43 protein-coding genes (2 of these 43 cut by a window edge) are annotated in these 57,671 nt (G+C 55.4%); 19 read left to right on the top strand and 24 right to left on the bottom strand.

All coding sequences use genetic code 11. The features are described 5' to 3' along the window. Positions 1-564, top strand: partial view of a cob(I)yrinic acid a,c-diamide adenosyltransferase gene (locus AC1EK1_RS07205; RefSeq protein ID WP_480306433.1) — the 3' portion only. Its footprint begins 12 nt before the window's first position; only the last 564 of its 576 coding nucleotides appear in the window; its start codon lies off the left edge, out of view; the stop codon is at positions 562-564. A gap of 53 nt (positions 565-617) precedes the next feature. Here AC1EK1_RS07205 and pyrH read toward each other — a convergent pair whose 3' ends face one another. Together pyrH and AC1EK1_RS07195 are read right to left on the bottom strand one after the other, a co-directional pair. After that, the gene (pyrH, locus tag AC1EK1_RS07200) at positions 618-1,346 is read right to left on the bottom strand and encodes a UMP kinase (RefSeq protein ID WP_480306432.1); all 729 of its coding nucleotides are present in this window, start codon (positions 1,344-1,346) and stop codon (positions 618-620) included. A 3-nt stretch (positions 1,347-1,349) separates the two neighbouring features. Beyond that, positions 1,350-1,724 carry a S4 domain-containing protein gene (locus AC1EK1_RS07195; protein WP_480306431.1) on the bottom strand — a complete coding sequence of 125 codons (375 nt, stop codon included), beginning with the start codon at positions 1,722-1,724 and terminating at the stop codon, positions 1,350-1,352. A 684-nt stretch (positions 1,725-2,408) separates the two neighbouring features. Between AC1EK1_RS07195 and AC1EK1_RS07190 the strand changes: the two genes are divergently transcribed. From AC1EK1_RS07190 to AC1EK1_RS07155, 8 genes are all read left to right on the top strand, one after another. Beyond that, positions 2,409-4,097 (top strand): S41 family peptidase, encoded by a 1,689-nt coding sequence (locus AC1EK1_RS07190; protein WP_480306430.1) that lies wholly within the window; start codon positions 2,409-2,411, stop codon positions 4,095-4,097. Continuing rightward, positions 4,090-4,431, top strand: a complete 342-nt coding sequence (locus AC1EK1_RS07185) for a translation initiation factor (RefSeq protein ID WP_480306429.1) — start codon at positions 4,090-4,092, stop codon at positions 4,429-4,431. The genes AC1EK1_RS07190 and AC1EK1_RS07185 overlap by 8 nt, the downstream gene beginning before the upstream one ends. Positions 4,432-4,436: 5 nt before the next feature. Beyond that, on the top strand, positions 4,437-7,634 hold the full coding sequence (locus AC1EK1_RS07180) for a UvrD-helicase domain-containing protein (RefSeq protein WP_480306428.1): 3,198 nt from the start codon (positions 4,437-4,439) through the stop codon (positions 7,632-7,634). Next, positions 7,631-8,656 carry a dual-specificity RNA methyltransferase RlmN gene (gene rlmN, locus AC1EK1_RS07175; RefSeq protein ID WP_480306427.1) on the top strand — a complete coding sequence of 342 codons (1,026 nt, stop codon included), beginning with the start codon at positions 7,631-7,633 and terminating at the stop codon, positions 8,654-8,656. The genes AC1EK1_RS07180 and rlmN overlap by 4 nt, the downstream gene beginning before the upstream one ends. A 3-nt stretch (positions 8,657-8,659) precedes the next feature. After that, positions 8,660-9,991, top strand: a complete 1,332-nt coding sequence (locus AC1EK1_RS07170) for an MATE family efflux transporter (protein WP_480306426.1) — start codon at positions 8,660-8,662, stop codon at positions 9,989-9,991. Between the two features lie 260 nt (positions 9,992-10,251). Beyond that, on the top strand, positions 10,252-13,299 hold the full coding sequence (locus AC1EK1_RS07165; protein WP_480306441.1) for a SusC/RagA family TonB-linked outer membrane protein: 3,048 nt from the start codon (positions 10,252-10,254) through the stop codon (positions 13,297-13,299). Positions 13,300-13,316: 17 nt separating this feature from the next. Continuing rightward, positions 13,317-14,939, top strand: coding sequence for a RagB/SusD family nutrient uptake outer membrane protein (locus AC1EK1_RS07160; protein WP_480306425.1), 1,623 nt, complete (start codon positions 13,317-13,319; stop codon positions 14,937-14,939). Between the two features lie 152 nt (positions 14,940-15,091). Then, positions 15,092-17,410, top strand: a complete 2,319-nt coding sequence (locus AC1EK1_RS07155) for a GH92 family glycosyl hydrolase (protein ID WP_480306424.1) — start codon at positions 15,092-15,094, stop codon at positions 17,408-17,410. A 177-nt stretch (positions 17,411-17,587) separates the two neighbouring features. On the opposite strand, the gene AC1EK1_RS07150 is transcribed toward AC1EK1_RS07155, so the two are convergent. The 9 genes from AC1EK1_RS07150 to AC1EK1_RS07110 form a co-directional block, all read right to left on the bottom strand. Beyond that, positions 17,588-17,746 (bottom strand): hypothetical protein, encoded by a 159-nt coding sequence (locus AC1EK1_RS07150; protein ID WP_480306423.1) that lies wholly within the window; start codon positions 17,744-17,746, stop codon positions 17,588-17,590. A 116-nt stretch (positions 17,747-17,862) separates the two neighbouring features. Then, positions 17,863-18,483: a ribonuclease HII gene (locus AC1EK1_RS07145; RefSeq protein ID WP_480306422.1), complete on the bottom strand. Its 621-nt coding sequence runs from the start codon at positions 18,481-18,483 to the stop codon at positions 17,863-17,865. A 5-nt stretch (positions 18,484-18,488) separates the two neighbouring features. Beyond that, the gene (locus AC1EK1_RS07140) at positions 18,489-19,406 is read right to left on the bottom strand and encodes a cation diffusion facilitator family transporter (protein WP_480306421.1); all 918 of its coding nucleotides are present in this window, start codon (positions 19,404-19,406) and stop codon (positions 18,489-18,491) included. Further along, complete coding sequence (locus AC1EK1_RS07135) at positions 19,385-20,137, bottom strand: cell division protein FtsQ/DivIB (protein ID WP_480306420.1); 753 nt, start codon at positions 20,135-20,137, stop codon at positions 19,385-19,387. Before AC1EK1_RS07135 ends, AC1EK1_RS07140 begins: the two co-directional genes overlap by 22 nt. Further along, positions 20,130-21,497 (bottom strand): UDP-N-acetylmuramate--L-alanine ligase, encoded by a 1,368-nt coding sequence (murC, locus tag AC1EK1_RS07130; RefSeq protein WP_480306419.1) that lies wholly within the window; start codon positions 21,495-21,497, stop codon positions 20,130-20,132. Before murC ends, AC1EK1_RS07135 begins: the two co-directional genes overlap by 8 nt. Next, on the bottom strand, positions 21,494-22,588 hold the full coding sequence (murG, locus tag AC1EK1_RS07125) for an undecaprenyldiphospho-muramoylpentapeptide beta-N-acetylglucosaminyltransferase (RefSeq protein ID WP_480306418.1): 1,095 nt from the start codon (positions 22,586-22,588) through the stop codon (positions 21,494-21,496). The genes murC and murG overlap by 4 nt, the downstream gene beginning before the upstream one ends. Before the next feature lie 9 nt (positions 22,589-22,597). Next, the gene (locus AC1EK1_RS07120) at positions 22,598-23,926 is read right to left on the bottom strand and encodes an FtsW/RodA/SpoVE family cell cycle protein (protein WP_480306417.1); all 1,329 of its coding nucleotides are present in this window, start codon (positions 23,924-23,926) and stop codon (positions 22,598-22,600) included. Between the two features lie 3 nt (positions 23,927-23,929). Further along, positions 23,930-24,310, bottom strand: a complete 381-nt coding sequence (locus AC1EK1_RS07115; protein ID WP_480306416.1) for a hypothetical protein — start codon at positions 24,308-24,310, stop codon at positions 23,930-23,932. A gap of 32 nt (positions 24,311-24,342) precedes the next feature. Beyond that, complete coding sequence (locus AC1EK1_RS07110; protein WP_480306415.1) at positions 24,343-26,169, bottom strand: AMP-dependent synthetase/ligase; 1,827 nt, start codon at positions 26,167-26,169, stop codon at positions 24,343-24,345. A gap of 656 nt (positions 26,170-26,825) precedes the next feature. Between AC1EK1_RS07110 and AC1EK1_RS07105 the strand changes: the two genes are divergently transcribed. From AC1EK1_RS07105 to AC1EK1_RS07075, 7 genes are all read left to right on the top strand, one after another. Further along, positions 26,826-27,905 carry a Smr/MutS family protein gene (locus AC1EK1_RS07105; RefSeq protein WP_480306414.1) on the top strand — a complete coding sequence of 360 codons (1,080 nt, stop codon included), beginning with the start codon at positions 26,826-26,828 and terminating at the stop codon, positions 27,903-27,905. Between the two features lie 17 nt (positions 27,906-27,922). Further along, positions 27,923-28,411 (top strand): CYTH domain-containing protein, encoded by a 489-nt coding sequence (locus tag AC1EK1_RS07100; protein WP_480306413.1) that lies wholly within the window; start codon positions 27,923-27,925, stop codon positions 28,409-28,411. Beyond that, a complete protein-coding gene (locus tag AC1EK1_RS07095) occupies positions 28,404-30,560 on the top strand; it encodes a S46 family peptidase (protein ID WP_480306411.1) in 2,157 nt (718 codons plus the stop codon). Before AC1EK1_RS07100 ends, AC1EK1_RS07095 begins: the two co-directional genes overlap by 8 nt. Further along, positions 30,557-32,299, top strand: coding sequence for a bifunctional metallophosphatase/5'-nucleotidase (locus AC1EK1_RS07090; RefSeq protein ID WP_480306410.1), 1,743 nt, complete (start codon positions 30,557-30,559; stop codon positions 32,297-32,299). Before AC1EK1_RS07095 ends, AC1EK1_RS07090 begins: the two co-directional genes overlap by 4 nt. Positions 32,300-32,320: 21 nt before the next feature. After that, positions 32,321-33,421, top strand: coding sequence for a mannose-1-phosphate guanylyltransferase (locus AC1EK1_RS07085; RefSeq protein ID WP_480306408.1), 1,101 nt, complete (start codon positions 32,321-32,323; stop codon positions 33,419-33,421). A 128-nt stretch (positions 33,422-33,549) separates the two neighbouring features. Beyond that, entirely contained in the window at positions 33,550-34,881 is a 1,332-nt protein-coding gene (locus tag AC1EK1_RS07080; protein WP_480306407.1) for a DUF6198 family protein, read from the top strand. Between the two features lie 130 nt (positions 34,882-35,011). After that, the gene (locus tag AC1EK1_RS07075) at positions 35,012-37,414 is read left to right on the top strand and encodes a TonB-dependent receptor (protein ID WP_480306406.1); all 2,403 of its coding nucleotides are present in this window, start codon (positions 35,012-35,014) and stop codon (positions 37,412-37,414) included. A 425-nt stretch (positions 37,415-37,839) separates the two neighbouring features. On the opposite strand, the gene AC1EK1_RS07070 is transcribed toward AC1EK1_RS07075, so the two are convergent. The 13 genes from AC1EK1_RS07070 to AC1EK1_RS07010 all read right to left on the bottom strand — a co-directional run bounded on the left by AC1EK1_RS07070 (position 37,840) and on the right by AC1EK1_RS07010 (position 54,899). Next, positions 37,840-39,207, bottom strand: coding sequence for a TolC family protein (locus AC1EK1_RS07070; RefSeq protein WP_480306404.1), 1,368 nt, complete (start codon positions 39,205-39,207; stop codon positions 37,840-37,842). A 7-nt stretch (positions 39,208-39,214) separates the two neighbouring features. Next, the gene (locus AC1EK1_RS07065; protein WP_480306403.1) at positions 39,215-40,336 is read right to left on the bottom strand and encodes an efflux RND transporter periplasmic adaptor subunit; all 1,122 of its coding nucleotides are present in this window, start codon (positions 40,334-40,336) and stop codon (positions 39,215-39,217) included. A 28-nt stretch (positions 40,337-40,364) separates the two neighbouring features. After that, positions 40,365-41,642 (bottom strand): ABC transporter permease, encoded by a 1,278-nt coding sequence (locus AC1EK1_RS07060; RefSeq protein WP_480306402.1) that lies wholly within the window; start codon positions 41,640-41,642, stop codon positions 40,365-40,367. 9 nt (positions 41,643-41,651) lie between these two features. Continuing rightward, on the bottom strand, positions 41,652-42,938 hold the full coding sequence (locus tag AC1EK1_RS07055) for an ABC transporter permease (RefSeq protein ID WP_480306401.1): 1,287 nt from the start codon (positions 42,936-42,938) through the stop codon (positions 41,652-41,654). A 14-nt stretch (positions 42,939-42,952) separates the two neighbouring features. After that, on the bottom strand, positions 42,953-43,621 hold the full coding sequence (locus AC1EK1_RS07050; RefSeq protein ID WP_480306440.1) for an ABC transporter ATP-binding protein: 669 nt from the start codon (positions 43,619-43,621) through the stop codon (positions 42,953-42,955). Between the two features lie 364 nt (positions 43,622-43,985). After that, positions 43,986-44,744, bottom strand: a complete 759-nt coding sequence (locus AC1EK1_RS07045; protein WP_480306399.1) for an ABC transporter ATP-binding protein — start codon at positions 44,742-44,744, stop codon at positions 43,986-43,988. 37 nt (positions 44,745-44,781) lie between these two features. Beyond that, positions 44,782-45,786: a FecCD family ABC transporter permease gene (locus AC1EK1_RS07040; RefSeq protein ID WP_480307275.1), complete on the bottom strand. Its 1,005-nt coding sequence runs from the start codon at positions 45,784-45,786 to the stop codon at positions 44,782-44,784. Between the two features lie 32 nt (positions 45,787-45,818). After that, positions 45,819-46,955 (bottom strand): ABC transporter substrate-binding protein, encoded by a 1,137-nt coding sequence (locus AC1EK1_RS07035; RefSeq protein WP_480306396.1) that lies wholly within the window; start codon positions 46,953-46,955, stop codon positions 45,819-45,821. A 98-nt stretch (positions 46,956-47,053) separates the two neighbouring features. Next, complete coding sequence (locus tag AC1EK1_RS07030; RefSeq protein WP_480306395.1) at positions 47,054-49,300, bottom strand: lamin tail domain-containing protein; 2,247 nt, start codon at positions 49,298-49,300, stop codon at positions 47,054-47,056. Then, positions 49,297-50,358 carry a 3-dehydroquinate synthase gene (locus AC1EK1_RS07025; RefSeq protein ID WP_480306393.1) on the bottom strand — a complete coding sequence of 354 codons (1,062 nt, stop codon included), beginning with the start codon at positions 50,356-50,358 and terminating at the stop codon, positions 49,297-49,299. The genes AC1EK1_RS07030 and AC1EK1_RS07025 overlap by 4 nt, the downstream gene beginning before the upstream one ends. Beyond that, complete coding sequence (gene alaS / locus AC1EK1_RS07020) at positions 50,355-52,973, bottom strand: alanine--tRNA ligase (RefSeq protein WP_480306391.1); 2,619 nt, start codon at positions 52,971-52,973, stop codon at positions 50,355-50,357. Before alaS ends, AC1EK1_RS07025 begins: the two co-directional genes overlap by 4 nt. Positions 52,974-53,075: 102 nt before the next feature. Continuing rightward, complete coding sequence (gene miaA, locus AC1EK1_RS07015; RefSeq protein WP_480306439.1) at positions 53,076-53,957, bottom strand: tRNA (adenosine(37)-N6)-dimethylallyltransferase MiaA; 882 nt, start codon at positions 53,955-53,957, stop codon at positions 53,076-53,078. Between the two features lie 30 nt (positions 53,958-53,987). Next, the gene (locus tag AC1EK1_RS07010) at positions 53,988-54,899 is read right to left on the bottom strand and encodes a glycosyltransferase family protein (RefSeq protein ID WP_480306438.1); all 912 of its coding nucleotides are present in this window, start codon (positions 54,897-54,899) and stop codon (positions 53,988-53,990) included. Positions 54,900-55,158: 259 nt separating this feature from the next. Here AC1EK1_RS07010 and AC1EK1_RS07005 point away from each other — a divergent pair, with 259 nt between their 5' ends. From AC1EK1_RS07005 to AC1EK1_RS06995, 3 genes are all read left to right on the top strand, one after another. Beyond that, on the top strand, positions 55,159-55,863 hold the full coding sequence (locus AC1EK1_RS07005; RefSeq protein WP_480306390.1) for a NigD-like protein: 705 nt from the start codon (positions 55,159-55,161) through the stop codon (positions 55,861-55,863). A gap of 265 nt (positions 55,864-56,128) precedes the next feature. Next, positions 56,129-56,692 (top strand): RNA polymerase sigma factor, encoded by a 564-nt coding sequence (locus AC1EK1_RS07000; protein ID WP_480306389.1) that lies wholly within the window; start codon positions 56,129-56,131, stop codon positions 56,690-56,692. A gap of 2 nt (positions 56,693-56,694) precedes the next feature. Next, on the top strand, positions 56,695-57,671 hold the 5' portion of the coding sequence (locus AC1EK1_RS06995; protein ID WP_480306388.1) for an outer membrane beta-barrel protein. 322 nt of this gene lie beyond the right edge of the window; the window shows 977 of its 1,299 coding nt (coding positions 1-977); its start codon is at positions 56,695-56,697; its stop codon lies beyond the right edge, outside the window.

Raw genomic sequence — 57,671 nt, 5'->3', positions numbered from 1 at the left:
TACACCAAGACCGGCGACAAGGGGCTGACCTCACTTGTGGGAGGCCAGCGAGTGAGCAAGTGCCACCCTAGGATCGAAGCCTACGGCACACTGGATGAGCTAAATAGCCAGATCGGATTGTTGAGAGCCCTTCTGCCGACAGGGCTCGACCAGGACGAGACACTGGCCGGTATACAGTCGCGTCTCTTTACTTGCGGAGCCTATATGGCTACCGACAACACCAAATCAAGTGGATATGTGGTCGAGAGTGGGATTAGCCCATCGGATGTTTCGGAGTTGGAGCAGACGATCGACCGGCTACAACAAGAGCTACCGGCGATGCGGGCGTTCATCCTTCCGGCCGGCTCACAGGCCACCGCCGTTGCCCACATCTGTCGCACAGTCGCCAGACGTGCGGAGCGTGCGATCTATAGTTTTTTGGAAAAGTCGGGGGACGAGGCCACGACGATAGACCCCTGCGTCCTGGAGTATATCAATAGGCTGAGCGACTACTTTTTTGTCCTCGCCAGGGCTATCACCCACCACTTGGGGCTACCGGAGGTTATCTGGAAAAAGGGGAAATAGCTTCCTCGGAAGTGTGTTTCGGCCCGGAAAGAGCACGGGAAGCCCTAGCTCTCTCAGCGAGCAGAGCAGGTGACGGTAGTGCCCACCTTTTCGCCCGACAGCAACTTGCGAAGGTTGCCCGGGGTGTCCATATCAAAAATCACTAGGGGGATATTGTTTTCCTTGCACATCGTCGTGGCGGTAAGGTCCATGACCCTCAGCCCCTGATTGTAGATCTCATCAAACGTGATCGTATCGTACTTTGTCGCATGGGGGTCCTTCTCCGGGTCTGCCGTGTATACGCCGTCCACACGAGTACCTTTCAGCAAAGCGTCAACCTCTAGTTCAATGGCTCGGAGGGATGCCCCCGTATCTGTCGTAAAGTAGGGGTTTCCGGTTCCGGCTGAGCAGATCACCACTTTGCCACCCTCGAGGTCCTTCAGTGCCTCCCATTTGTTGTAAAAGCGTCCTATGGGAGCCATTTGGATGGCTGTCAGCACGGTCGTTTCGATACCGATATTCTCAAGCGCCGAGCTTAGTCCGAGGCTGTTGATGACTGTTGCCAGCATCCCCATCTGATCACCCTTGACACGATCTACACCTTTGCCCAAGCCACTCAAGCCACGGAATATATTTCCGCCACCGATCACGATGGCCACTTGTGTACCACTCTTGACCACCTCGGAGATCTCCTGTGCATAGGTCTTGAGCTTTTCCGGATCCAGTCCGTAGCCCTGCGTTCCTTGGAGGGATTCGCCACTGAGTTTCAGCAGGATGCGATGGTATTTGGGTGATGGGGTCATAGGCTACCAGATCTCTTCTTCGTCCTCGTCCCAGTGGTTTTTGCCACGGTGACGTTTGGTTGAGTTTTTGCGCCCCTTCCTGAGCTTATTGCTCTTGGGGTTGTTGTCTGCGAACTCCTCTTCGTCCTCGCGTCTGCTTCGAGAGCTGTACTTCTCGGCGGTGTCTTTGTTGGCCTGCTCTCGCTGGATCTTCCGAAAGATCCCCTTGAGCGGAATACTCGCTCCGTCTAGTGCGACTTGGTCCTCCATAGAGACCTTGTCGCCTATCCCAGCAGGCTTACCATTGATCGTGACGCGACCATCGCGGAGGTATTGGTCGGACTCTTTACGAGTGTACTCGTAGTATTCGCTTAGAATACGACTTACGCGTACTTCCATGCTTGTCTGTTTCTGATGTTAATTTTATGTAGACAAAGGTAGTCACTCTTAAAATCATTGGCAAAAGTACTCACATTTTTCACAATCTCCAAAGCTACCGACCTTTAGCCCCACTTCGGGAGTACTTTTTGGGGCGATCCGATTCTTTTTTCCGGACTGTTGTCCGAGGGCTGTTGCCCCGGGGCGACAGCTTTTTTATCTGCCGAGCTTGATTTTCTCTCCTATCTGTCGGGGTGATCGCTTCTATCCGTGAAAAATTTTGCTTCTATCCGTGAAGCAGATTGCTTCTATCCGTGAAACTCAAGTCTCTTCACAGTGTGCTGAGTGTCAAAGGATTGTAATCCGTCCAAAGACAAAAGAAGGGGCCATCCAAAAACAAAATGCCAATCAGCTGATAATGAGCGAATAGTGTGCCGGTTTCAGACGATGTCCGAAAGCAATGTCGGAGAGGCGACTTGTCCAAAGTCTCCAAAGAGGGGGAAATCCGTGACGGGGTACAAAGGAGTAGATAGTTTTGGTACCTTTGTCGTAGAGGAGCCGGTTGCGCCGAGGTGCATCTCTCACAGATTTATCACGAGCGTCCTATGTGCGACAAACGCAGGGCCGACAGCCCGATGGCGACGAAGCAGAGCACTCGGAAGCGACCGTCCACCACAACCGATATTCACACGCATATTACCCCCAATGAAAAGGAAACAAATACTTATCCCACTGCTTGCACTGGTGCTGAGTTGCGCCGGATGTGGCACACTGTCGGCACAAAACAAGGGAGCGAAAGACAACATGCTGGAGCTGTCCCGTGCTCTGAGAGTCTTCAGCGATGCCCTGGCAGGAGTCACCACCCTCTATGTCGACACTGTGAATGTGGAGGAGATCTCCACGTATGGGATCAATGCCATGCTGTCTCGCCTAGACCCCTACACGGTGTATATACCGGAGACGGAGCGTGCGGACTTCAACTTCATGACCACCGGTGAGTACGGGGGTATCGGAGCCTATATCCAGCAAGTGGACTCCGTGGTGTATGTCCAGTACCCTATGCCTGGGTCACCGGCAAAGGAGAGCGGACTGCGGACCGGGGATGCTTTTTTGGAGATCGATGGCAAACCCATGATCCCGGGCACAGCAAGCAAGATCAGCGACTCGCTCAAGGGAACCATCGGCACAAACGTGACGGTGAAGATCCGTCGCCCGGGAGAGAGTGAGCCCCGCACTGTGACCCTGACCCGAAACAACGTCGTGGTCGATCAGGTGGCCTATAGAGGCATGATGCCCGGTGGCATCGGCTACATACGGCTCTCCTCCTTCACCGACAAGAGTGCCGCAGATGTCAAAAAAGCCTACAACGAGCTGGCAGCAAGTGGTGAGCCAAAGGGGCTGATCCTCGATCTCCGAGGCAATGGCGGTGGTCTGCTGGATGGTGCTATCGACATCTCGGGGATGTTTTTGCCCAAAGGCACACAGGTCCTCTCCACAAAGGGGCGGAACCCCTCCGCCCAAGAGACCTTCAAGACCACCGAGCAACCCATCAGCACAACGCTCCCTCTAGTGGTACTGATCAACTCCGGATCGGCCTCCTCGAGCGAGATCGTCGCCGGTGCACTGCAGGACATGGACCGAGCCGTACTGGTGGGGTCGAGGAGCTTTGGGAAAGGACTGGTGCAGTCGACTCGCCCTGCCGGCAGACAGGGTATCCTGAAGGTAACCACCTCTCGCTACTACATTCCCAGTGGCCGATGCATCCAACAGCTCGACTACAGCCACCGCAACCCGGATGGCACGGTCGGCGCCGTACCGGACAGCCTGACCACAGTATTTGATACAATGAACGGACGGCCGGTGCGTGACGGTGGTGGCATCCGACCCGACATAGAGGTAAAGGACGAGATCCTCTCGGTGCCGGTCTACACCATGCTGGTGGAGGGGAAGGTATTCCGATACGCCATCAATCTGGCACAGACCAAAGCTCGTCCGGCCACGCTCAAGGATCTGAAGGTGACGGATGAGGATCTGGAGGGCTTTGTGTCGGAGCTGGAGAAAGAGGGTTTTGGCTACGGAGAGCGAAGCAAGCAACTACTGGAGCAGCTAAAGTCTCTGGCGGAATATGAGGGGTACAAGGCACAGAGTGAGGCAGAGTTTGGCGCACTGGCCAAGGTCCTCACCCCCTCGCTACGCAGAGACATCGAGCCACATCGAGAACAGATCAAGAGCCTACTGAGAGCCGCTCTGGCGGTCCACTACTTTGGGATGAAGGGACAGTATGCGGTAAACCTAGAGACAGACCCAACCCTGAAAAAAGCACTCGAGGTGATCCAAGACCCGAAGCGCATGTCCGCTATCCTACAACCCAAGAAAGGTGTGGCCCATGAGTAAAAAGAGCAGTGGCGGGATGGTCTACTCGACCAACAAGAGCTATATGCAGGAACTACTGAGTGCCTCACTCGTGACTGTGAGCACAAAAGATCCAAGCGAGCAGTCGCTCCGCGTGCGCCGCGATGCCAAGCAACGCAAGGGGAAAGTCGTGACCCTGGTGGAGGGTTTTGAGGGAACAAAAGAAGACCTAAACACTCTCTGCAAGAGCCTCAAACAATCGTGTGGAGTGGGAGGCTCCGCAAAGGATGGCCTAATCATCATCCAGGGAGACCGCGTACCCGAAGTCACCAATATCCTAAAGGCAAACGGGTACACCAAGACCAAAATGTGCTAAGCAGCATGGGGCAAACCGACAACAGCCTGAAGATCTACAGTGCCTCAGCAGGAAGTGGCAAGACCTATACCCTGACAGGCGAGTACCTGAGACTGCTCTTTCAGGGCATGCTCAACGGAGAAGGGGTGAAGTACGACAGGATCTTGGTGGCCACCTTTACCAACAAAGCAACCGTGGAGCTACGGGAGCGGATCCTAGGGTTGCTCTACGATCTATCCAAAGGGACAAGCGATCGGGCTGAAGAACTGATCAAGAAGCTGACTTTTGCCCCAGGGCTGTCGGATGCGGACAAACAGCTAAAGATCCAAGCACAGGCGCGCGAAGCACTGAAGCGGATCCTGGAGGACTATGGCAAGTTTCGGGTCCAGACCATCGACTCCTTTTTCCAAGAAGTGGTGCGTAGCTTCATGCTCGAGCTGTCGTCGACCCATGGGGGATTTGAGGTGGAGATTGACCAAAATGCTGTGTTTCAGCTCTCGATGGATCGACTGATCGATGAGCTCCAAAACAGCACTTCCAAGCACACAGAGATGCTGAGCGTACTCCGCCAAATCTTTGACGAAGGCGCAGAGGACGGCGAGCGGGTGGACCTGAGAGCCCAACTGACCGGACTCCTCAGCCCCCTCATCGATGGCAAAGAGCAGTACGACCTCAAGGAACTCGAGGAGCAATTCAGTACCGATCAAGTGACGAAAACCCGCCTACAACTCCAAGAAATAGCACAAAAACTGGAAAGGAAACTGGAGAAGGCCAAGAAGGATCTGGAGGAGATCCGAAACAAGTACCACCTAAACTTGGCGGACAGCAGTCGATCCTTCGTGGAGGGTATCTACAACAAGCTAAACAAAGGGGAGGCGATCACCGCAATAGCAGAGGACAAACTGCTCACGTCGACCACTCGCACCATCTTGGCAAAAGTAAAGGCGGGAGACAAGCGAGCCTGGTGCCCCAAAGGCAAAAGCGAGCAAGTGTACGGACCCTACGAGGTGGCAAGTGATGAGCTACTCGGCACACTGAGCTCTCTGGACCTCTCTGAGGAAGAGCTCTACACCTACAACACCGCCACACTCATGCTCAAGTACTTGATCTGGATGCCGGCGATCCTCAACTTTAAGAAGAGCTTGGACGAATTTCAGGCAGAAAACAACATCGTCCTGATCTCGGAGATCAACCCTCTGCTAAAGTCCATCATAGCCGGAGCAAGTATCCCATTTATTTACGAAAAAGTGGGCTCCTACATAGAACACTACATGCTGGACGAGTTTCAGGACACGAGCCATGACCAGTGGAGCAACTTTGAGCCCCTGCTGGAGGAGTCGCACAGCTACTCGAGGACAAACTACCTTGTCGGGGATGTGAAGCAGAGCATATACCGCTTCAGAGGGGCAGACAGCACACTGCTCGGCCACGAGGTGCCCACAAAGTACGGTGTGAAACCCGATATACTGGACACCAACTACCGGAGTGCCTACCAGATCGTGGAGTTCAACAACAAATTCTTTAGCAACATCTACGATCTTGACTTTTTTGGGCACGACAAGGCGGGAGCCCCAACCCTCTACGACGCCGAAAACGTTGAGCAAAAGAAACACAACACAAGCGAGGAGGATGGCTATGTGCGGATCACCGCCACAAAGGAGAGGATGAGCCCGGAGGAGCTGCAGAGCCTGCTCCAAGAGCTATACGATGATGGATACAAGCCCGGAGACATCGTCCTCCTGTTTCGGAAACGAAAGGAGTCCGTCGAGGTTGCAGACTGGCTACGCTCCTTCGGTGACAGCGATAAGACAGATAACAGCGGTCGATACAGCTACGACTTCGTATCGGACGAAGCACTGGCCATCAACTCCTCACCGGTCGTCAGATGCCTCGCCTCACTGGTACACAGGCTCGCCCACCCCGATGATCCAAACGCACAAGGGCTACTGGATATCTCCCTCCAAACCCTCCCGGGCCTTGACCCCATGAGGTACGAAGACCTCTTGCACCAACTGGACAACCTCTCCAATACCGGACTCTCCATCTACGAGACGGTGACCGAAGCCATGACTATCCTCAAGGACAATGGTGCAATCAAGGACGAGGACAAGGCCTATGTTGCCGCCTATCTGGAGCAGTTGTTCAACTACACAGCTCGCTTCACTCCCACCTACCTGCAGTTCGACAACTGGTGGCAGGGTAAGCGCGATGATCTCTATATCGATATGCCCGACACCACCATGGACTGCCTGAGGCTCATGACCATACACAACGCAAAGGGGCTGGAGTTTCCGGTCGTCATCATCCCTTTTGCCAGCTGGGAGATGACCCCTTCAGGCCGATCCCAAAGGATGCTCCTGATGAAAACCCCGGAGCAGCTACCGGAGGACTTTCCGAAAGTCCCATCGGTCTACTACATGAAAGAAGCCCCCGGAGCAAACAAGGAGGTCAAAAGCTACTTTGCCCCCCAATACCGGGTCGAGCAGGAGCGACTAGACATCGACAACATCAACCTCCTCTACGTGGCCTTTACCCGCCCCACCCAACGTCTCTACGTTTTCACGCAAAAAAAGCCCGACACGACCACCGAAAGGAGCATCGCCACACTCATCTCCTCTGCCAAGTCGAGACTCGGCAAGTACGAGTGCATCAATGAGACGACCGACCGCTACACCTATGGTGAGCCCAAGCCAGTACAAGCCTCCACCGCATCGGCCGACAACCGAATGATCGAAATCACAGCACTATCCGCCACGCCACAGTACGCCGGCCTCTCCTTTGCCCCCAAGCCTTTTGAGAGCACCGCCACACGCGCCGGCGAGAAGATGCACTTCCTCATGGAGTTCGTCCGCACCACAGAGGACTTTTACCGCCTCATTGACCCCAACAGCCAAGACACCGACCTCACCACACTCATAGATGCCTTTCGGGCCTCCGAGAGCCGTCCCGAGGTCCAAGAGTGGTTTGCCCCCAAGGAGGGCTGGCAAGTCTTTACGGAGACACAGTTTTACAGCCCCCGAAGCGACCGCACGATCCGTGCCGACCGGATCCTCCTCAACGACACGGAGCACCAAGCCATAGTCCTTGACTACAAGTTTGGAGAGCCACATGCAAGTCACAAACGCCAGGTGCGCGAGTACATCAGTGTCCTAAACGAGATGGGCTACAACACCCGAGGCTACCTCTGGTACCGATTCGGAGAGATCATACAAGTAGAGCCATGAAACAAGCAATCCTAGGACTCACCCTCCCTCAGCTCCAAGAGCTAATCGCCACACTCGGACAACCCAGCTACCGTGCAAAGCAAGTGGCCGAGTGGATCTACCGCAGGCGTGCCACCTCATTTGAGGAGATGACCAACCTCCCCAAAGACCTCCGCCAAGCCCTCCAAGCCACATACCGAGTCGGACGCTCCGAACCTATCGCGAGGCAAGTGTCCCGGGATGGGACCGAAAAATACCTTTTTCGCCCACTCGAGCACCCCAACCTCACCTTTGAGACTGTCTACATACCCGATGGCAAACGCGCCACTCTGTGCGTCTCCAGCCAAGTAGGGTGCAAGATGAATTGCCTCTTTTGCGCAACCGGCAAGATGGGCTTTCACACCCACCTCACCCCCACAGATATCCTCAACCAAGTCCTCTCCGTGCCACATGCCGATGAGCTCACCAATATCGTCTTCATGGGCATGGGCGAACCCCTCGACAACTACCCAGCCGTCGCACAAGCCCTCCAACTCCTCACGGCCGACTACGGCTACGGATGGAGCCCCAAGCGCATCACCGTCAGCACCATAGGCCCTAAAAGAGGGCTCAAGCAGTTTTTGGACGAGCAGACCGCCCACCTAGCCATCAGCATACACAGCGCAATACCCGAGGAGAGAGCCAAGCTGATGCCGGTCGAAAAAGCCTTCCACATACACGATATCATAGAGACACTCAGCCACTATGACTTTTCCGGACAGCGGAGACTCTCGTTTGAGTACATCGTCTTCGGTGGCTACAACGACACTCCGAGCCACGCCCAAGCACTCCTCAAGCTCCTCAAGCCACTCGACTGCCGGGTCAACCTCATCCGCTACCACGCCATACCGGGCGTCCCTCTCAGCACCTCCGACGACACACACATACAGTGGATGGAAGAGTACCTCAATACCAACGGACTACGTACCACCATACGACGCTCCAGAGGAGAGGACATCTCGGCCGCCTGTGGCATGCTCACCACCGAGCACAACCAACACTAGCCCATGAGAGACACCTGCGATCTCACCACCGGACACATCGGCAAGCAGATCATCCACCTGGCACTACCTATCCTAGGCAGTGGATTCCTGCAGATGCTCTACAACTTTGTCGACATGGCCTGGCTTGGACGCTTGGGCAGTGAGTACGTAGCCGCATCGGGAGCGGCATCCGTCTTTTTCTGGCTCGCCACCTCACTCTCTCTCCTCAACAAAGTGGGCGGAGAGGTGACCGTAGCCTATGCCGTCGGAGCTCAAGACGAAAAAAGTGCGCAAGAGTACGCCGGACACGTCACCACCATGGGACTCCTCCTCGGCCTCCTCGTCATGGCCCTCTACATCCTATTCGCTCACCCCTTCATTGGTTTTTATCGCCTCATCCCGGAAATTCACAGCTACGGTGTCAGCTACTTTCGGATCGTCGCTCTGGGTCTGCCCATCACATTCCTTACCGTTGCACTCATAGGTGTCTACAACGCCATCGGACGATCCGAAGTCCCCTTCCGAGCTACAGCCATCGGTGTGGCTACCAACCTCCTTCTTGACCCACTCTTCATATTCCTCCTCGACCTCAAAATAGAGGGAGCCGCCATCGCCACCATACTCTCACAGGCAGTGGTACTGGCACTCCTCCTCTGGCGACTCTACAGCGATCGGCTCTTCGGGGGATTTCGGATCATCCGCCACCTGCGGCTCACCCCCACCCTATCCGTCCTAAAGATCGGCACACCCGTCGCCCTCATGAACGCTCTCATGGCAGCTATCAACATGAGCCTGGGGCGATTTGCCTCCCAAGCCGGAGGACACATCGGCGTGACGACCATCAGCGTAGGCGGACAGCTAGAGGGCATATCCTGGAACACCGGACAAGGACTCTCCACAGCACTCAGTGCCTTTGTCTCCCAAAACTATGGAGCCGGACACCGCACACGCATCAGACAAGGCCTCGCCTTCACCCTCAAACTCGCCACAGCAGTAGGGCTCATCGGGTTGCTCCTCAACTACTTCCTCGGCGACCGACTCTTTGCCCTCATCATCCCGGAGACCCGAGCCATCCTAGCCGGTGCCGACTACCTCCGCATCAACTCCCCGGCACAGCTCTTCATGATGATTGAGCTCACCTTCCAAGGCTTCTTTTACGGTATGCGACGCTCACTACCCCCCGCTCTCATCAGCATCACAGGCAACGCACTACGCATACCACTGGCCATGATCCTCCTCCCCATCCATCCTACCATAGACACCCTCTGGTGGATCATCTGCTGGACCTGCCTACTCAAGGGAGCCGCCATCCTCCTCTACTACCTCACCACACGCCGTCGCCTACTCCCTGCATAACCCCTCCCCGCCACCCAGCAAAAGGCGTGGCCGGCAAGGAGAGTCCCGAGTGCAAGTTTTCAGAAAGGAGGGAGCAGTACCCGTGGTTTTTATTTTTTTTTAGGTATGTTTGTCTCGTGAGGCAGAACCCGCATCGGAACAGTGGCCTGTCCAACAGAATACTTAGAAAAAACCACGCGAAACTAAACACATTCCATCAATTCAAGAAACCAAAGACTTATGAAGAAAAGCAAATTTAGAAGTGCACTTCCTCTTCTGGTCTGCGCTTTCGCGCTCCCTATGACCCACATAGGGGGGGTAATTCGCTATATGCCAACAATATAGCATCGTACTCCACACAGACCATCACCCAATCCAACAAGATCAACGTACACGGTGTCGTACACGACGCAGCCGGTGAAACAGTGATTGGGGCCACCGTAGTACTAGTCGAAGACAATACCAAAGGGACAGTCACAGGCATAGATGGGGCATTTCGCCTCAGTGGTGTCCCGGCCAATGGGACAATCCGGGTCTCCTTTGTCGGAATGAAGACCCTCGAAGTCCCGATCAACGGACAAACCAACCTCACAATCACGCTACACGACGACTCTGAACTCCTACAAGAGGTAGTGGTGGTCGGCTATGGTATCCAGAAAAAAGAGAACCTCACAGGCTCCGTGGCAAGTGTGGATAAAAAACAGCTCCGGAGCCGCCCCGTACAAAACCTCTCAAGTGCCATCCAGGGTCTCATGCCCGGTGTCACCGTCACCAATGCCTCCGGTCGACCGGGACAGGACGGAGGATCGATCCGTGTCCGTGGTGTGGGGACGCTCAACACCGCCTCTCCCTACATCTTGATCGATGGCGTAGAGTCCGGTTCGCTCAACTCACTTGACCCCAACGACATTGAGAGCATCACAGTCCTAAAGGATGCCGCATCGGCCGCCATCTACGGATCCAAAGCCTCCAATGGTGTCATCCTCGTCACCACCAAGCGAGGACAGGCCGGGAAGACACGCATCAGCTACAACGGCTACGGGGGTATCCAACGACCCACTGAGCTGGTACAGCGCATGTCCTCCTACGACTATGCAGTGGCATCCAACCGGTACAGCAAAGCCAAGGGAGAGCCTCTCCGCTTTTCGGACGAGGACCTCAAGAAATTTCAGGATGGATCCTCCCCCCTCACGCACCCCAACACCGACTGGAACAAAGTGGCCTACCGGACCGGCATCCAACAAGCACACAACATCAGCCTCAGCGGTGGTAGCAAGGAGGTCAAGTACCTAGGATCCATCGGATACCTCGGACAGAAGGGTATCCTACCCAACTCCGGACGGGAGCAATTCAACGGGCGAATCAACCTGGACGCCAAGATCAATGATCGCTTGGACATGCGACTCAGCCTTGCCTACACCCGTAATTTTTACTACGACCCCACCACCTCCTACTACGGTGGCTCTTCCAACCAGATCCTCCGACAGCTCAACGTCATAGCTCCTTGGATCGTGGCACGCTACCCCGATGGCACCTGGGGCGTAGGATCGGACGGTAGCCCTATCGCTTGGCTGGATGCCAACCAGACCGTCGACCGACTCAACCACATTTTCACCGGAATCGTAGGTGGCGACTACCACATCACCGACTGGCTCACCGCAACCGCCAACCTCTCCTACGTCTCCAACATCCAGGACTACAAAAACTTTGAGAAGTACATCAAGTACAACGCTCAGAGACACTCCGACCCAAACAAGCTCGACCGCAGGTACTACGCCTGGGAGCGCAGCAACCTCGACCTACTCCTCAATGCCGACAAGTCTTTCGGCGACCACAACCTCAAAGGTCTCCTAGGCTGGCACGCTGAGGCATACGACTACAACTACCTGAGAGGAGAGCGCAAAAACTTCCCCAACAACGACCTTACCGACATGAACGCCGGTGCCTCAGCTACCCAAAAGAACTGGGGAAACACACGCAAGCTCAACATGCTCTCATGGTTTGCACGCCTCAACTACGACTACGCCGGTCGCTACCTTCTTGAAGCCAACGTCCGTGCCGATGCCTCTTCCCGATTTGCCAAAGGCTACCAGTGGGGCTACTTCCCATCATTCTCTGTCGCTTGGCGTATGAGCGAAGAGGAGTTCATGGAGTCCACTAGAGACTGGCTCAGCAACCTCAAGTTCCGCGCATCGTGGGGTATGCTTGGCAACCAAGACGCTCTCAAGGACTACTATCCTTGGCTCAACACCTACAGCATTGAGGGCAAATACCCACTTGGAGGATCCATAAAGAGTGGCTATCTCCTCAAGGATTATCACCTACCAACCATCACGTGGGAAAAGTCGACCAACTGGGGTATCGGTCTGGACCTCACTCTCCTCAGCAAGATCAACCTCACCCTGGACTACTACAACCGCCTCACGACGGACATCATCATGAAAGTGCCGGCACCGGATGAGTTTCAGCTCGGTGGCTACAACGACAACGTAGGCTCCATGCGCAACTCCGGTGTGGAGATGATCGCAAGTTACCAAGACCACTGGGGCGACTGGAGCTTCAATGCCAGTGTCAACCTCGCCTACAACAAAAACGTGATCGAGAACCTCGGTGGTGTGCCACAGATGACCGATGGAGCCATCCGCAACCAAGTGGGACAAGCGTACAACAGCTTCCTCGGCTACAAGACCGAAGGGATCCACCAATCCGATGAAAAGGCACAGGCGTGGATGAAAAAGTACGGTACCGCTCTGGGCAAAAACTTCAGAGGAGGTGACCTCATCTTCAGCGACACCAATAAAGATGGCAAAGTCAATGCCGACGACCGTGTGTTGCTAGGCTCCCAAGAGCCGATATGGACGTACGGTATCACCCTCGGAGCCGGCTGGAAAAACATCGACCTATCCACCATGTGGAGCGGTGCCGCAGGCGTATCACGCCTCATCAACAACGAGGTAGCCGGCTACATCTCCGGTGATATGGGACACCCCTCCACCATGTGGCTCAAGGCTTGGACTCCGGAAAACAAAAAGACCAACATTCCACGCCTAGGGATGATCGATGACCCAAGCATGTCCAAAAACGTTTCCGACTTTTGGGTACAAGATGCCTCCTACCTCAGGCTCAAAAACCTACAACTCGGCTACACCCTTCCACAAGACCTGCTGAGCAAAGTCGGCATAGAGAGTATGCGGATCTACTACTCTGCGGAGAACCTCCTCACCCTACACAAGATGATGGTCTCCATAGATCCCGAAAACACCGACCAGAGAGGAGCTCAATTCCCGATCACCTCCACTCACTCGATCGGTATCAATCTCACTTTCTAAAAAAAAGGACCCATAAGATGAAAAACATAAAGATACTATTCGCCCTCACCCTATTGGCACTCGCACCATCACTTGTGAGCTGCACGGGCTTTTTGGACACAGCACCCAAGGACGCACTGTCACCGGGAACCACCTGGAAAACCCAAGAGGATGCCTACAAGTTTTTGGTAGGAGTATACGATGGCTGGTACACCGGGCATCACCTCTTGTACGCCGAGTCGATGAGCGACTTTGGCTACAACTTCCACGTACACGAAGGCTACAAAAACATCGCCAACGGCGAGATGACCCCCACCAACAATGTAGAGCACATCTACAGTGGGTCACTCACAAAGATTGGACAGTGCAACCGCTTCCTCGAAAAGATCGAGGCGGTCAAGTTTGCAAACGAAGCTGAGAAAAAAGCGTGGATTGCCGAGGTCAAGGCGATCCGTGGTTTTGCCTACTTTCAGCTCAACTGGGTCTATGGAGATGTCCCCATCATCAGCTCCTACAAAAATGCCGAAGAGGCCAAAGTAGCACGCAACTCTTCGGAGGAGGTAAAGGCCCAAGTGTACAAGGACCTCACAGAGGCGATCGCTGACCTTCCCAAAGAGCCGGCAGAGACCGGACGCATCGCCAAGGGAGCGGCACTCTCTATGCTCATGAGAGCAGCACTGTACTACGAGGACTACTCTCGGGTGACAGAGTCTGCCAAGGCCATCATGGGGCTCGGACTCTATGAGTTAGGCCCAAGCTATAGCAACCTATTCACCATCGCCGGACAAGGATCCAAGGAGATCATACTCGCCATCCAGGCAGACGAGCAACTCTACAGCGACTGGACCATCGGCAGTATGTACAACAATGGTGAAAATGGCTGGTCCTCAGCTGTCCCCACCCAAAACCTCGTCGACACCTACGAGATGAGCAACGGTCTGGCAAAAGAAGAAGCCGGCAGTGGCTACGACCCCAAGCACCCATTTGCCAACCGTGACCCACGTATGGCGATGACCGTACTCTACCCGGGAGCTGACTGGGAAGATGGCGTATACGACACTCTGACCAAGGATTTTGGAGATACTCCCAACCCCAACTACCCCGAGCAAGCAAACAATGCCTCCAAGACTGCACTCACCTGGGGCAAGTACCTCTTCCCAAAGTCGCAGTACAGCAATATCTGGCAGACAGCCGTCCAACCCATCGTCTTTAGGTACGCCGAAGTCCTTTTGTCTCTCGCCGAAGCCGAAAACGAACTGAGCGGACCAAGCGACAATGTCTACAGCCTGCTCGATCAGATCCGGACTCGTGTCGAGATGCCCGAGGTCAACCGCGCCAAGTACAACACCAAGGAGACCCTGCGTGAGCTCATCCGCAGAGAGCGTGCTGTAGAGCTGGCCGGAGAGGGGATCCGCAGATTCGATATCGTCCGCTGGAAGGATGCCTCCGGCAATCCCGTGGCGATGAAAGTCCTCAAGGGAGACCTTCTGAGAGTCGACGGCACCGTCGACAAGAATGTCGCTGACCCCACCATGAGAGCGACCATCACCGGGACCGTAAAGATTGAGACGCGCAACTTTGATCTGCACAATCGCTTCCTACCGATTCCCCAATCTGCACGAGACAAAAACCCCAAGCTCACCCAAAATAAGGACTACTAATCCTCTATAGCCAGACAGACAGGGACTGTACCGCACAAAACACGGTACAGTCCCTTTTTATTTGCTTTCCACGACAGTCGCACCCTGTCTTGCTTGGTAATATCGGGGAAATGAAATAGCTTTGCACAGTACAAAAAACGAGTACCAACCCTATGCAACCAACAAGACGACTCCTAGCCTCAGCCCTACTCCTCCTGACCCTGAGCACAACACACACGCTCGCCAACCCCAAGGCCGACCCGGTTGACTACGTCACCACCCTGATGGGGACCATGTCCAAGCACAGCCTCTCCACCGGCAATACCTATCCGGCGATAGCCATGCCCTGGGGGATGAACTTTTGGACCCCACAGACCGGCAAAATGGGTGACGGCTGGACCTACTCCTACACCGCCGACAAGATCCGTGGACTCAAGCAGACCCACCAACCCAGTCCCTGGATGAACGACTATGGACAGTTTGCCCTCATGCCCGTGACCGGCGCACCCATCTACGATGAGGAGGCGCGCGCCAGTTGGTTTTCGCACAAGGCAGAGGTGGCACGACCTTACTACTACAGTGTCTACTTGGCGGACCACGATGTCTTGGCGGAGCTGGCACCCACGGAGCGAGCCGCTATTTTTCGCTTCACATTTCCCGAGTCGGAGGGTGGCTACATTGTACTGGATGCCTTTGACAAAGGCTCACACGTTCGGATCATCCCCGAGGAGCAAAAGATCGTAGGCTACACCACAAAAAATAGCGGAGGAGTGCCCGACAACTTTCGCAACTACTTTGTCCTCCACTTCGATCGCCCCTTTACCTACCACGCCACAGTGGCCGATAGCTTGTTGCAGGTCGGCCGCGACGAGGTGACAGCCGACCACGCCATGGGGGTTGTCGGCTTTGTCGGGACTCACCGTGGCGACCGAGTACATGTACGGGTAGCCTCATCATTCATCAGCATAGAGCAGGCCGAGCAAAACCTCCGTGAGCTGGGCGACCGCACCTTGGAGGAGGTCGCCGCTGATGGGCGTACCCGCTGGAACGATATACTCGGGCGCATCCAAGTGGAGGATCCTAGCATCGACAACCTCCGCACCTTCTACTCCTGCCTCTACCGCTCGGTCCTCTTTCCGCGCGCCTTCTACGAGATCGATACCCACGGGCAAGTGATGCACTACAGCCCCTACAACGGCAAGGTCCTTCCCGGATACATGTACACCGATACGGGCTTTTGGGACACCTTTCGCAGCCTTTTCCCCCTGCTCAACCTTGTCTACCCCTCCATCAGCAGGGAGTATCAGCAGGCTCTTGTCAATGTCTACCTCGAGAGTGGATTTTTGCCCGAGTGGTCCAGCCCGGGACACCGTGACATCATGATCGGCAACAACTCCGCCTCCATCGTGGCGGATGCTTGGATCAAGGGGATTCGGGGGCAAGACATCGAGACCCTGTGGGAGGCAATCAAGCACGGTGCACACAGTGTCCACCCCCAGGTGCATGCCACCGGCCGGTATGGGCATGAGTACTACGATAGGCTCGGCTACGTTCCCTACGATGTCGGTATCAACGAAAATGCAGCACGCACGCTCGAGTATGCCTACGACGACTGGTGTATCTACCGCCTCGGACAAGCCCTTGGCAAACCCAACAAGGAGCTCCTGCCTTTTGCCAAAAACGCACTCAACTACCGACACCTCTACGACCCACAGCATAGGCTCATGAGAGGCCGAAACGAGAATGGCACCTTCCAGACCCCCTTCAATCCCCTCAAGTGGGGCGATGCTTTCACCGAGGGCAATAGCTGGCACTACTCTTGGTCTGTCTTTCATGACCCACAGGGGCTGATCGACTTGATGGGGGGCAAAGACTCCTTCAACGAGATGCTCGACTCCGTGTTCAGCGTACCGCCACACTTCGACGACTCCTACTACGGCTACGTGATCCACGAGATACGGGAGATGCAGATCATGAATATGGGCAACTACGCACACGGCAACCAGCCCGCACAGCACATGATCTATCTCTACAATTACTCCGGCCAGCCCTGGAAGGCCCAATACCGCACCCGTGACGTCATGGCGCGTCTCTACACCCCCACACCGGACGGCTACTGTGGCGATGAGGACAATGGCCAGACCTCAGCCTGGTACGTCTTTTCGGCACTTGGTTTTTACCCCGTTTGTCCGGGATCGGACCAGTACATCCTCGGATCTCCTCTTTTCCGAAAAGCCACAGTGACCATGGAGAGTGGCAAGACTTTCACCATCATTGCTGACGAAAACGCACCCACCCACAGGTATGTGCAGTCACTGACGCTGGACGGAAAGGAGTATACCGCCAACTACGTAACCCACGGCCAACTCACCGAGGGTGCCACCCTGCACTTCACCATGTCCGATAGACCCAACACAGATCGGGGCACTGCTGACAGGGATCGCCCCTACTCCCTCACCCAAACCACGACAGCAGCCGGCCAAACTCACTAGAAAGGGGTACATCCCAAAAACAGCAAGGCCCACCGAGCGTTTTTGATCACTCGGTGTGGCCTTTTTCTTTTCCGCACCCCTTGATGTCCAAAAGTCTCCCCTGAGGATGAAACTAGAGTTTCTACGGAGTGAAACTGGAGTTTCACTCCGTAGAAACTGCTGTTCCGAGCAGAGAGACTAAAATCTTGAGAACCGATACTCGTACTCCCGCTCACATACCTGTGTAGCGACGCCACCCTCGAGGGTTATTCGCTCGACCCGGTTTCCTTCGCTACTGTAGGTATAGACGTATCTATTTGTCCTCTCGGGTACTCCGGCGGAGTTGTAGGTTCTCACGCCGCAGGTCGTTTTTTTTCGTCTCAGTGCCACACCCGGCAAGCAAAAGGAGGCTGGTGGCAAGTAGGGTGAGACTTGGCAAGTGGTAGGTGGTTGGCTATATGATTGACCTGTGATTATCGGTCTAGGGTGTCAAAAAGGGAGGGCCGGCAGGGTCCGAAAGAGCGACGGTGCAGGGGTGTGATCCCATGGGTGCGGATAGCGGCTAGATGCTCAGCGGTGCCGTAGCCGGCATTGTGCGCCCAGCCGTACTCGGGGTAGGTCTCTGCGGCTACCTCCATCAGGTGATCGCGGTGCACCTTGGCGAGGACGGAGGCGGCTGCAATACTGGCGACACGACCGTCACCCCGGATGAGGGTCTCGTAGGGAATCGAGGTGGTGTGTGGCCTGAAGCGGTTGCCATCGATGAGCAGGTGCTCCGGCTGTGGAGTGAGTCCTCGGATGGCACGCTCCATGGCTAGGAAAGTAGCGGATAGGATGTTGTATCGATCGATCTCCTCGACAGTGGCTTCGCCGATGCTGTAGGTGAGGGCTTGGGCCATGATGGCTTGGGCAAAAATCTTGCGCCTTGCCGAGGTGAGCTGCTTGGAGTCGTTGAGCCCGGGTAGATCAAAGTCCTCCGGTAGGATGACAGCGGCAGCGCAGACCGGCCCGGCGAGGCATCCTCTGCCTACCTCATCCACACCGGCTTCCAGCCGTTCGGGCACCAATCGTATGGGGAGGGGGTGGGTCAGCATCTTGGCTACTCTCGGAGAGGCTCCACATGTATGGTGATGTGTGTGTCCTCTCCATAGCGGTCTCGGATCAATCGCTCGGCCTGCATGGTGAGGTCGTGCGCCTGGTAGAGGCTTGAGGAGCCATGGGTGCGTATGTCCATCTCGATAGCGATGGTGTCGCTCCCGATCATGCGGGTGCGGAAGTTGTGCGGGTCGTAGATGCCGGGGACTTGGAGGACTAGGTCACGGATCTCACGTACCGTCTCATCGGGGATGCTGGCATCGGTGAGTGGGTAGATCGTCGCTCGGATGATCCCAATGGCCGCATAGGTGACAAATCCGGCCACCACGATGGTCGCCAGTGGCTCGGCAAGGAGGGCTTTTCCGCCTAGGGACTTGGCACAAAGGATGCCGATGGTCACTGCCAGTGCGGTGTAGATATCCATGCGGTGGTCCTCGGCTTGTGCGGCAAGTGCCTCGGAGCCGGTCTCACGGCTCCTGAGCAGTGTGTAGCGGTAGGCTATCGCCTTGGTGATCAGCGTGACCAGTGCGACGGCGAGTGCGATCGGCTTTGGCTCTGCAGGAAGTGCTCCGGACCGGACGAAGTCCACGACAGTCTCAGCGGACTGCATGATGATCATGAGTGCGGCACCGAGCATGGTGAGCCCGATGAGCAGTGTGGCCAGAGTCTCAAATTTTCCATGCCCATAGGAGTGGTTGTCGTCTCTGGGCTTTGACGAAATCTTTAGGAAAAGGTAGACTACAGCATTGGTGAGGATGTCACCGATGGAGTTGAGGGAGTCGGCGATCAGGGCTGAGCTTTTGCCATAGATACCGGCCAACAACTTGACCGGAGCCAAGAGCAGATTGACACTGGAGGAGACGAGGTAGGCGTGTTGCTTCTTGCCCTGCCGGCTCGCTCCTACTCTTTTCGTCTCTGACATACGATCTGGTCCTTGTAGGATAGCTTGATGAGCTTGTAGTGGTTGGTCCCGGTCTTGGGGAGTATCTTTTTGTAAAAGATCGGGATCTTGTCCAGGTCCTCATCGATGGTGTCGAGTCCGTGTAGCTCAAAGATGTAGTCCCCTACACGTGGATAGAGGTGGACCTTGCGCTCGGAGACAATGTCGATGAGGGAAAAGAAGTGTCGGTAGTCCTTGCTCGCGTGCAGGTGGGTAGCCAGTGGGTAGAGGGTGGAGTGGAGGATGGAGTCGTTTAGATTACCCATGGCGATGGGGACATACGCCGCAGAGCCTATTCGGCCACGGATGGTGACCCCCTCATCGTCCATGAAGTAGGTCTCACCACCTCGGTAGTAGCGGATAATGGGGGTTCGCTCAAGGATGGTGATATTGAGGGTGCGTGTGGAGGGCGACACATAGGCACAGGCACTCCGGACGTAGGGAATCTCGTGCAGGAGGGTCTGCTCCAGCCACTCCGTGCGGATGGGCATACTGGTACTGTCCTTGGTCGAAAAGGGCAATAGGTCAATGATCTCGGACTGGCGCAAAAAGGAGCTCTCCTCCGTCCCTCCCAGGATGCTGATGTGCGTCTTGTAGGGATAGACGGCAAAGCGTGCCTGTCCACGGGATAGGAGATAGCTCCCGAGGAGAAGGGTCAGGAGGAGCGTCGCCGAGATCATGAGGCTGATCCGTATGATCCGCTGCTTATTCACTGAAGTGGGCAATCACCTTGGGGATTTCAAACTCAATGTCACCGGCCCCCATCATCACCAGGATGTCAAATGGGTGGTGCTTCTCCAACTCCTCGATGAGGTCGGCCTTGGCAACGACCGACTTGTGAGTGGCGTGTAGATAGGGGAGGATCGCCTCAGAGGTGACCCCCGGTATCGGCTCCTCGCGTGCCGGATAGATCGGCAACAAGAGCAGATCATCCGCCACAGAAAGTGACGCACCAAACTCCTCCAGAAAATCCCTGGTACGGCTGTACAAGTGGGGCTGAAAGACGACCGTAATATGGTGGCCTGGGTAGAGACGGTGGATGGAGTCGAGCGATGCCCGTATCTCATCCGGGTGGTGGGCATAGTCGTCCACCACCACTCGCCCATCGGGGAGGATGGTCCGCTCAAAGCGCCGACGCGCACCCCTGAAGGTAGCCAAGCCGGCACGCAACTCCGCCTCTGTGACCCCCAACTCTTGGGCCAGCGCCAGTGCGGCGGTGGCGTTGAGGACATTTACCTCGATGGGGGTGCCAATCTGTAGCCGCTGCAGGACACCACCTGGATAGTGCCAGTCGAAGTACAGCTCGCCCCCCTCATAGGTGAGGTGGCTATACCGGTAGTCGCTTGTCTCCTTTTGTCCATAGCTGTAGCGCAGGACCCCGTGCGGATGGGAGCGAATGACCGCATCCTCGTGGACAAAAAGCGTGCCACCGGAGGGCAAAAGGTCGACAAAGTGATCAAATGCGTCGTGATAAGCCTCAGCCGTACCGTAGATATCGAGGTGATCGGGCTCTGTGGCCGTGATGATGGCGTGGTCGGGGTGCAGCCGGTGAAACGACCGATCGTACTCATCCGCCTCCACCACTACATAGGGGCAGGCCTCATCCAAGAGGAGATTGGAGCGGTAGTTGAGCGAGATACCACCCAAAAAGGCATTGGCCCCGATGTGCGAAGTGCTGAGCAGGTGCGCCAATAGCGTGGATGTGGTGGTCTTGCCGTGCGTACCGGCCACACAGAGTGCCCGGTGTCGGCGCGTAATCTCTCCCAAAATCTCTGCCCGCTTGACCTGTGTGTAGCCCTCTGCCGAGAAGTAGCTACGGATCCGGTTGTCCTCGTGTATCGCCGGGGTGTAGACGACCCGAAAGTCGGCCGGAGCCCGAAAGGCCGAGGGCAACAACTCCGGATCATCGCTGTAGAGGATATGAGCCCCTTTTTCCTCAAGATCAATGGTATTGGAGGTACGAGTACGGTCATATCCCCCTACCGTGTAGCCATAGTAGAGAAAGTAGCGAGCGAGGGCACTCATCCCGATGCCCCCTATCCCGACAAAAAAGATAGCCTTGCTGTCACTCATGGTACCAGTAGCTCTAGTTCGTCCACAATGCGTGCGGCGGAGTCGGGCAACGCCATCTCGTGTGCCTTTTGGGCCATCACAGTCAGTCGTTCGTCGTCCCGGACGAGTGCGAGAGCTGTGGGTATCAGTTGCTCACGAGCGTCACTGTCCTTGATGATCAGCGCAGCACCTCGTGAGGCAAGTGCTTGTGCGTTTTTGGTCTGATGGTCCTCCGCCACATTGGGCGACGGTACCAGTATGGTGGGCATCCCGAGGAGAGTCAGCTCGGATATGGATCCTGCGCCGGCACGAGAGACCACGAGATCCGCTGTAGAGTAGGCGAGATCCATTCGGCTCACAAAGTCATAGAGCCGGATATTGTCCGGGAGCGAGATTTGCCGAGCTTCCTCGTAGTAGGCTTGCCCACACTGCCAGATGATCTGTACTCCGGTATCCTCGGCCAGTTGGTTCAAGCCACGAATGACACTCTCGTTGATGGAGCGAGCTCCCAGGCTGCCTCCGAGGATCAGGATCGTCTTCTTGTCGGGATCCAGCCCCAGTGCAGTATAGGCATCGGGGTCGTGGCGTACAGTGGTGGTGAGTGCGGCACGCACCGGATTGCCGGTGAGGACGATCTTTTTGGCCTTTTTGAAATACCGCTCCATATCGGGATAGGCGACGCATACGGTTGCGGCACGACGTCCCACGAGACGATTGGTCTTGCCGGCATAGGAGTTTTGCTCCTGCACCAATATCGGGATGCCGGATCGTGAGGCGGCGATCAGGGTCGGAGCACTGGCATAGCCTCCCACACCCACTACGACCTCGGGCCTAAAGTCCGCCAAGTAATCCCTGGCAATCTCCACACTCCGGAGGAGATGCCTGAGGGTGCGAATCTTGCTCAACACTCCTCCCCCTCTCTGCAATCCCTGCACGGGCAATAGTCGTATGGGGTAGCCGGCGGCCGGCACACGCTCGGCCTCCATGCGTCCCTCGGCCCCCACAAAGAGGATTTCACACTCCGGATAGCGTCGCTGGATCTCTCCGGCTATCGACAAGGCGGGAAAGATGTGTCCGCCTGTACCGCCTCCGCTGATGATGACACGTTTCATATCGTTTCCTTATAGTTCGTCGTAGGATGACTCGGGGTCATCCATCTCGGGGATATGCTCCAGCTCAACCTCTGGCATCCCCTCTATACCACTTGCCTCCGCATCCCGTCGGAGGGTTGCCTCCTTGATCTCTCGGCTCACGCTCAGCGCCATCCCAAAGAGCATGGACATGAACAGGTAGCTACTTCCCCCTTTGCTGATGAAGGGCAGAGTCTGCCCCGTCACCGGCAGCATGTTGGCGGCCACCATCATATTCATCACCGCTTGGCTCGTGATCAGCAGCCCCACCCCCATCAGTAGCACCGTCTTGTACATACTCCTGGTCTGTCGCGCCAACTGACCGCACCGCCAAAAAAACATGATGTACATGAAGATCAAAAACAGCGAGCCCGGCAAGCCATACTCCTCCACCACCACATTATAGATGTAGTCCGAAAAGGCCGCCGGCAAAAACTGACGCAGCTCGCTCTGACCGGCACCGACTCCCGTCACTCCACTGTTGGCGATGGCTTTTTGTGCCGAGACGACCTGGTAGTCCATCCCCATGATATCGTCGTAGGTATTTTCGTCGATGGGGCTAAAAGCCTTGTCTATAAATCGTGCGATACGATTTTGACCCGTGGCCGATCGTCCTATCTCCGTCTTGGACGGCATGAGCGTCCTCGCCCCCACAAAGGCCAAAAGCAGTACCAGTGCGATACCGACGAGATAGGCCATCCACTTGGAGTTGGCACCGCCGATGAAGCACATCATGTAGACAATAGCTATGATAAAAGCCGCCGTGGAGATGTTCTCAAAGATAATCAACCCCACCACTACGCCCACCGGCAACCATATCTTCAAGAAGGTCCTGAGCGAGGCATAGGCACCGTTGCCCTCCCTCAGCCGTGCCGCCACATAGTTCACGATAGCGACCTTGGCATACTCCGATGGTTGTAGCGAAAAGCCTCCAATCTGCACCCACCGTTTACCTTCGTTCAGCTCCGTCCCCCCCACAAGGGTCCAGATCAGCATCAGGATAGCCAGTCCCAGCATAGGGTACGACAGCCAGCGGTAATAGCGAGTCGGCACACGCGCCATCATGCTCACCAGCACGAAAGAGGCAATGATCAGGATCAGGTGCTTCAAAAACTCGCCATAAAACGCCTTGCCGTACATCTCTGCGGCAAAGGCCTCCTGGCTGATGGCCGAAAAGACCACCACCGTGCTGCCGATCATTAGCCCCAGCAGGATGACCCACGTCGTCGTATCGCCCACAAAGAGGCGCGACGCCTTTTGGGCCAAGGAGGACCGGATAGGCAGTCCGTTCTCTGCGGTATAGGATTCGGCTTCGTTCACAGACTATTGCTTTAGCTCAGTTTTGACATAGGTATAGGTCACCGACTTCTTGCCTTGGCTTGTCACCTTCCGGACCAGCAACAAATAGACGTAGCCCGACTCGTACCGGTCGTCAAAGTCGCCCAGGCTTTTGACCGACACCGCACCCGATTGCTTCCGCAGTGCCTCCAGCTCTATTCGGAGTTGGTCACGCTTGGGCATGTGCTCCAGCTCGTACACAATGTAGTGCCCGATATCATCTCTGTGGTCATCGAGGAGCAGATAGATCTGCTTGGACTTCAGGTACTCCACACGGTGTGAGGGCATACAGCCACCCAGCACCATCGCCACCAAAGGGAGGAGTAGGCAAAAAGTGAGGTAGCTCCAAGTCTTATTTCGCATCATATCTTATCGCATTCACCTGCTTTTGTCACCTTTCAGTGTAGAGAGTAGCCATAGATCGCATCGATCTCCGCCTCGTACCTACTCAGGATGGCCGACCGCTTGGCTTTCATACTATTGGTCAGCAGACCGTTCTCGATAGAAAATGGCTCCGGCAGGATATAAAACTTCTTCACTCGCTCGTACTCTGCCACATCCTTCAGGATGAGGTCGAGCCTCTTTTGCAAAAAGGCCACCACCGACGGTTCCTCGCGTAGGATCACCGGGTCATCGGACAACGCTTGATCCCCGCACTCCTCACGCATCTGTCGGATGAGGTTGCTCCAGTTGGGGTAGATCAGTGCACTCACAAAGTTGCGCTTGTCCGCCACCACCAGTGCCTGCTCGATCGTGGGGTCGCTCGTCATCAGCCCCTCCAGCATCTGTGGGGCTATATACTTGCCATTGGCCGTCTTGTAGAGATCCTTGGATCGCTCCTTGAAGTACAGATAGCCATCCTCGTCCTGCGTCACAAGGTCACCGGTCCTAAAGAACCCATCCGGCGTAAAGGCTTTGGCATCCTCCTCGGGCTTGTTGTAGTATCCCCGAGTGATTGAGGCACCTCGCAGTTGCAGCTCTCCGCCGGCCGCTTGGTCGATACGCACCTCCAGGTGCTCCAGTGGTCGACCGACGCTCCCAAACTTCGTCTCATCAGGCATGCAGTACGACACCGTGGCCGCAGTCTCTGTCGCACCATAGCCGTAGGCGATCGGGATCCCAAACGAGAGCAAAAATCCGTGCACCTCTCTACTCAGTGCCGCGCCCGACACCGGAAAGATCACCCCACGGTCGATCCCGACAGTCTTCTTGACCAGTCGGAGGAGCGTCTTTTCGTAGATACCGTACTTGACCTTGAGCCACAGGGGTGGTTTTTTGCCCTTGGCGATATACTCCATCTGGTACTTGTGGCAGACTTTCAGGCAGTCTCGGCTAATACGGTTGAGCGAGGGGGGCATATGCTCCATCTTGTCCCGCACACCGAGGTACACCTTTTCCCAAAAACGTGGCACATTGCACATGTAGTGCGGACGCACCTCCGGCAGGGTCGTGGTGATCTTGTGTGGATCGGTATTGATCGCAATGATCGCCCCCGCCTCCAAGCAGACCAAGCACCAGAGCTTCTCAAAGATATGGGTCATCGGCAAAAAGTTCATGCTGATATTGCCCGCTTTCATTCCCCGCATATTGACATGGTGCGCCACAGAGGTCACCACATTGCGGTGGGTCAGGATCACCCCCTTGCTTTGTCCACTGGTACCACTGGTATAGAGGACAAACGCTATATCCTCATCCTCGTGTTCGGCACGACGACGCTCCACCTCCTCCTGATGAGAGACCAAGGCTCCCTTTTGCAAAAACGCCCCAAAGTACATACTGCGGTCATCATCCGTCGCAAAAACCACAGACGGATCGTACGACACCAGAGTCAGGTCCAGCGTCCTCGTCACAGGGTATGCACTGTCGTACTGTCGCTGACTGCCCACAAAGAGGAGGCGCATCCCAGAGTCCCGCACGATATACTCCACTTGGCCGGTCGAGAGTGTCGAGTAGAGAGGCACGCCAAAGGCACGCACACTCTGGCAAGCCAGGTCGGTGTACAAAAACTCCTTCATGTTTTCCGAAAAAACACCCACCGGCTCCTGCACACCTATGCCAAAAGCCACCAAGGCCTCTGCTGTACACTGCACCTGAGTGCCGACCTCATCCCAGAGGATGTGGCGCCACTCTCCGGTACCACTGTCCCGCTCCATGAGACAGGTCGTGTCGCCCTGAAGGGCCATTTTTTTCACAGGAAGAAGATGAAGGGGATAGGTCGTGTACATCTTTTTTTTTCTTAGTGCAACATCCAAATCCGGGGAGTCGGCTTTGGTCGAGCCAAGGACGACCCCACAGATCCGGTCGCAAGGTACCAATTTTCTCCGACCTTAGGAAAAAACACCCTTGTCCGGACGCCCCATTCGGGCCAATGTATCGCACACTCTGCCCCCCAAACGACACCCCTCGGGAGAGACGACCACCGCCCCCTTTTTTTTGAGGGGCGGAGGAGGGAAAAGGAGGGTGATTTTCGGGGAAAAAGGCGACTTTCCGGTAGGGGCACTGACAATCAAATACTTACACAGCACCTCGAGTTTCACGGATAGAAGCAAAAGTTTTCACGGATAGAAGCGAAACTTTTCACGGATAGAAGCCATCACTCAGACGGATAGAGGGAAAAACGTTCCTCGGTTTGTCCATACCCCCAAAGCCCCTCCGACACCCCTCGGAGGAGTCGCACCGGCAGAGGCTCCTCTCGACAGTCTCGTAGGGGGGCAAGTGGGGAAACGATTGGTCGATAATTGTTTGGTATATTTGTATCACTATTACGAGACTGTTGCGCCCAAGCGATCTGCTCCGGACCGGATTCGGAGCAGGACTTCGGTGAATGCGGAAGAGTGGTGCTTGGCGCAACACGCCCAACATGTAGAAGACAGTATAGTATATGAGTGATGTACGCAAAGGCGACTTGGTTCGCTTTCTGAACAGTGTGGGTGGTGGAGTGGTGACCGAAGTATCCAGTGATGGCAAAGTGCTGGTTCGGGATGAGTCGGGCTTTGAGCTACCCTTTTTTGCACACGAGGTAGTGGTCGTGACCGAGGGGAGTACGATAGTGCCCAAGGTGCAGAGTACCACCGGCAAGAGTGCCCCCGAGCGCACCGAGCGTCAGCCATCGCCCATCCTCTCCAAGCCACGCTCCGATCGTGTGCGACCCAAGGATCGAACCAGGATCAATGCCTACCTCTGCTACTTGCCGGAGGAGGGGAAGCCTCTGGGTGAAGGGCTGTATGAGGCCTACTTGGTCAACGACTCCTCCTACGACCTCTACGTGTACTATGCCACGGGGCGTGATGACCGACGGCAGGTGAGGTATATGGGAGTGGTGGGGTTCGACAGCATCGAGTTGCTGGAGACCTTTACACCCCGTGAGCTGGACGACCGTGCCCACACCTCCCTGGTGGTGATCCCCTTCATGGCGGATTGCCCCTTTGCACGCAAAGAGCCCGTGGTGGCTGAGGTAAAGGTGGAGGGGATGAAGTTTTTCAAGAAAAACGCCTTTGTACCCAACGACTTTTTTGACGATGCCGCTCTTGTCTACCCCATAGTGCAGGACGATCGCCTCGTCGCGGCCCGAAAGGTGGACCCCACAAAACTTGCCGAAGCCATGATGGAAAAAATGGCACCGGAGCCCCGGCCGGATAAGCGTCGCCGTGAGGGTGCTCGACTCCAAAAGGCAAGCCCCCTGGTGGTGGATCTCCATATCGACCAACTCCTCGACACCACCGCCGGGATGACACACCGGGAGCTACTGGACTACCAGCTGGAGGAGGTGCGCAAGACGATGCGACACTACAGCAAGCCAAAGGACAAGGGGATGCAGATTGTCTTCATCCACGGCAAGGGAAATGGGGTGCTGCGTCAGCAGGTACTGGCACTGCTTGGACGTGAGTACCCACGCTGTGAGGTGAGGGATGCTTCGTTTCAGGAGTATGGATTCGGAGCGACACAAGTAACCGTGAGATAAGTGAGATAAAAAGAGACATGGGTATAGAGATAGAGAGACGATTTTTACTAAAAGAGGGAGTACCTCTGCCGGACTCCGACAGTATCCATCACTTCCGCCAAGGCTATCTGCTCAATAGCAAAGGACTGAGCATACGAGTGAGGGTGGTGGATCAGGACCAGGCCTTTATCACCATCAAGCATGCGTCGTCGGACCAACCGGCTGTACGCGATGAGTACGAGTACAGTATCCCTGTGGAGGATGCACTGGAGCTACTCGCACTCAGCCCCTACCACATCATCCGCAAGCAACGGCACAACATCCACCTGGATGGCATGCTGTGGGAGGTCGACTTTTTTGAAGAAGAAAATGAGGGGCTCATCCTCGCTGAGGTGGAGCTTCCCTCACTCGACACCCCCGTCAACCTACCGGAGTGGATAGGCAGGGAGATCTCCAATGACCCCAAGTACCTGAATAACAACCTCGCCCAGCACCCCTACACGACCTGGAACACCAACCATGAATAACAACCTACTGACCAAAGCCCATAGAGCCCTGACGCTACTGATCGTCTCGATCCTACTCGTCCCCATGGCACGTGCCGACGAGGGAATGTGGCTGCTCCCACTTGTCCGAAAACAAAACTATGACAAGATGCAAAAGATGGGGCTAAAGCTCCGAGCCGAACAGCTATACAACACCACCGGTGACCCTATGCTGATGGATGCCGTGGTACTCTTTGGGAGCGGATGCACCGGAGAAGTGGTCTCGCCCAACGGACTCGTGCTCACCAACCACCACTGTGGCTATGACCAAATACAGATGCACAGCACGATCGAGCACAACTACCTACGGGATGGGTTTTATGCCCCGGGATTGGCAGATGAGCTGCCCAACCCCGGACTGAAAGTCACCTTTACCGAAGAGATCATTGACCTCACGGACTACGTACAGGACTACACAGCCAAAGACGGTGAGGAGGACCTCATGGTGATCCTCTCTCAGCAGTACCTCCGGCGCATCGCCGATCGCTGGTATAGCGAGCACAGAGGTGAGGCGACAGCGGGACTCCGACTGGATCTGAAGCCTTTTTTTGAAGGCAACAAGTACTACCTCTACGTGCGACGCGAGTATCGTGATGTCCGACTGGTGGCCGCACCACCATCCGGCATAGGTAAGTTTGGAGCCGACACGGACAACTGGACCTGGCCACGACACACCGGGGATTTTTCGATCTTCAGGATCTACACCGCACCCGATGGCTCTCCCGCAGAGTATGCTCCCGAGAACGTACCACTCAAGCCCAAAAACTACCTCAAGATAGACCTCCGTGGCGTAAAACCAGATGACTTCGTCATGATCATGGGGCACCCGGGTACGACCAACCACTTCTTTACCGCTCCGGAGGTACGCCTATTTCACGACGTGGACAACGATGTGCGGATAGAGATGAGGGATATCCGCCAAAAGGTGATGCTCGAGGAGATGATGCGTGACGAGCAGACCAACATCCGCTACGCCGCCAAGTATGCCTACTCAGCCAACGGACACAAACGGGCGATAGGGTCCAACTGGGCCATCGACAAGCTCGACTTTGCCGGACGAAAACAGGCCGAAATGCAGCAGCTCCGACAGTGGGCCCTGAAAAACAAGCTACCGGTCTACATCGCAGCAATGGACAAGATAGAGGCCACCATACAGGAGATACGACCCTACCGATACACCTACAAGCTGCTCAACGAAGGGCTCATACAAGGTAGCGAACTCATACGACTGCCACGGATAAAAGACCAAGAAGAGCTGGCCAAACTACAGGCTGACGAGACACTGCTCAATAGCTGGATAGAGAATAAGTACCGACACCACTTTGACAACGACTACAGCGCCGAAGTGGACAAAAAGGTAACCAAGGCACTCCTCAAAGCCTTCAAGGAGAAAGACAAGCGCACAGGGATCTTTGATCTAATAGACGACACCGACCGATATGCAGACCTCGTCTACTCCACCACGATCTACCGAGATCCCCAACACCTCAAGTCCGCTCTACAATCCTACACCTACGAGCAGTACCTACAAGACCCGGCCGTCATGCTGGCAGAGGCCGTGCACAACGCCAACAGCGATGCCCAGGAGGCCATGCGCCCTCTGTACCGCACTCTCGCCGCAGCAAGGCACCTATACGTCCAGGGCATCATGCGTATGAAGGGGGACGAAAACCTATGGCCGGATGCCAACCTCACCCTGAGGTACACATTTGGAACCGTAAAGGGGTATTCGCCACGAGACAATGTCTACTACGGCCCGATGACCACCACTGATGGCGTACTCGAGAAGGTCGTACCGGGTGACTATGAGTTTGGGCTACAACCCAATATCGTAGACCTATTTCGGTCCCGGGACTTTGGCCGATTGGCCCGCGAGGATGGCAAGATGCCGGTCAACTTTTGTGCCACGACCCACACTACCGGTGGCAACTCCGGCAGCCCGGTGATCAATGGCGAGGGGTACTTGGTGGGGCTCAACTTTGACCGCAACTGGGAGGGGGTCGGTGGCGATATCAACTACCTACCCGACTACCAGCGTAGCATCATCTGCGACATCCGCTATGTCGTCTTTGTCCTGGATCGTGTCCTAGGCGCCGATCGCATCACCTCCGAACTGCACTGCATCCGATGAAACGACACCTCATAGCCTCAGCGGCTCTCCTCCTACTCCTCATAGGTTGCCAAGAAAAAACAAGCACCACTGTACTGGAGATCATCCAGACAACCGACGTGCATGGCAATTACTTCTCCCAAGACCTGCTCAACGACTGCCCCTCCACCGGCAGTCTGGCACGCGTACAGAGCTACGTGGCACACTACAGACTCCAAGGCGAACCCGTGGTACTGGTGGATGCTGGTGACCTCCTGCAAGGTCAGCCGGCGGCCTATTTCTACAACTACATAGACACCTTGGCTCCGCATGTCGCCATGCAGATCCTCGACTACATGCAGTACGACGCCTTCACTGTCGGCAACCACGATATAGAGACCGGGCACTCGGTCTACGACCGACTCGTACGGGAGGCCAACTTTCCCTTCCTTGCCGCCAACGCCATCCGGACCAAAAACCCCGACGACACCCTGAGCATGGTATCCTACTTCAAGCCCTACACACTGGTCACCAAGGGCGACAAAAAGGTGGCCATACTCGGTCTCATCACACCGGAGCTCGTCCATCAGTTGCCGGAAGTCCTCTGGAGTGGCATCCGCTTTGACGATCAGGTGAAGACAGCCAAGCGCTATCTGCCAGAGATCCTAGAGGCTCACCCCGACCTGATCATAGCACTCATCCACAGCGGAGCAGGACCCAAAGACCCAGCCCTACCCTATGACCCCGAGAATGTAGGCTACGCACTGGCCCGAGAGATACCCGAGCTGGACCTCGTCCTATGTGGACACGACCACCGCACCTACGTGGACTCCATCGTGCACGATGACAACCACACCACCTATCTACTCAACCCCGGACCAAACGCTGATGCCGTGGCACACGCCACCGTTGTTTTTGGCAAAAACGGTGAAAAAGCCATCCGTCCACGCATCGTCTCCATGGACACCATCGCACCACAGTCACTTTTTGTCCAAAACTTCACCCCGCATCGAAACCGCGTCCTGGACTATGTCTCAAAGCGAGTGGGGCACATCACGGAGACCATGGAGAGCCGTGGTGCCTTTTTCCGCCCCACACCTTTCGTCGACCTCATACACGAAGTACAACTCGGACTCTTCCCTCAGGCCCAAGTCTCTATCACCGCACCTCTCGCCGAAAACACATGTATCCCCAAGGGCGACCTAGTCGTGGGTGACCTCTTTCGCCTATACAAGTACGAAAATCGCGCCTACCTCATGCGACTGTCCGGCAAAGAGCTACGCGGTCACCTCGAGGAGAGCTACGACCGCCTCTACCACACCATGTCCGGACCCGACGACCCGATGCTGAAAATCAACGAAAAGAAGCGTGGCGGCCTCTATCTGCCTCTGGCGGGACCCAGCTTCAACTTTGACACAGCTGCGGGGATCATCTACTCCGTCGACCTCTCCAAACCCAGAGGCCAACGGGTGGTCATCTCCTCGATGGCAGATGGATCCGCCTTCTCAGACGACCAAACCTACCTGGTGGTACTCAACTCCTATCGAGGGAACGGTGGCGGCGGACTACTGACACAAGGCGCCGGCATCCCCACAGACTCTATCGACTCCAGGCGAGTGGCAGTATCTGAGTATGATATCCGATACTACCTCAGCGAGTATTTGAGCAAAAACGATCCCTACACCCCGCACACAGTCAGCCGGTGGCAATTTGTCCCCACACAGTGGATGCAGACCGCCATACCCCGAGACAGCGCTTTGCTCTACAAGGACTTTCACTGACCCCAAAAATAATCCCTGAGTATGATCCCCAACCAGATAGCCTACTGCGTGATCATGGCCGGAGGTGCCGGCACCCGATTCTGGCCCCTGAGCCGCGAAGACAAGCCCAAGCAGTTTTTGGACATCCTGGGCAACGGCAAATCCATGCTCCAAGAGACAGCAGACCGATTTGAGGCACTCATACCTTTTGACCACTTCATGGTCATGACCGGTGAGCGCTACGAGCCGGAGGTACTCCAGCAGTTGCCGGCCATCCAGCCCTCACAGGTACTCACCGAGCCACTGAGGCGAAACACAGCCCCACCCATCGCCTATGCCGCATACAGGATCGCCGACAGAGATCCGGATGCCATCATGGTCATCTGCCCGTCCGATCACTATATAGGCAATGAGGAGGCCTTTCACAAAACCCTCAACCAGGCCATCCACTACGTACACCAAAACAGCGTCCTCCTCACCATAGGGATACGACCCACCTACCCCGCTACCGCCTATGGATACATCGAAATGTCCGACGAAATGATCCGGCAAGGCGGTGTGGGTCCCATCAAAGCCTTCAAGGAAAAGCCCGAGGAGCAGCAAGCCAAGGAGATGCTGACCTCCGGACGATACCTCTGGAACTCCGGGATATTCGTCTGGAAAGCCGGAGACATCATCGATGCCATAGAGAAGTACCTACCCGAGGTGGCCATACATTTTGCGGAGATCGACCAGTTTTTCCAAGCCGGAGAGACCGAGTTGGTCAACCGAGCATTTGAGGCCTGCCCGGCCATCTCGATCGACTACGGTGTCATGGAAAAAGCCCAAAACGTCTACACCATGCAGGCCGACTTTGACTGGTGCGATGTCGGGACCTGGACCAGCCTGCACGACCTCGAAAAGCACACAGCCCACAAACGACACGACCCCGTACCGGCCGGACGACCCCGCATGATCTTCGACGATCGATCCACAGACACACTCATCAAGACCACCAACCCCGACAAGCAAGTGGTCGTCATCGGGCTCGACAACTATGTGGTGCTGGACACCGACGATGTCCTTTTCATCGCACCAAAAGGCGATGAAAAGGAGCTCAATAGCCTCCTCGACCACTTCTCCAAAAAGACAGACCTCCGATAGCCCGGGACCACTGCCCGAGACGGACCGTAGTCGGGTGTGTGCAAGGTGGATTCTTTCATTTATTATGACTATACTGGGTTTCTCTCGGACCAACATTTCGGATGCTGGCTGAAGCATCAAACCTTTTTATGAATACAATCCGTCAAAACAAGATGCCCCTCCGGCTGCTGATGTTTGTGCTGGGGGCCTACATCATGGGGTTGGGCGTGGCCCTATCGATCCGGTCGTCGCTGGGTACGACACCGGTGTCGTCTGTTCCGTATGTGCTGAGCCTGGCCGTACCGGCTCTGACCGTGGGGACCTTTACGATCCTGATAAATACCCTCTTTGTCCTGGCGCAATGGGCAGTCCTGCGAGAGGAGTTTGGGAGACGTCACCTATTGCAAGTGCCGGCCGGAGTCTTCTATGGTCTCTTCACGGACCTAAACCTCTGGCTCCTCTCGGGACTACTGCCCGTCCACTACCTGGGACAATTGCTACTGGCACTGCTGAGCTGTGCTGTGATGGCCGTCGGGGTCTTCCTGACCGTCCGCTCCGGCGTGACCTGCATGCCGGCTGAGGGGCTTACGCTAGCCATCTCCCGCACTTTCCGCCTCGCTTTTGGCAAGACCAAGACCGGATTCGACTCCGCACTCACCGCCACAGCCGTACTCCTTTCGCTCATCTTCGTCGGGGGCATCCAGGCTGTCCGCGAGGGCACCCTGCTCTCCGCACTGCTCGTGGGCAACATCATCGCATGGATCCAGCGCAACACCGCCTTTGTCGACCGAGCACTCGCCTCAGAGGAGGAGCAGATGGCCGTCGTGTCCACTGCGGACGACTCGGCGGTGGCTTCCGGCAACTTTGTCCTCACCATTGCCCGTGAGTACGGCAGCGGAGGCCATGAGATCGGGCAGCGACTCGCCGAAGTACTGGGCCTGCCTCTCTACGATAGTGAGCTGATCGACCTGACAGCGGAAAAGTCGGGCTTTACCAAAGAATACGTGGCCGAAAACGAGCAGAGACTGCGGACGAGCCTTTTCGATAAGTTCTACCGTGAAAACTACGCCTACGTCAACGAGGAGGATCCGCCCGAGGACATTCTCTTCATGGTCCAGACACAGGTAATCCGCGACCTGGTCCAAAAAGGACCCTGTGTGATCGTGGGACGTGCCGCCGACTATATCCTCAAGGGCTATCCGGGGTTGTTTAGTGTCTTTGTGCATGCCGAGGCCAACTTTAGGCGAGAGCGAGCGATCCACAGGTACGGTATACCCGAGGGCGAAGCGTCTGCCCTGATCAATCAACGAAACCGTGAACGCGCCTACTACAGCAAGCACTATACCGGGCGCAACTGGTCCGATGCACTCAACTACGACCTCGTCATAGCCTCCGACCGATACGGTATCCCGGCCTCTGTGGAGCTGATCCTTGAGGCACTGCGGAGCTGTGGCAAAGTGACCACCGCCACCGCCAAATAGTAGTAGCCTTTATTCGGATCAGACTTGGAGGTCAGAGACAGAGTAAAGGAGTTAAACCTGTCGTTTTGCCCCCATAATTGAGTCGTTTTTGTACCTTTGCGATGCCATTCAACAACGCACTCAAGGAACTATGCGACACCTCATTAGACTCTTCTTACTGCTCACTCCTATTCTTGCCTCATCGACTCAGCTGAGGGCTCAAGCACCATTCACCCAAGAGGTGCGTGGAGAGATCGTCTCCGCACTACCCGGCGACACAATCATCGGAGCCACGGTCGTGCGGCGTGGGAGCAACCCACCCATAGGCACGGTTACCGGTGTGGACCAAAAGTTTTCGCTCCGGCTGCCTGTTGGCCGCAACGCTTTATTGGTCAGTTGCGTAGGATATGAGTCGCAGGATGTGGAGCTACTCGTCGTAGCCGGCAAGCAGAGTGTCCTCCGGATAGTCCTGACACCCACAGAGACCAAGCTCGGAGAGGTAGTCGTCACAGCCCCATACGACAAGAGTGTCCCCACCAATCGGCTTAGCCTGGCCGGAGCACGTAGCTTCAGCGTCGAGGAGGCGTACCGCTTTGCCGGCTCGCTGGGTGATCCGGCTCGCATGGTCCGTAGCTTTGCCGGCATCATGCCCGTCAACGACTCTCGCAACGACATCATCATTCGCGGCAACTCGCCTACCGGAGTGCAGTGGCTGCTGGATGGTATCGAGATCAGCAACCCCAACCACTTCAATACCGGCGTCGGCATGACCGGTGGGCAGGTGAGCTATCTGAATACCAATCTGCTGACCAACTCGGACTTTCACCTGAGCGCTTGGCCGGCGACCTATGGCAATGCCCTCTCGGGAATCTTTGACCTAGAGCTACGCCGTGGCAATCCGGAGCGACAAGAGTTTTGGTTACAGTCAGGCTTTGGGGGCCTGGAGCTCGGGGCCGAGGGCTACCTGCGCAAGGGCAGTCAATCCTCCTACCTAGCCTCCTATCGCTACTCCATCCCTGATATCATGCACGCCATGGGGGTCAGGATGCCCTTCGTCCCGCGCTATCAGGACTTCACGACGAAACTTCACTTTGACTTGGGCCATGGGCAGACCCTCTCCTTCGTCGGTCTGTTCAGCAAGAGTCACATACACTTTGCGACCAATGAGCTGGGAGAGGGGAGCGACTACGACAAGCTCTCCTTCGCACAGCGCATAGCGATCAATTCGACAGCCTACGTAGCCGGGCTGACACACGAGGTGCAGTTTTCGCCTCGCACAGCTCTCCGCACACAGCTCTCCTTTGTACGCTCGGATACCGGCATGCCGGTGGACACCATGAGCCTCCGGAGAGACCCCTCAGATACGTGGCACCTCCTATGGGCGGAGGCCGCACTGGAAAATAGGTGGACCTTACGCTCGGAGCTCACGTGGCACCCCACTCGTGAGGGATTGGTGGTGGCGGGGATCAAAGGCGACCTCTTTGGCGCACACTACTTGGAGCAAGTGGCCGACAGCAAGTTTGCTCGCGGAGTGAAGACGCTTACCGAGGAGCGCCCGCACTATGGCATGGTGCGCACCTACGGACAGTATCGCCGGCATATAGGAGACCACTGGACCGCCACCATGGGAGTGCATGGTATGTATCTCTCGATCAATCATCGCTACACCGTCGAGCCCCGTATGGGCCTACAATACCGGCCGGATCGCTCGCACACCATAGGACTTGCAGCCGGGCTCTACAGCCAGATACTCCCGCACTCCTTTTACTTCATACGCCACTACAGCCCCAAAGGTATCGAATACCGCAACCAAAAGGTCGACTTCACCCGCAGTGCCCAGATGGATCTCTACTACGACTGGGCTTTTGCACCCGACTGGCATGCCAAGATAGAGGGCTACTATCAGGAGCTGTACCGAGTGCCGGTAGTCAATGACCCAAACTCTATATGGACACTCCTGGAGCTCGGAGGTGCCGGACAAAACTACCTAGAGCGCCAGAGCAACCTGGTCAACAAAGGACGGGGTCGAAACTATGGTGTGGAGCTCACGGTGGAGAAGTTTTTCGGTGACAACTACTACCTCCTCCTCAACACATCACTCTACAGATCCACCTATACCACCGGATTCCGAAAAGAGTGGTGGAGCACCCTCTTCGATGGCCGCTACCTGATCAACCTCACCGGTGGGTATGAGTGGGAGCTACCCCGTCACTGGGCTCTCTTTGCAGACCTCAAAGCGTCATGTGCCGGAGGGACCCGCTACACGCCCATACGAATAACCACCGACAAGGAGGGGCGAGAGGTACCGGGACTCGACACGACCCAAGTCAATGCCCACCAAGCCAAGTCCTACCTCCGTGCGGACCTAAAGATAGGCACTCGCCGGATAAGCCGGCGCATCACCCAAGAGTGGGCACTGGACCTACAAAACGTGACCAACCGCAAAAACGTCATGTCCATCCTATTTGATCCCGGCAAGGGCGACTACTCGACAATGTACACACAGGGCCTGACACCGATGATGACCTACAAGCTCTTCTTCTCCGTGCGCTAAAGAGGAGCGCTCGATCCCCCCAAAAGACTTGAGGAGCGATATTTCCCCGACTGTGGCGGGCAAAAAGACAAAGGGTGAGCTTTCGTCCGAAAGCTCACCCTTTGTAAATTGAGCCTACCCACTTTCACCGCAACACACCAACTCCAAAAACTCAACGAGCGGGGGCGAAAAGTCCTCCCCATGTAGATCCAAACTTTTTTCTCCGGTCGAAAAAGTCCAAATCACACTGTGATTTATTCAGATCACTATGTGATTTATTCAAATCACTGAGTGGTTTCTTCAAATCACACAGTGATTTTATCTTTTTCTCCGACACACGTACCTTTTTCTCCGACACGGTCGTTTTTTTCCCATTTGCTTCTCAAAAAAAAGCCCCCCTTCTTTGCTTGGTCCGAATGATGGGGAAAAAGGGTGTGGTATGAGGATTAGTCGGCTAATACCTCGGAGAAGTCTAGTCGGCCGGTATAGAAGTATCGGAGGGTGATGCTCCTGAGCAACCTCGTGTAGACGGACGTGGCGTACTGTATTTGTGCCTGTATGTGTTTGTTTTTGGCCTGCTCCCACTCGTAGGTTGTGATCTTGCCGGCTCGGTACTCCAGGTCTGCGATATTGAGTGCTTGGCGTGTGAGGTTGAGGTTTTCGGCCGATAGGGTACACTGCCCTTGTGCTTTTTGGAGGTCGGACTCGGCTAGGAGTATGTTTTGCTCGTCTTGGTAGGATTTTTGGATGTACTGTGTCCGGAGGTTCATTTGTAGGAGCTTGGCTTGTCGTACCTGTCCTTGGAGCTGTCCTCTGTTGTAGATGGGGATGGTGAGTGAGAGTCCGACGTAGGTTCGTCCATTTTGGCGGAGTTGGTCGGCAAAGGGGATGTTGGTGCTTGTGAGGAGGTGGGTGCCAAAGTTGTAGTAGTAGCCGTTGGAGTATCCGGCGTTGAGCGAGAGTGCTGGCCAGTAGGCTGCTTTGGCACGCTTGATGTCGTAGTCGGCTAGGTTGGCGTTGAGCTCGGCTAGTCGTGTATCGGGTCGTACCCATAGTGGGTCTCGCCGGCAGGTGGAGAGTTGGTCGTTGTGGGTGGCTACTTGGTCGATGGCGTACTGTGGTGTGGTGAGGGTGGTGGCACGATCGGTGACGCCCATTCCCAGAAGGAGTAGGCGCATGGCTCGCTCGGCATCGGCCTCGGCCTCGGCTAGTGTGAGTCGTGCTTGTCCGACTTGGCTCTGTACCTGAATACGGTTGGAGACGGGTAGCTTGCCTGCGGTGACCTGCCGCTCTGTCTCGTGGAGCTGTTGTTCGGAGAGGGTGAGGTTTTCTTTTGCCACTGTGACCATCTGCCTTGCGAGGAGTAGGGTGATGTAGTCTTGGGTGGTCTTGAGTGCGATGTTGTCCTTGGTGTCGGCGATGAGGTAGTCTGTGGTCTTGAGGGTCTCTTTGGCTTTTTTCAGGCTCCACCACCTGGCACCGCCTTGTATGAGGTCCAGCTGTGCCGAGATGGATAGGGAGGTGTTGGTGTTGGAGAGGTCACGGAAGACGCCATCCTTGCCCTGCGATCTGCCGAAGGAAGCATTTTGTCCAAGTCCGGCGTTGAGGTTGGGCAAAAAGGCTTGCGTGGCGAGAGCTTCGTTTAGTCGCATGCTCTCGATTTTGGGGTCGAGTGATAGGAGCAGTGGGCTGTGTGCCTGTGCATAGTCGACGCACTCCACGAGGGTCATGGTGGGCTTGAGCTCCTGGGCCGATAGGGATGCCGGTACAAGGAGGAGCGCTAGGAGGAGTAGGGTGTGGGTGGCTGGTCTCATGGTCGGCTTATTTTTTGATGCTGAGTAGGTTTCCACGGAGCTTTTCTGTGCCACTCAGTCCGGATAGGACTTCGATTTTTAGTCCATCGGAGAGGCCGACTTGGATGGCATGCTTGGTGAAGCTACTGTCGGTGTTGCCTCCATTGGAGAGGTAGACGTAGGCTTGGTCGCCCTCGTAGGAGATGGCACTCTCGGGGATGGTCAGGACGTCTGTGCGACGGTCTAGCTCCACTTCGGCGTTGCACGAAAATCCGGCTTTGAGGTCGCTGAGGTCACCGGCTTGTAGGGCCGCCTTGACCTCAAATAGTATGGTGCCGGTGGTCTCTTTGCCTTTGGGAGAGACGTACTCTACGATTGCGGGATAGGTCCGGCCGGTGATGGCGCCTACCTTGAGGCGGACTTGAGCTCCTACCTGTACTTTGTTGACATCGCTTTCGTTGACATTGCCGACAAAAAGGAGGTCGTTTAGGTCGGCAATGCTCACGATGGTGGTGCCTTCGTTGAAGTTGTTGGCCTGGATGACACTGGATCCGACTTTCACGGGTTGATCCAGGATGACCCCACTCACTGTGGCGCGGACGAGGGTGTTGTTTTGGTTGGCGGTGCGGTTGCTGGATCCTTTGCTGGCCAGCTGTAGTTGCTCCTGTGCTGTGACGAGGTCGATGACCGCACGGTCGTAGGCTCCTTTGCTCTGCTCGTAGCGCTCTGCGGAGAGGATGTTTTGGGCCATCAGCAGGCTGTCGCGGCGGTAGACATCGTATGCTGTGCGGAGCGCCACTCGCGCACTCTCGACTCGTGAAGCTACGTTTTGGACGGAGGCTACGTCCGGGATCATACGTATGCGTGCTATCAGATCCCCCTCGCGGACCATATCGCCCGGTAGGTGCAGCAGCTCAGCCACGATACCGCTCATCTGTGGCTTGACAAGCACTTCGTCTCGAGGCTGGATATTGCCGGTCAGGATGGTGCTGTGAATGATGCTGTCACCCGGTGTGGGGCTCAGTAGCTCGTACTCGTTTTCTTTTTTCTTGGACTTGGAGAGGACCAGCCCGAGTATGCCGATGGCCACTAAGCCGACGAGGCATCGGAGGAGGATGGAGATTACTTTGCTTTTGCTATTCTTTGCCATAGCTTTTGGGGGGATATTTTGGGGATTATTATTCGTCTCTTATGGCGTCTATTGCCTTGATTTTTAGTGCTTGGTGTACCGGTAGCAGTCCGGCCAGCAGTCCGGATAGCAGCATGATGATGACCGAGAGCACCATCATGAGTGGCGACGGGTATGGGGCTTGGATGAAGTTTCCCAGCTGTGTCGCATCAGCCAGGGCCCCGATCCCGAGGTTCAGGGTCAGCGCCACAAGCATTCCCGCTGATCCGGCAAGGAGGATGATGAGGATGGACTCGAGCATGAATTGCCAGCGGATATCCGACGGCTTGGCACCGATGGCGCGCCGCACTCCGATCTCGCGCTGTCGCTCTCTGACTGTGACGAGGAGGATATTGGACACAGAGATTACTCCAGAGAAGAGCGTGCCCAGTGCGACTACCCAGACTAGGACATTGATGACGTTGACCACCATCTCAAAGATACGAGTGATCATCTGCATACTCACCGTCACAAAGGCCTTTTTGTCCTCCGGATGCACATGGTGGCGGGCGGAGAGGAGGGTGATCATCTGATCGGCGGCAGCATCCGGAGTCACACCGGGCTTGCGGACAAATGGGAACAGGCAGGCGGCGTTGGGGGAGTTGTTGACTGCAAAGACAAGGGGTACCAAGGTGACGTACTTGAGGTTGAATCCGATATTTGCGGCATCGGAGTAGGGTGTCATCACCCCAACGATCCTAAAAGCGATACCGGATATGATCATGTACTGCCCCACTGCCTCCTCGTAGGTGTCAAAGAACTTCACACTGGTGTTTGTCCCGATGACGCAGATGTTTTCGCCTCTGTCGATCTCGTCGGGATGCATGTATCGGCCGGCTACCACGATGGCTTGGAGGATATTGGGTATGTAGCCGGCGGACACCCCTTGGACGTTTTCTTCTTGGCTCTTGCCATTGGCTATTACGCGTGTCGTGTTTGAGTCCACTCTGCCTCCAAATCCGGCTGTCCCCTCTATTTTGTCGATAAGGGTCGCTTGCTTCTTTAGGGCGAGAAAGTCGCCATAGGTGGTCGTGATCTGCCGATTGGCTTTGTAGCCTTGGTAGGGCATTGTGGTGCGAGAGCCAAAAATCATCTGCATCTCGGACGAACTGGTCTCCAGATTGGCTCTGATGGAGTTTTCGATCCCCTGCCCAATGCCGGTCAGGAAGGTGAAGAAAAACATCCCCGCAAAGACCCCCAGGCTTGTCATCAGTGTGCGACGCTTATTGGCACGGATCGTGTACCAGATCTCCTGACGTACTTCGTGATTCAAAAACCGCTTCATCATGTTGCCCGCTTACTTATCCCTCATAGCCACCACTGCAGGTATCCGGACCGCCTTCTTGGCCGGCCCATAGCCGGCCCACAATCCGGCAACGACCAGTACGCACAGAGCACCGAGAGCCATCCCGGGGCTGACCTGAGGGTCCCTAAAGATCGTGATCTGCGTCGTGTTGTCCAGGCCCATCATTATCGGTCGTGAGGCCCAGCCGTGCCGAGCGACCATGTCACCGATGATATCCACCGACAGGTAGCCAATCCCTATGCCGATCACTCCGAAAAAGAGTGACAAGAGCAGGCTCTCGCTGAGGACCAGCGTGAGGATATCCCTCGGGCGAGCGCCTATTGCCTTGCGGATGCCGATCTCGCGACGACGCTCCTCGACCGTGACACTCATGATATTGGTCACTCCTATCGTGCCTATCGACAAGCTCCCCACACCCATCACCCAGAGTAGGATCTTGAGGCCGACAAAAGCCTTTGCCATCGCATTCTCCGCACTTGACGTACTCCTGACAGTCACTGCCAGGTCGTCCTGTGGATCCACGGTCAGCATACGGCGCACATCCGCTTTGAGCTCCTCCTCACACTGGGCCAGCAGCTCCTGATCCCTCGTGACAGGGTAGAGGTTCAGCATCTTGTACTTCAGGACATCGTTTGGGAAAAGGGCGACAAACGTGTTGTATGGAATCTTCATCATCCCCATGTAGGGGTTGCTATACTCCAGTGTCCCCACGACCCGAAACGACACCCCCCACACGATCACACTCTGCCCTATCGGGTCCTGCCCCGACACAAACAGTCGCGACACCTCATAGTCCGGCAAAAGGCACACTCGCTCTGCCTGCTCATGCTCCCGAGGCGTAAAGAGTCGCCCCGAAAGCAACCTCTCTTGGTTGAACATCTGCTCACGCGCCGTGATGGTCCCGATCATCATCCCCGACTCTCCATAGGCGGTGCTGACCATGTTGCCTATTTTCTGAAAACAGGGCTCTATCGCTCTGTAGCGAGCCGCCTGTCCGGACTGCAGCTGCCGCACCTGTCGGGACGAGAGGTACAGATCCCGCCCATCCTGGTACCCGCCGTAGGGGCGATTGGCGTTGTTGAGATAGAGAGACATCTGCACATCCCCCAGCCCTGTCGAGTAGGCCGTGTGGGTGATACCCTTCTCGATCCCGTCGCCCACGCCCAAGAGCACGATGAGCAGAGTAATGCCCCAGGCTATCGTCGAGCCGGTGAGGAGGGTCCGGAGGACGTTGTTGTGTAGGGAGTTGATCAGCTCTTGAAAAAAAGGCACTCTCATCCTCATCCTCCTCCTTATCGGACGATCAGTCCGTCCTTGATGTGTATCGTGCGCTCGCAGCACTCAGCCACCGCCGGCTCGTGCGTGACGATGAGCATGGTCACGCCCTCCTCATTCACCTGCCTCAGCAGATTCATCACCTCTATGGTGGTCGTGCTGTCCAGGGCTCCGGTGGGCTCATCGGCAAGGAGTATGGTCGGCTTGGTGATCAGTGCTCTTGCCAGGGAGACTCTCTGCTTTTGTCCGCCCGACAGCTCATTGGGGAGGTGCTCCTTCCAGTCCAGAAGCCCCACTTTGTCCAGATACTCCTCTGCCAGCTTGTTGCGCACTTTGTGGGAGACCCCTCGGTAGTAGAGTGGCAGAGCCACATTTTCTAGGGCGTTCTTGAAGCTGATGAGATTAAACGACTGAAACACAAACCCAATGTGCCTCCCCCGCATCTCGGCCGCACTGTTTTCGTCCAAATCCCGAATCAGCTTGCCACTCAGGTGATAGGAGCCTGCATCATACGTGTCGAGTATCCCGAGGATATTGAGGAGCGTACTCTTGCCCGATCCACTGGCCCCCATCAGAGCCACCATCTCCCCATTGTCTATGCGCAGTGAGACCCCCTTGAGGACATGCAGAGACTGCACTCCGGGGTAGGTCTTGTGTAGATCATTGATCTCGATTACCGGATTCATAGCTATCATAATGTTGGTCACCACTGTGCACACCGTACAAGGTGGACACTCATAGAGTCGCCGATACGGGACACACCGCAAACTCGGCATCTACAAAGATAGTTTTTTTCAAGGGGAAAAAACGACCGTGTCGGAGAAAAAGGTACGTGTGTCGGAGAAAAAGATAAAATCACTGTGTGATTTGAAGAAACCACTTAGTGATTTGAATAAATCACATAGTGATCTGAATAAATCACAGTGTGATTTGGACTTTTTCGGCCGGAGGAAAAAGTTTGGATCTACATGGGGAGGACTTTTCGCCCCCGCTCGTTGAGTTTTTCCTATTTGTCCGTACCGAGATGGCCGGGGAGCAGTCCTTTTTTGCCTACTTGAAGTAGAGGCGGGCGGTCCGGCTGTCAAAGCGCACATTGGGGCCCTCAAAGAGCCGATCCACCAGGCCGGACTCGGCCATATCGGGGGTGGGTAGGTGGTAAAGCTCAGGGGGCGACAAGAGTAGGATCGAGTCGCAGAGCTGAAAGGCAATGTCCAGCTCATGGGTGCTGAAGATAATGAGCCTCTGCTGTCGGTGTGCTATCTCACGTAGCAGGAGAGCAATCTCGTAGCGATTGGGGAGGTCCAAAAAGGCGGTAGGCTCGTCCAGCAAAATCACCGGTGTATCTTGGGCCAAGGCTCGTGCGATCATCACTCTCTGCAGCTCTCCATCACTCATGGTCGCCAGGGTGTGTCTCTCGTGTCCGGACATGCCGGTGAGTCGCAGTGCTTCGTCCACTTTTTCTCGATCGTTCTCCTTTAGCGTTCCCATCCAGTCGGTATAGGGGGATCGTCCGAGTGCGACCAGGTCAGTGGCCGTCATGAGGGGGTCTCGTACCCTTTTGGTATTGACCACACTGATCAGCAATGCACGCTCATGAGGCGAGAGCTCTGCGGTATCTTGCCCATCCAGTGTGATGCATCCACCAAGCAATGGGAGTGCCCCGGAGATATGGCGGAGCAGGGTACTCTTGCCGGCCGCATTGCGCCCAAGGAGTGCGGTGAGTGAGCCGGAGGAGAGGTTCGCTGAGGCGGTGGGGACAAGCGGATGCCCCGGGTAGCCGACTGTGATCTGATCGAGGTGGAGCTGCATGGTGTCTTTTTGGAAGGAGGGAGAGAGGGGTGGTGGGTCAGCGGTAGTTGAGCTGCTTGAGTATCACTCCGAGTATGATCGGCACCCCTAGGAGTGCCGTGACAGAGTTGATCGGGATCAAGAAGAGCTTTGCCAGCGTATTGCACAGGAGCATGGCGCAGCTGCCGAGGAGTGCTGTCGCCGGTAGCAGTACCCGATGATCCGCACTCCGCACGAGGTAGCGTGCCACGTGAGGGACGGCCAGTCCGATGAAGCCTATCGGACCACAAAAGGCGGTGACCGCACCAGTCATCAGAGCGGTACTGCCTAGGATGAGGAGTCGGCTGCGACGGATATTGAGCCCCATACTCTCGGCATAGTAGTCCCCGAGGAGTAGGAGGTTGAGCGACTTGATGGAGGCAATCGTGGTGCCGACACCGAGGAGTAGGATCGGCAACATCACAGAGAGCTGAGTGCGAGTCACCCCACCGAGAGAGCCCAGGCTCCAGAGGGTAAAGAGTCGCAACTGCTCTGCCGAGGAGTAGTATTGGAGGATTTGGATCACAGAGGAGACCACATAGCTGAGCATCACCCCAATGATCAGCACCCCAAATATATTGCCAATCCGCCGGCTGAGGGTCAAGATCAGTAGCACCACAGCCAGTGCACCCAAAAAGCCCGACCCCAGTACCCCTAGGCTGCTGATAGGCAACCCCAGCAACGGCACCCCGAGAACAAAAAGGGCCACTCCCAGCCCAGTACCACTGCTTACTCCCAGTATGTAGGGATCTGCCAGGGGATTTTGAAAGACCGTCTGCATCATCAGCCCACAGAACGGAAGGGCAATCCCTATCAGCACCGCCACCACCGTCCGTGTCCCCCGGACGGAGAGCAGGATATGCCGGAGTGTGGGGTCGCCATCCGTACAGAGTGCGCGCGCAAGCTCCCACGGGGTGCACAGGCGATCACCGACCATCAAGTCCACGAGTGTCAGCAGGACAAGTGCCAGTACCAAGAGAGGGAATAAAAAGCGAAAACGAGACTTTGGGTCCAAAACAGCCACGGGATCAAAAGAGAGAGAAGGGGGGCAAAAAGCTACTTTACCGCAATCTGCCGGTAGTACACCGGCTTGTGCTCGACAAGGCCCGGATGAAAGATCGAGACCAGGTCGGAGAGAATCACATCCGGCTCCACAGGGCCGGTCTCGAAGTAGGCATTGCCACCGGCGGCATTGGAGATACGATTATTGTTGTAGAGGTGGTCCTCACGTATCGACTTGATATTGGAGGCGTGCTCGCGCAAGGTCGCCGGCAACTCCTCATAGCGGGTCAGCATACCAAGATGCAACCAGTAGTCTGCCTCCTGCAGATACTCCAGTGCTGTCTCCATACCTATCCGCAACATCACTCCACGCTCCTCACGCCCGTAGAAGGGGCTACTCCCGGCATCGGTGAGGAGCGTTGTCTGAAACGAAGCCATCGGTGGCAACTGCCAGACATCATTGTAGGGGAGGTTGAGCATCACAGAGGGACGGTGGTCTGCTCGACTAGCCAGGTCTTTCACAGCCTGATACCTGCGACAGACCTCCTCTTGGTAGGTCATGGCGGCGGCCCGACGATCCATCAACTCCCCGACGACAACGATCCACTCACACTTACCCAGAGGATGCTCCTCCAGGTACTCGCCAAAGTAGATGTACGGGATACCCAGCTCATCGAGCTTGTCCGTGACTACTGTATTGGCACTCTCCAGACCATAGAGTAGCACCACATCCGGCTTGAGGCTCAGCAGTAGCTCATAGTCCGGTACAGTGCCAATGTCTCGCACCCCATGCGCAGGATCGCTGATGTAGGGATTGGTCACGTAGGGCAATCCACTGACCCCCACCACACGATCCGCCAGCCCCAAGCGATCCAGCATACCTATGTAGCTAGAGCTCAGTACCACGATACGCTGAGGATCTGCAGGGACGACACACCCCTTAAAACCACGGGGAGGCTCCTCGTCTCCGCGTTGCACAAAGACATCTCTCACCTCATCCGTGGCTCCCTGCCAAGGATTTTTGGACCGAATGATGGTGCCGGAGTAGCCATCCAACCCATATAGCTCAAAGCCCGAAGCATACTCCGGAGTGTAGAGTGGGGTCAGGAGATCATCATAGGCTCTGACCTCCTCTCGGCAAGAGACCAAGAGAGGGAGCAAGGCAAAAAGAAGGGATAGATAATGCTTCATAAACAGTCGATACGTGTCGTTGGGTGCAACAAATCTACCATATATCTAGTGTTTTTTTGGAAAAAACGTCGGTTGGCTTTTCCTGACCGGCAGTCTACTCAGATGCCGGAGACATGCATCCACTTGTCGGTGTAGTCGATGGGTGCCAGCCCTTCTCGCGGAGGGGCTATGGTGACTCGGATAATGTACAGCAGTGTGGGGAGTGGCGCAGTATTGGCCATAAGGTGGTGGAGGAGCTCTGTGGCTTGTTTTTGGCGTACTGTGAGGATCGGAATCCCTGTGGTGTGGTAGAGATCTATGGTGAGGAGATCGGAGTACTTGGTCGCATAGTATAGAAGGCGGCCGGGGGTGAGTGCTTGGCTCTCGGGCCAGTCGGCGGCCGTGCTGTCATCGGTATCCAGTGGGTGGTTACGTACCCCGGGAGTACCGCCTTGTGCGGATCGTGACCAGGATTTTTGTTGCCGCCCATCGGTGTCGGGTGCCAGTCGCTCCAGCGAGTGGTGGCTGCGCTCTCCCGAGGTGGCTCCCAGCCACTGACGGCGGTAGATGGCTTCGTCAACGACAACCCCACCTCTGTGGCTGACAAGTGTCAGCTCGGTGTAGGTGGGGCTGAGTGATGGGAAGTCGATTCGCTCGATATAGGTTTTGGGGTCGGTCTGCTCGTGTATGCGGGGTAGTGCATCGGGGTAGGGACAGAGGACGACATAAGCACCCGGTGCAAGTGGAGTGGGCTGGGTGACGAGGAGCCAACTCTTGGGAGCGGCTGTGGGGGTATTTCGGTAGGTGAGGTAGAGATCGCTGAGATTGAGCTCGGTATCGGAGTTGTTGTAGAGCTCAATGTATTTTTCGCCTGTCGGCTCGGGGGAGAGCATCAGTTCGTTGATGATGACCGATTGTTTTTGGATCGGCTTGTGGGCTCTCATGGTCGATGGAGAGCCTGGGGTACCGCCTTGTGGCGCGTCGGATCGTCTCCACTCTGCCGGACGCATGCTCACTCGCTCTACCGAGGCACCACCGACGGGTAGTCCCACTCCGTAGAGTGCGGAGGAGAAGTGGACATGGTCGAGTATACAACCATCGGAGAGGGCCTCGAGGCTGAGGTCGAACCTTGCTCCGGCGAGGGCCGGAAAGTCGGGCATCGGGACCTGCACGCCTTGGGCAAATATCGCCGACCCCATAGGATAGAGGAGTGCGTAGCTGTATGGGGCAAGTGCCACGGCCGGAAGTCGGTAAGTACGTCGCTTGTACTGCAGGCGTAGGGCACCGAGGGAGATGGTCTCGGGGGTGGCATTGTATAGCTCGATGTAGGCTGTGCCGGCCAGTGGCCCAGTGGTGGGTGGATCGGCCATGATCTCGGTGATGAAGATACCGGGGGCCTGGGGTCGGTTTTGCTCCTGTGGGTCGTCGGACTCGGCCTCAAAATCTAGCGTGATGGTGTGCGGTGTGCCGTGGAGATCAAGTAGATTTTCGACCCGTACAGCGTACCGCATCCCTTGGGCAAAGGCAAAAGGAAGAGTGAGGATGATCTCATCGGAGGATTGGCCCAGGGTGATGGATGCAGCTGTACCACTGACCGTGGCCACTGCCTGATCCACTCGTACCACTCGGTCGAGACGCAGGCAGATACGCCCTTCGTCATAGATCTTTAGGTCGGTATAGGTGAGCTCGGGTGTCTCCTTGCCGAGAGTGGTCTCCACTCTCGGTAGGATCCAGCTGTACTTGAGCTTCTTTTTGGCAGAGAAGCGTGTACGGAGGGTCATGATGGTCATGATCTCCTCATCTGCTATAGTGGTGATCGGATCGGCGGTGAATGTGGTGCCATTCGGCTGGATGGCAGAGACCCTGAGGCCGTCGTGTGCGGTGTAGAGTGCTTGTATCGTGAGAGCACCCCAGGTGGTTAGTCGGTCGTCCAAGGGTAGGGTGGCCAGGATGGTCCGGTCGGTAAAAGTCCTCCGCTCCGCATCTGTGGTGTAGCGAGTGAGTAAGAGGCCGGATCCTCGTATGGCGGGCTCTAGGGAGTAGGCGTAGAGGGTACCGAGGTGCTTTTGGAAAAAGAGGGTCCAAACAAAGGTGTTGACAGTGGTGGGCAGGGCATCAAACCGGGTCTGCATCTCCCAGTATAGGAGGCCGGATGGGCTTTTTTGGTAGGGTTTGGAGATGGTTGCGACACCTGCTTGGTCATCGTTACGATAGCTCAGCAGTCCGTTGCTCTCACGAAAGAACCCCACGTCACCCTCCCATCCCTGACCGCTCCAGTCGCCGGCTCTCAGACTCCTCTCCTGGCCAAGTGCCGAAGCTATGGTGCATAGTACGAAGAGTACGAAAGTGGCTAGGCGATGGGTCATATACGCATCAAGTCCTTGTAAAAGTCCAAGCCTTCATTCCATAGTTTGCGCCCTACACCTGCTCCGTACAGGGGTGCGCCAAAGTCTTTGAGTAGCGTGCAGGTGACTTGACCTTTGGGGTTGGTGAGGTTCTTTTTGTCCTGAAGCGCATGTGCCCAGAGGCGATCGTAGTCGTCGCAACTAAAGTGAACCGGAGCGATAAAACTCTGTACCCACTCTCCCAAACGTAGGAGGTGCCCCTGCGGGAAGCCCTCCAATACGTATGAGAAATATCCCTCTATGACCAGACCAGCCGCAACAGCCCGACCATGGGAGATCGGTCGCCCGTCCGCCAATGCCAGCCCCTCCAGTGCATGGCCTACTGTGTGCCCTAGATTGAGGTACTGACGCACCGACCGATCGTAGGGGTCTTGCTCCACCAAGCTCTGCTTGTACTCAATGCACCGGCGTACCATCTCATAGAGATCGGCATCCGCTGAGAAGAGAGCTGCGGGGTCTTTGGAAAAAAGACAATAGCACTTGATAGCTTCGGCCAATCCCTCCTGGAATAGGTGACGTGGCTCCCGCACCAGCTCAACACACCCAAAAACCACCTCAGGTGGGTAAAAGGTACCAAGTAAGTTTTTGATATTTTGATCTGAGGATTGCATCGGCAGATCCACCCCACACTTGCCCCCTACGGAGGCATCGATGAGTGCAAGGAGTGTCGTCGGGATGAAGGCCAAGCGACAACCACGCTTGTAGTTGGCGGCCACAAAGCCACAGATATCGGTCACTGTCCCGCCACCAATGGCAAGCAGTAGATCGTTGCGACAGATACCACGGCTCGCCATACTAAGCCAAATACGATGAGCACTCCGGAGATCCTTGTACTCCTCACCTGCTCCTAGGACTAGGTCTACAGGAAACTCCGGCAGAAGGGACTGGGTATTTTCGTCGGCGACAACAAATACCCGGATACCTTGCTCCTTTTGGATGAGAGTAATGTAGTCGCTTACCTCACGAGTCAGTTCGTGTCGAGTCTTTCGTAGCTTATAGTCCGTCGGAGGAGTGGTCATATCAACTCTTTTATCCGGCTCAGGGCATCATGGATCCCGGCCGGATTTTTGCCTCCTGCTGTGGCAAAGCCCGGTTGTCCACCGCCACCACCTTGTATGTACTTGGCGGCTTCACGGACAAGGTTACCGGCATTGAGCCCTTTTTGGACCAAGCTGTCGCTGAGTAGGAGGGTGAGCGTTGCTTTGGGTCCCTCTACCGATCCGGCCAAGAAGGCCATATCCTCCTCGGGATGCAGTGCCTTTAGGGCAAAGGCAATATCCTTGGCCAGAGCCGGTGTCATGTTTTCAGTCGGGGCAAAGAGTAGGATACCGTGGTGGTTTTCGGGCTGGGTGCTGAGTCGCTCTATGAGTTGTTTCTTGCGGAGATCTTCAGCTTCTTTGAGGCTCTTTTTCAGTTCATTGTTTTCGTCGATCAGCTTGCGTACTGCGGCTTCGGTATTGTTGCCGGTCAGCAGACTCCTGATCGCCATGAGCTCATCCTCACGACTGTACAGATACTCCTCGGCACCACGCGCAGTCACAGCCTGTATACGACGGATCCCTGCCGCAATAGATCCCTCGCTGATAATCCTGAAAGTACCGATCATTCCGGTGGATGGTATGTGCGTGCCACCACAGAGCTCGACCGAATCCCCGTACTTGATGACCCTCACTTCCTCTCCATACTTCTCACCAAACAGTGCCATAGCTCCCATCTTCTTGGCTTGGGCTATCGGCACTTCTCTAAACTCCTCTTGGCGGTAGTCGGCACGGATCATCTCCGTCACCAGCTCCTCCACTCGGCGGATCTCCTCAGGTGTCAGCTTGGAGTAGTGGGAGAAGTCAAAGCGAAGCTCAGTAGGCGATACATATGAGCCTTTTTGTTCCACATGATCACCCAATACCCGTCGTAGAGCCAAGTGCAACAAGTGGGTGCAGGAGTGATTGGCCTCGGTCGCCAGGCGTTTGTCGAGATCAATCGTTGCCCTAAAGGCTTGCGAAGGATCGTTCGGCAACTTGTTGACCACACAGATCGGTAGGTTATTTTCGCGGATGGTATCCACTACATGGATTTCTTCTCCATCCTCTAGTCCGGTCAGCACTCCGGTGTCGCCCACCTGACCACCCATCTCGGCATAGAATGGGCTATTCTCTAGGACCAGCTGATAAGCGACCTTATTGTTTTTCTTGACCTGTCGGTAGCGCAGGATGGCGGTATCTGCCTCGGACTGATCGTAGCCGACGAAGAGTGTCTCACCCTCCTGCAGCTGTACCCAGTCTGTGGCATCAATGTGTGCGGCATTGCGGGCGCGTTCTTTTTGTTGGCGCATCTCCGCCTCGAATCCCTCCAGATCAGCTGTCAGCCCTTGTTCGCTGAGGATCAGCTCGGTCAGGTCGGCCGGAAATCCGTAGGTGTCGTACAGCTCAAAGATCACACGACCATCAAGCCTGCTCTTACCCTCTGCTTTTAGCTCGGCTATATGGCCATGGAGCATCTGTATACCGGTGGCCAGTGTCCGCAAAAAGGTTGCCTCCTCTTGCTTGATGACCCTGGAGATAATCTCCTCCTGGGCTCGTAGCTCGGGATACGCATCGCCCATAGACTCGATCAAGGTCGGTACCAAGCGGTACATGAAGGGTTCTTTCTGACCCAAGAATGTATAGCCATACCGAACAGCACGACGCAAGATACGTCGGATCACGTACCCTGCCTTGGCATTGGATGGCAACTGTCCATCGGTGATCGAAAACGCAATCGTACGGATATGGTCGGCCACCACACGCATAGCGACATCCACCTCCTCCACTTTGCCATACTCCATGCCACTCAGCTGTGCCACCTTGTGGATCAGTGGCTGAAAGACATCCGTGTCATAGTTGCTTGTCTTTCCTTGCAGAGCCATACAGAGTCGTTCCAGACCCATACCGGTATCTATCACACGATTGGGGAGGGGTTGCAGGCTACCATCTGCCAAGCGATTGTACTGCATGAATACGAGATTCCAGATCTCTATCACTTGGGGGTGATCCTTATTGACCAATGTCCGGCCATCCACTTTCTTTCGCTCGCTATCCGGACGAATATCCACATGGATCTCCGAGCAGGGGCCACATGGGCCGGTCTCACCCATTTCCCAAAAGTTGTCATGCTTGTTACCATCGATGATTCGGTCCTCCGAGAGTACCTTGCGCCAGTGGTTGCCGGCCTCGACATCACGCTCCAGGCCCTCCGACGGCGCACCCTCGAATATCGTGACATACAGGCGATCCTTGGGGATCTCATACACCTCTGTCAGCAGCTCCCAAGCCCACGGGATGATCTCTGCCTTGAAGTAGTCCCCAAAAGACCAGTTGCCCAGCATCTCAAACATAGTGTGGTGGTACGTATCCTTGCCGACCTCCTCTAGGTCATTGTGCTTACCACTCACACGGAGACACTTCTGGCTATCCGCGATCCTGGAGTACTTGATCGGCGCATTGCCGAGGATGATGTCCTTAAATTGGTTCATCCCTGCGTTCGTAAACATCAGGGTAGGATCATCCTTGATCACCATAGGAGCCGAGGGGATGATGTGGTGTCCTCGTGCTTCAAAAAAATCCAAGTACGCCTGGCGTATCTCTTTTACCGTCTTCATATTCGCTTGTTTGTTTCTTTCCTATATGCCACCCTCCAAACCCTATTTGGCAAAATTACTCATTTGTCTCAAGATACGCACTCTGCCCCACCCTTTTTGACCCTACTTTTGCAACAACGAACAGATATACTCAGCAGTCGCTCCGGGGGTCTCCTGCGGACGCACGTAGGTGATTGGCACCCCGCGCCGCTCCATCCCCCTAAACCACGTCATCTGACGCTTCGCAAATTGGTGGATCGCCACTTCCAAGTCCGTCACCAGCTCGGCATAGGTACGCCTGCCCAGCACATACTCGGTCACATACTTGTACTCCAGACCATAGTAGATGAGCTGCTCCGGAGTCACCTGCTCCAGTAGTCGCTCCACCTCCTCTATCATACCCTCCCTCAGACGACTCTGCAGACGGGATGTGATACGGGCACGACGCACCTCACGCGGTACATCTATGCAAAAGACAGGCCCCTGCATTGGTGGTCTGTGGAGTACCTGGGGCACTTCGCCCGACTTCCGACAGTACGCATCCACCTCTATTGCACGGATCAAGCGACGGGGATTCTGAGGATCCTCCACTTCCAGTCCTTGGGCAAGCCGCTGTAGCTCCTCCAGAGAGTGGCCGGACAGGCGTTCCCGTAGCTCAGGATCCTCCGGAGCATTACTTAGGCTATAGCCGCGCACCAGAGACTCCACATACAAGCCCGTACCACCACACAGTATCGGTGGTACCCCCTTGGGGAGACGAGCTAGTGCCTCATCGACATCCGAGAGGTACCTATAGAGGTTGTATCGCTCACCCGGCTCACAAATGTCGATGAGGTAGTAGGGTATCGCCCTACCCTCTACAGTGTACTCACTCAGATCCTTGCCCGTACCGATATCCATTCCTCGGTACACCTGCCGAGAGTCCGCACTGAGGACACTACTCCCCAGCAGATACGCCAGATGAGCAGCCACGGCAGTCTTGCCGGTAGCCGTCGGACCTGTGATGGTGATGAGCTCTATGATCGGCGACAGTGCTTAGTGGTTGAGTAGATTATCCGGATAGAGGCCTTTGCGGTGCAGCTCCTCAAACTTTGCCACCACACCGGGACGGTCACTGGCATACGTCACCCCAAACCACCGAGACGGGGTATCCAGCACCTTGCATGTCGCACGACCGGCATGGATCAGGTCATTCACCACAGTGGGGATATAAAATTCACTCTTGGGCTCATGCATATGCTTATCCAAAAAGTCGACAAAAGCCCCCTTGCTGTGCTCAAAATAGTCCGGCGTAAAGCCCCACATATTCATCGACACAGGAGTCATCTCATCCAGTACTACCTGGCGATCCTCTTCGTCGATAAAGCAGATTTCACCCTCCTTGTTGCGCTGGATAGAGGTACGCTCCACCACTCCGGTCAAGTAGTCCTCCTCATTTTTTTCGCACACACCGCGCGCCACAGAGCCACCTTCACTCAGTGTATTGCCGACACGGTAGCCTACCATGGTATATTGGTTCGTCTTGTCCCATACCTCTCGGAGAAAGTCAGCAAGGATCTTGTAGCTCTCGCGACCATAAAAGTCATCCGCATTGATCACCGCAAAAGGCTCCCTCACCTTCTCCTCTGCCATCATCACAGCATGGTTGGTACCCCATGGCTTGGTTCGATCCGCCGGAGCACTGTACCCGGAGGGCAGCGTATTTAGGTCCTGAAAGACCACCTCCACCGGCAAGTGCTTCTCATACTTGCTGACAATCGTTTTCCGAAAATCGTCCTCAAAATCCTTACGGATCACAAAGACCACCTTCCCAAAACCCGCCTCCACAGCATCGTAGATCGAGTAGTCCATGATTGTTTCGCCATTTGGGCCCAAGCCATCTATCTGCTTCAGACCACCATACCTCGAGCCCATACCGGCCGCAAGTACTACTAGTGTTGGTTTCATCATACTATTGTTTGAGTTTTGATTATTGCTTGATCTTGTCTCCATGCCGAGCTTTCCCGACAGACAGCGTAAAGTTATCCAAAATATACCGTATTATGGACTTTTCACACACTTCTTTCCTAAAAAGCAACCACTCTCTCGCATACCAAGTGTGCCGATAGAAAAACAATTTTTGGACAACTGATGCAAGGAATCCATACCTCCTGCGTTTACATAGTAGAGACAGATCACTAATTTTTTTTTTATTCACTTCAACATTATGATGATCAAAACAAAACAAATCGCACTGGCTTCTCTCTGTGTCACATTGATGATGAGCTCCTGTCTATTCGACAAAAACAGACCCAAAAACGAGATGACCTCCATAGGTATCGTCACCGTCAAGACCGAACCCACCAAAAAGGTTGTCTACCTCCAACTGAATGAAAAAACCACCCTTTTGCCCACCAATATCAAGGCGCATCCTTTCAAAAACAAAGAAGTGAGAGCCGTCGTAAACTACAAAGAGGACAAAAAAGCTCCACACGATGGCTTTACCAAAGCTGTGTACGTCAATTGGATCAAAGACATCCTGACAAAAGAGATGGTCCAATCCACTGACAAAAACGATCTAAAGTACGGCAACGACCCCATTGGTCTCATAAAAAACGATTGCTTGGTCGAGGACGGATACCTGACTCTAAACTTTGCCGCTCGATACGGAGATGCCAAAAAACCGCACTCCATCAACCTACTCTACGGAGTGGACCCACAGGATCCCTACACCCTTGAGCTGAGGCACGACGTCAAAGAGGACAAAAATGGACGCATGGTGGCCAAAAACTTGGTGGCTTTCAGCCTAAAGCAGCTACCAAGCACCAAGGGAGAAAAAAAGGTACTCAAGATTCGATTCCGCACCGAAACCGGTAGCCAGACCATCGAGCTGGACTACATTAGTGGAAAGAAGGAAGAACCCAAACACTAAGGCCATCAACGATGCCTATACACTTCACAGCTATCCAATAGGGAGAGTGAGTACCACTCCCCGGCTTCTGCCGAAAAAGGAGGTAGCATCAAACTTATAGTATGCAGTCGTCTCTCCTTACCTCCGCTCACTGCACCCTATTGGAAGTAGCCTCTTTTTGGACTTTGTCCGAAAAGGGGCTACCTTTTCACCACAAAAAAAATCTCCCAAAAGGCTCCAAAGGGCTCCGGCCCTGCCAAAAACGCACCCCAAAAATACCACACGGATGAGTAGACGACAATGGGATCGGGACGATGAAGCACTCCTAAGCGGTATCCTCCAAGGCGACCAAGAGGCGATGAAGGCTCTCTACGAGACCTATCTCTCCTTTCTACGTGGCGTCTGCCATAGGTATGTACCGGACCCGGATGCCACCAAGGACATCCTCCAGGATAGCTTCATCAAGATCTTTCGGAGCATCAACACCTTTGAGTACCGAGGCGCAGGATCTCTGCGTGCCTGGATGAAGCAAGTGACCACCTACCAAGCTCTCAGCTATATCAGGAGTCGGAGACACTTTTTTTTGCTCGACGAAACCTACGACCTACCGGAGGAGACCACAGAAACAGAGCCGGATATTGCCTCAGTACCCACCGAGGCCATACAGGAGATGATACAGGAGCTACCCACCGGCTACCGTCTCGTCTTTTGCCTATACGCCATTGATGGACTCAGCCACAAACAAGTGGCCCACCAACTCGGAATAAAAGAGGGGACATCAGCCTCTCAGTATGCCAGAGCAAAAAAAATACTGGCCAAAAAAATACAAGACTATCTAGACAAAGTGTGACCATGAGCAATGCAAATAATTGGATAGATGAGCTAAAAACAAAGCTCGATCGGTACGAGGCGGCGCCACAGTCCACCGGTGAGGAGGAGGAGATGTGGGGCGCCATACTGGACGGCGTACAGCACACACCACACCCCAAAAAAATCCACCCACACCTTTGGCGGCTGGTGCCGGCGTCAGTGGCGGCGACGACACTCCTCTTTATTTGGCTACTCTACCGACCCACCGGATCGGTACCAACCTCCACCAACATCAGATTGGCTCAGATCACCAATACCAACACCCCTTCCCAAAACAACGTAAAAAAACAACATAAGCCCACTCCATCACCTCTCTCCGACCCCTATCAAAACAACACACACAACCTCCCAAAAACGCACCATACACCTACCCACACAGCTCGGCCCAAACCACTACCCACCCCACTACCGGCTACACTACCCACAGTCAAACCACTCACCACACAGCCACTCCACCCTCTCCTCATAGCCAAAGCCCTAACCACTGACAGCCAAGCAAGCCAAGCTCAGGAACAAAAAAAGTACCCCACACTCCCCCATACTCCACACACACACCACCGCATGAGTGCCTCCCTGCTGATCTCCAATATACCTGGAGGTGCCAGCAACATCAAGGGCTATGGTGGAATGTATGCCACAGCATCCAACGTCATAGACTACAACAACAATCCAAGTGAGGCAACAGACAAACCAACACAAGACGACGAAAAAAACGCTCAAGAGCTCATCTCACTCTACAACCAAGCACAAGGCACAGCCATCAGTGTGCACCGACACCCACCCATTCGTGCCGGCCTACTAGCCTCCTATCCACTCACCCACTCTCTCTACCTCGAGAGCGGAATACTATACACCAAAGAGAGCACCGACCTAAAACAAGGATCCAAAGACTACTACACCCAAACTACCTACCACGACCATCTACTCGGCATACCCCTCACACTCAGGTACGACTTTGT

Source organism: Porphyromonas sp. C0026D3, assembly GCF_056590775.1.
The sequence above is the reverse complement of the archived record's forward strand: the minus strand, read 5'-3'. Positions and strand labels throughout refer to the sequence as shown.

Coding starts and splice junctions, on each gene's coding strand:
- AC1EK1_RS07035 (WP_480306396.1), bottom strand. CDS start 46,955: ATGAAGCATTATCTATCCCTTCTTTTTGCCTTGCTCCCTCTCTTGGTC.
- AC1EK1_RS07000 (WP_480306389.1), top strand. CDS start 56,129: ATGAGTAGACGACAATGGGATCGGGACGATGAAGCACTCCTAAGCGGT.
- AC1EK1_RS07070 (WP_480306404.1), bottom strand. CDS start 39,207: ATGAGACCAGCCACCCACACCCTACTCCTCCTAGCGCTCCTCCTTGTA.
- AC1EK1_RS07030 (WP_480306395.1), bottom strand. CDS start 49,300: ATGACCCATCGCCTAGCCACTTTCGTACTCTTCGTACTATGCACCATA.
- AC1EK1_RS07100 (WP_480306413.1), top strand. CDS start 27,923: ATGGGTATAGAGATAGAGAGACGATTTTTACTAAAAGAGGGAGTACCT.
- AC1EK1_RS07055 (WP_480306401.1), bottom strand. CDS start 42,938: ATGAGAGTGCCTTTTTTTCAAGAGCTGATCAACTCCCTACACAACAAC.
- AC1EK1_RS07110 (WP_480306415.1), bottom strand. CDS start 26,169: ATGTACACGACCTATCCCCTTCATCTTCTTCCTGTGAAAAAAATGGCC.
- AC1EK1_RS07185 (WP_480306429.1), top strand. CDS start 4,090: ATGAGTAAAAAGAGCAGTGGCGGGATGGTCTACTCGACCAACAAGAGC.
- AC1EK1_RS07190 (WP_480306430.1), top strand. CDS start 2,409: ATGAAAAGGAAACAAATACTTATCCCACTGCTTGCACTGGTGCTGAGT.
- AC1EK1_RS07090 (WP_480306410.1), top strand. CDS start 30,557: ATGAAACGACACCTCATAGCCTCAGCGGCTCTCCTCCTACTCCTCATA.
- pyrH (WP_480306432.1), bottom strand. CDS start 1,346: ATGACCCCATCACCCAAATACCATCGCATCCTGCTGAAACTCAGTGGC.
- alaS (WP_480306391.1), bottom strand. CDS start 52,973: ATGAAGACGGTAAAAGAGATACGCCAGGCGTACTTGGATTTTTTTGAA.
- AC1EK1_RS07010 (WP_480306438.1), bottom strand. CDS start 54,899: ATGAAACCAACACTAGTAGTACTTGCGGCCGGTATGGGCTCGAGGTAT.
- murC (WP_480306419.1), bottom strand. CDS start 21,497: ATGAGTGACAGCAAGGCTATCTTTTTTGTCGGGATAGGGGGCATCGGG.
- murG (WP_480306418.1), bottom strand. CDS start 22,588: ATGAAACGTGTCATCATCAGCGGAGGCGGTACAGGCGGACACATCTTT.
- AC1EK1_RS07045 (WP_480306399.1), bottom strand. CDS start 44,744: ATGCAGCTCCACCTCGATCAGATCACAGTCGGCTACCCGGGGCATCCG.
- AC1EK1_RS07180 (WP_480306428.1), top strand. CDS start 4,437: ATGGGGCAAACCGACAACAGCCTGAAGATCTACAGTGCCTCAGCAGGA.
- AC1EK1_RS07050 (WP_480306440.1), bottom strand. CDS start 43,621: ATGAATCCGGTAATCGAGATCAATGATCTACACAAGACCTACCCCGGA.
- AC1EK1_RS07145 (WP_480306422.1), bottom strand. CDS start 18,483: ATGCTGACCCACCCCCTCCCCATACGATTGGTGCCCGAACGGCTGGAA.
- AC1EK1_RS07155 (WP_480306424.1), top strand. CDS start 15,092: ATGCAACCAACAAGACGACTCCTAGCCTCAGCCCTACTCCTCCTGACC.
- AC1EK1_RS07160 (WP_480306425.1), top strand. CDS start 13,317: ATGAAAAACATAAAGATACTATTCGCCCTCACCCTATTGGCACTCGCA.
- AC1EK1_RS07025 (WP_480306393.1), bottom strand. CDS start 50,358: ATGACCACTCCTCCGACGGACTATAAGCTACGAAAGACTCGACACGAA.
- AC1EK1_RS07080 (WP_480306407.1), top strand. CDS start 33,550: ATGAATACAATCCGTCAAAACAAGATGCCCCTCCGGCTGCTGATGTTT.
- AC1EK1_RS07085 (WP_480306408.1), top strand. CDS start 32,321: ATGATCCCCAACCAGATAGCCTACTGCGTGATCATGGCCGGAGGTGCC.
- AC1EK1_RS07195 (WP_480306431.1), bottom strand. CDS start 1,724: ATGGAAGTACGCGTAAGTCGTATTCTAAGCGAATACTACGAGTACACT.
- rlmN (WP_480306427.1), top strand. CDS start 7,631: ATGAAACAAGCAATCCTAGGACTCACCCTCCCTCAGCTCCAAGAGCTA.
- AC1EK1_RS07065 (WP_480306403.1), bottom strand. CDS start 40,336: ATGGCAAAGAATAGCAAAAGCAAAGTAATCTCCATCCTCCTCCGATGC.
- AC1EK1_RS07095 (WP_480306411.1), top strand. CDS start 28,404: ATGAATAACAACCTACTGACCAAAGCCCATAGAGCCCTGACGCTACTG.
- AC1EK1_RS07170 (WP_480306426.1), top strand. CDS start 8,660: ATGAGAGACACCTGCGATCTCACCACCGGACACATCGGCAAGCAGATC.
- AC1EK1_RS07005 (WP_480306390.1), top strand. CDS start 55,159: ATGATGATCAAAACAAAACAAATCGCACTGGCTTCTCTCTGTGTCACA.
- AC1EK1_RS07060 (WP_480306402.1), bottom strand. CDS start 41,642: ATGATGAAGCGGTTTTTGAATCACGAAGTACGTCAGGAGATCTGGTAC.
- AC1EK1_RS07140 (WP_480306421.1), bottom strand. CDS start 19,406: ATGTCAGAGACGAAAAGAGTAGGAGCGAGCCGGCAGGGCAAGAAGCAA.
- AC1EK1_RS07115 (WP_480306416.1), bottom strand. CDS start 24,310: ATGATGCGAAATAAGACTTGGAGCTACCTCACTTTTTGCCTACTCCTC.
- AC1EK1_RS07075 (WP_480306406.1), top strand. CDS start 35,012: ATGCGACACCTCATTAGACTCTTCTTACTGCTCACTCCTATTCTTGCC.
- AC1EK1_RS07105 (WP_480306414.1), top strand. CDS start 26,826: ATGAGTGATGTACGCAAAGGCGACTTGGTTCGCTTTCTGAACAGTGTG.